We start from the raw sequence: 57,671 nt of genomic DNA on the forward strand, positions 1-57,671 counted from the left end.
CCTTTGGTCCTGACCCCTTTGGTCCTGACCCCTTTGGTCCTGACCCCTTTGGTCCGCTTTCGTCCGAGTGCTTCCGTGTGACGCAGTCGCAACGCCTCTCTTCCCTGCCCACGATGGCGCGTCGCGGCTGACTCTTCCAGTGCTACCCGGCACTCAGCTCCGTGCAGTCAGACGACCAGCGCATCCCCGACCGCGCCCGCGGAAATTCTTCGGCGTTAGATCCAATATCTGTTTTTCCCCGCGCCATTCAGATCGATTGCGCGGCAAGTCCGCATCCACGATGCGTAGACTGTTAATCCGGCAGCAGGCCCTGCGCAACGCAGTGCGGGGGCCTTGCCAAGGTTGGCGCGAGGCGTCGACTGTGATCAGCGTGAGTACCCGGCCGACGGATCGCCGGGTCATGTTTTCGGTTACGCCGCTTTGAAGCGCGTGACGGGCACGGCAGCAGCACCTTGCGGAAGGTCGGCGCCGTTCAGGAAAACCTCGGGCTGGTCATCTTTTATGGGATAACTCAAGGACGCTTACAGCCATGCTGAACATCGAAGGACACCTGACTCATTTCGCCAACCCCGCCGCGAACGCCGATCAATCGTATCCTGAAGCGTTGAAGGACATCCTGAGCCTTGCCAAGGCCGGCGAGGCAATCCGGGAGATTCGCACCTGGCCGGGCTACGCGACGACGCCGCTGTACACCCTCACGTCGATGGCGAAAGCTGCAGGCCTTGGGACGATCTACTACAAGGATGAATCGCAGCGTTTCGGCCTGAAGAGCTTCAAGGCCCTTGGTGGCGCCTACGCGGTCACCAAACAGCTGCAGCAGGCGATCGAAGAGCGCACCGGCCGACGTCCGTCGATTGCCGGTCTGCTGGCAGGTGAGTTCAAGGACGATGTGGCCGGGCTGGTGGTGAGTTGTGCAACCGATGGCAACCACGGCCGCTCGGTGGCCTGGGGGGCACAGATGTTCGGCTGCGGTTGCGTCATCTACATTCACCGGGATGTTTCCGAGGGACGCAAGCAAGCCATGGAAGCGTTCGGCGCCAAGGTGATCCGTATCGCTGGAAACTACGACGAGTCCGTGCGCCAGGCCGATGCCGACGCCAAGGCCAATGGCCGCATCATCGTCTCCGACACCAGCTACGAAGGCTACATGGAGATTCCCAAGGACGTCGCACTGGGCTACACCGTGATGCTCGACGAACTCGTCACACAACTCGACGGCGCGATCCCGACCCATGTATTCGTGCAAGGCGGCGTCGGCGGCCTCGCCTCGGCGGTCGGCGGCTATTTCTGGGATCTGTGGGGCACACGTCGCCCGCGCCTGGTGATCGTGGAGCCCGAGAAAGCCAACTGCCTGCAACAGAGCGCCAAAGCGGGCAAGCCGGTCGCCGTCGACGGTGGTCTGGAAACACTGATGGCCGGCCTCGCCTGCGGTGAAGTCTCTGCCCTGGCGTGGATGATCCTCTCGGTCGGCGGCGATGACTTTATGACCATCAGTGAAGAGGCGGTGCCGGCCACCATGCGTCTGCTCGCCAGCGGGTTCGAGCAGGATCCTGCGATCGAAGCGGGCGAGTCTGCAGTACCGGGCCTCGCCGCAGCCGTGATCGCGGCTCAGGACACCGTGCTGTCGAAGACGCTGGGCCTGGACGCGAACAGCCGGGTGCTGGTGATTGGCACCGAGGGCGCCACCGATCCGGAGCTGTACCGCACGCTGGTCGGCTAAGCCCCGCCGGGTACCCGTGGCACCGCGCCGCGGGTACCCTGATTTCACACGCTGTCAGCGTCAGCCGTGCCGCCCCCCACCGGCAGGCACAAACTCACCTTTACCGACGACATCACGACGTTGGTCTGGAAACTGCGCACGTTCGAGTTCTCGAAAAACGCGGTCCGGGTGAAACGCTCGTAATCGTTCATGTCCGCAGCGGTTACGACCAGAATGAAATCCGAGTTGCCGGTCACGTAGTAGCACTGCTGAACGGCCGGGTTGTTCCGCATCCCTTCCTTGAAAGTATCAATCAGATCGGCGCGCTCGCGTTCGAGGCTGACCTGCACCAGGAAGGTCATGTCCCGCCCGACCGCCTTTGGATTGACCACCGAGACGTCCGCCAGAATGACCTGCTGCTCGCGCATCCGCTTGAGCCGGCGCTGCACCGCCGCAGGCGACAACCCCACCTGCTCGGCTATGTCTTCTGTTGTGGTGCGGTTGGCGACCTGGACGATCTCCAGGATGCGGCGGTCGAAACTATCAAGATTTACTGCCTGAGGAAGGGCCATGGCATTGAATCCCCTGCATGCGGTGAATGCACCGATATAGTGAAAATGACTTATTCATGCACCACGCTGGTTATTTAGTCAATCCACCAACGTGACGCTGCATAAATCTGCGGAAATCCCGCAAAACTGAGGTCGATATCGAAGAAATGCGTCCTGTGCAAAGCGTAGCGTACACCTGAGTGCAGAACTTCTGCATTTAGCCCCCAGGCCGTTTGAACGACTGACTTTCCGTGGATGAGCTTGCGTAATGACACGTATTGATTCCGTATTACACAGCAAACCGCTCCAGCACCTGGCGCCCGGTGGGCGGATTGGCGTGATCTCTCTGGCAACCGATTTCAACATCGAACAGGATCTTCGCCGGATCCTGCCGCGCGACGTCGAGGTCTTCACCAGCCGTGTGCGCAACACGAATCCGCTTACGATCGATAACCTGCGCTCGATGGCACCCGGCATCAGTGCCGCCGCCGACACGATCCTGCCCGGCACGCCGCTCGATGCAGTGATCTATGCGTGTACGTCAGGCACGGTGGCGATCGGCATTGACCGAATCAGCGAACTCGTGCGCCAGAGCCGTCCCGGCGTGCCGGTGAGCAATCCGGTCAGCGCGGCCCTGTCGGCCTTCGACACGCTTGGCGCCCGGCGCATTTCAATTCTCACCCCCTATACTGGAACGGTGAATGCGGAAGTGGCACGCCTGTTCGAAAACCAGGGTTACGAGGTTTTGAACATCGCCGGCTTTGGCTTTGAAGACGACACGGCGATGACGTTCATCGACCCCGACGACATCGTCGACGCAGCGCTCGCCACATGCGATCCCGCCGCCGACCTGCTTTTCGTGTCATGCACCGCACTGCGTGCCGCCGCGGTCATTGAGCGAATCGAACGCGAACTGAACAAGCCCGTCGTAAGCAGCAACCAGGCCCTCGCCTGGCACAGCCTCCAACTGGTTAACTACCCCGCCCCGGTCGCCGGATTTGGCCGCCTGATGCAACACGTCGGCGGCAAGATCCATCGTCCCTGACCCCAACAGCTGAGACTCTGACATGTCCCGATTGAGCCCGGCCCTTCTTGCCGACATGACCGAATGGCGTCGCCATCTGCACCGTTTTCCCGAGTGCGGTTTCGACGTTGAACAGACCTCGGACTTCATCGCAGCCAAGCTCGAGAGTTTCGGTATCGAGGTGGTACGCAACATCGGCCACACCGGCCTGGTCGGCGTGCTTCGCGCGGGTGATGGTGCTGGCGCCATTGGCCTGCGTGCCGACATGGATGCACTGCACATCCATGAAAAGAACACTTTTGCGCACCGCTCGCTGCACGAAGGCCGCATGCACGCCTGTGGTCATGACGGTCACTCCACCATGCTGATGGGTGCAGCCGCCGCGCTGGCGCAGAGCCGCGACTTCAACGGCACGGTGTATTTCATCTTTCAGCCGGACGAAGAACATGGCAAGGGCGCCCAGGCCATGATCGACGCAGGGCTGTTCGAGCGCTTCCCGATGGACGCGGTCTATGGCCTGCACAACCTGCCCGGTTTGCCCGCGGGCAGCTTCACGGTGCGCCCGGGTTCGCTGATGGCCAGCGAAAGCAGTTTCGAGATCGTCATCGGCGGCACCGGCGGTCACGCCGCCATGCCGCACACCGGTGTCGATCCGCTCGTGGTTGGTGCGCAGGTGGTCGTTGGGCTGCAAACCATCGTCTCGCGCAGTCTGAGCGCCATTCACGAGACGGCGGTGATCTCGGCCACCGAGTTCATCACCAACGGCACGGTCAACGTCATTCCGTCGGAAGTCACCATCAAGGGCGACTGCCGCTGCTTCACCGAGGCCACGCTGGCAAAGATCGAGCAGCGCATGGAAGCCGTCGTGGCCGGCATCTGTCAGGCAGCCGGCGCGCGTTACCGCTTCGAGTTCATCAACACCTTCTACCCGACGGTGAACAGCGCTGCGGAAACACAGCACGCGGTCAGTGCGGCACGCACGGCGCTCGGCGACGACATGGTCAACGACAGCTGCGATCCATTCACGATTTCGGAAGACTTCTCCAGCATGTTGCGTGTCAAGCCGGGCTGCTATGCCTTGCTTGGCAACGGAACCGAGTCGGTCGGCGGCTGTGCGCTGCACAACCCGAACTACGACTTCAACGACGGCATTCTGGAAAGCGGCGCGCGTTACTGGATTCAGCTGGTACGCGAGCAGTTGCGCTAAACACCCCATCCCACCACCCACTCACACCACCCAAGCAGGAGATAAGCAGATGAAAAAAGTACTCGCAGCCGTATTGACGCTCGGCATCGCCTTCGGCGCCCACGCTGAAACCTGGAAGTTCGCCTCGGAAGAAGACAAGAACGATGTGCAGGACATCTTCGCGCAGAAATTTGCCGAAGTGGTCAAGAAGGAATCCGGCGGTGACATCAAGGTACGGATCTACTACTACGGTCAGCTCGGTACCGAGAACGACATCGTCGAACTCACCTCCAAGGGCACCGTGCAGTTCGTGTCGGTCGGCACGGGCCACCTCGGCTCCTACGTACCCGAAGTTCAGGCCATCAGCCTGCCCTACCTGCTCGGCACCAACGAACCGGTTGTTCGCGAAGTCCTGACCGGCAGCAAGACCATCTACGGCGATCTGGCCGGCAAGTTCGAGAAGGTCAATCTCAAGCTGCTGACCATGTTCTCCGAGGGCGAGGAAGTCTGGGGCGCGAACAAGCCGATCCGCTCGCCGGAAGACTTCGCCAACCACAAGATCCGCACCTTCACGTCGACCATCCCGGTCGAAACCTACCGGACCTTCGGTGCGACCCCGACTCCGCTGTCCTGGGGCGAGGTATACGGCTCGCTGCAGCTCAAGACCATCGACGGCATGGTCAACCCGATCTACTTCATCTACAACGCCAAGTGGCACGAGGTGCAAACCCACCTGATGTACCCGGGCCAGCAGGTCTATGTCGGCACCGTGTCGTCGAACAGCAAGTGGTTCAAGAACCTGTCCGCCGAGAAGCAGGCGATCGTCATGAAGGCCGTCAAGGAAGCCGAAAAGGCAGCCTATGACTACAACCTGAGCATCAACAAGGAGAACATGGCCAAGATCATGAAGGATCGCCCCAACATGCAGGTGGTGGTTCTCACCGAGGCCGAGCGCGCGCGCTTCAAGGAACTGAGCACCAAGTTGCACGGCACCTATTTCGACATCGTCGAAAACGCCTACAAGGACGGTGAGAAGGCTGCCGCTCGCAAGGGTGCAGAGGCAATCATCGCCGGCCTCGAGCAGGAAGTGAAGGCCGCCACGGCCAAGCTCGCCAAGTAAGCGCCTGCTCGCTCACGCACGACATTTTTCACCTCGGAAGCCACTGCCCTGCGGCAGTGGCTGGCAGGAGGAGACATCATGAAAAACGTACTAAGAAAAGTGAGTCGCATCAGCGAGCGAATCGAGGAGTTCATCGTGTGCTTCTCGATCGTGCTGATCATGCTGAACTCAACCGCCAATGCGATGGGCCGCTACTTCTTCGGCAAGAGCATTTTCTTCTCCGAGGAGCTCAACCAGTTTCTGATCGTCTCCGTCACCTTCATCGGCTTTGCCTATGCAGTCAGAAAGGGACGGAACATCCGCATGACCGCAGTCTATGACTCGCTCGGTCATCGTTCGCGAAAAGTCATCACCACGGCCATTTCGATCACGACGGCCATGCTGTTGTTCTACCTTGCCTACAAAGCCTTCTTCTACGTCCAGGAACTCAAGGACATCAATCGACTGAGTCCGGCGCTTGAGTTCCCGGTGTACATCATCTATTCGATCATTCCGATCGGTCTCGCGATGGCCGGCCTGCAGTACCTGATCAGCTTCGTGATGAACCTGCTGCACCGCGAAATCCATCTCTCCCACGACGTCATCGAAGGCGCGACCACCGGACTCGGAGACTCGATATGAGCGGCCTGATGCAGTTCTTCTCCGACATCATTGCCGGCGACCCCGACGTCTACGTGATCACGTTCACGCTGATTGCGGTGATGGTTGTACTGCTGTTCCTGAGCTTTCCCATGGTCGTGCCGCTCGCCGTCGGAGCGCTTATCGGGATGATCCACTTTTCGGACGTCGACACCGGCGTCGTCATCCAGCAGATGGTCACGGGCATCTCGCCCAACGCGCTGATTGCCGTACCCATGTTCATTCTGGCGGCCGACATCATGACCCGAGGGCATACGTCGCAGAACCTGCTCGGGCTCATTGAAGCGTTCGTCGGCCACATGCGTGGCGGACTGCCGATTACGACCTGTCTGGCGTGTACGCTGTTCGGCTCGGTCTCCGGATCGACCCAGGCCACGGTGGTGTCGGTGGGCCAGATCATGCGCCCGAAACTGCTCAAGGCCGGGTACAAGGACAGCTTCGTGATGGCGCTGATCATCAACGCCAGCGACATCGCCTTCCTCATCCCGCCGAGTATCGGTCTGATTTTGTATGGCACGCTGGCCAATGCCAGCGTCGGCGAGCTGTTCATCGCCGGCATCGGGCCCGGCATCGTGCTCGCGCTCCTGTTTTCGGTGTACTGCTACATCTACAGTGTGCGCCAGGGCGACCTTGTTGCCGTGGTTGAAAAGACCACCATGGCGCAGAAGCTCCAGGCGCTCAAGAAGGCCCTGTGGCCGCTGGGTTTCCCGGTGCTGATCGTTGGCGGCATCTATTCCGGCATCGTCACGCCAACCGAAGCCGCTTCGTTCTCGGTGCTCTATGCCATTGTGGTCGAGTGCGTCATCTACCGCGAACTGGGGCTGCGCGATGTCCTTGATTCGGCCCTGAGCACCGGACTGATCACCGCCGTCGTCTTTGTGCTGGTCGGCATCGGACAGGCCTTTTCCTGGTACATCTCCTTCGAGCAGATTCCACAGGCCCTGCTCGAACCGCTTGACCTGTCCAGTGCCTCGCCCGAGTACCTGCTCTTCATCATCGCCGTGACCTTCTTCGTCGGCTGCATGTTCGTCGACTCGCTGGTCGTGCTGCTGATCCTGACACCGATCTTCATGCCGGCCGTTGCCGCAGTCGGGCTGGACCCCATCCTGGTCGGCGTCATGATCACGCTGCAGATGGCCGTCGGCTCCGCCACACCGCCTTTCGGCTGCGACATCTTCACCGCCATCGCCATCTTCAACCGGCCATACCTGGAAGTGATCAGGGGCACCCTGCCGTTCATCCTGATCCTGACCCTGATGACCGCACTCCTGATCTATTTCCCCGGCATCGCGCTGCTGTTGCGCGACCTGGCATTCAAGTGATCGCCACCCGTTTTCGAGAGACCCGCAATGACAACTGAACTGACCGCCCCGGCACGCGGGTTCGAGCGCGCCGAATTTGAGCAACGTACCGCCAGACTTCAGGAAGCGATGGCTGCGCAAGGCATCGACGCGGTGTTCTTCAGCACCGAACCGGAGTTCCGCTATTTCAGCGGCTTCAAGTCGCAATTCTGGGAGAGTCCGACGCGCCCGTGGTTCCTCGTCGTGCCATCGCAAGGACGCCCGATTGCGGTGGTACCCGAGATCGGTGTCGCAGGCTTCGCCGAAACCTGGGTCGATGATGTCCGCAGCTGGCCCTCGCCGCGGCCGGAAGATGACGGCGTGTCCCTGCTCGCCGATACGCTGGGCAGCGTCGCGCAGCGCCATCGGCGCATCGGCGCCATGCTCGGCCCGGAGACCCACCTGCGCATGCCGGCGGCCAACTTCGCCACCCTGCAGGCAAGTCTTGGGCAGTGCGAGATGGTCGATGTATCGACCATCGTCCGCCAGTTGCGAAGCGTCAAGTCCGCCGCGGAAATCGGCAAGGTCCGCTTTGCCTGCGAAGTCACCGCCGCCGGTTTCGATTACCTGCTCACGCACCTCAAGGCCGGCATGAGCGAGCGCGAAGCGTGCAAGGCCATGCACATCGAGATGCTGCGGCTCGGCGCCGACGCCTGCCCTTACCTGATCTCGGCATCCGGCCCCGGTGGTTACGACAACATCATCATGGGACCAAGCGATCGCCGGCTCGAAGAGGGTGACGTACTGATCATCGACACGGGTGCGAACTTCGACGGCTATTTCAGCGATTTCGACCGCAACTATGCTTTCGGGCAGGTCGATCCGACAACGCACCAGTCCTATGAAGCGGTCTTCGCCTCCACCGAAGCAGGCCTGCGCACCGCGGCGCCGGGTGCAACGACAGGCGATGTGTGGCAGGCCATGTGGTCAGTGCTCGAAGATGCCGGTGCGCTGGGCAACGACGTGGGACGGATGGGTCACGGACTGGGGATGCAGCTCACCGAATGGCCCTCTAACGTGCCCAACGGCGACGTCGTGCTGCAAGCCGGCATGATCCTCACCCTCGAACCGGGCATGACCTTTGCCCCGGGCCGGATGATGGTGCACGAGGAGAACATCGTGATTACCGATTCGGGCTGCGAACTGCTGCACAAGCGGGCCTGGCCCACCCTGCCCGTCATCGGCTGAAAAAGCTTTACTGCGCCACCACGAGGCGCCTTCGGGCGCCTTTTTCTATTGCTCAGAGAACAACAGCATGCAAACGCGGACCACCGGACTGCTTCTCAGCCTCGCAGGCGTCACCCTGATCTCGCCCGATGTACTCGTCATGCGCTGGGTGGACCTCGATCACGCCAGCGTGCTGATGTGGCGCGGGCTGTTCATGACGCTGGGTTTCAGCGCAGTGGTGCTGTATCGCTATCGTCTCGCCGCCCTGCGCGCCATCAAGCGGGCCGGCCGTCTCGGTGTCGCGAGCGGATTCTGTTTTGCCCTGAACACCACTTGCTACACGGAGGCGATTCAGCGCACCAGTGCGACCGCAACGGTGATGATCATCGCCACTGCGCCGGTGTTCGCAGCGCTGATAAGCTGGCTGGTACTCGACGAGCGGATCGACCGCAAGACAGCCATCTCGATGTTCGTCACCCTGATCGGCATCGCCATCATCGCGACGGACGGCGGCGGTCAGAACGATATGCTGGGCAATCTGTTTGCCGTGTGCACCGCCATCTTCCTTGCCATCAACTTCACGCTTGCCCGTCTCAAGAGCAACATCGACCTGACGCCCGGCCTGATGTTCGGTGGAATGATTGCGGCGACCTTCGGCCTGATGCTCGGCGGCGCCCCGCAGGCAGACACGGAATGGACCCAGCTCGCTGCCATCGCGCTGACCGGTGCGATTCTGATGCCTATCGGTTTCACCTTGCTGCAGATCGCGCCCCGCTATACGAGTGCGACCGAGGTGAGCCTATTCCTGCTGTTCGAAGCGGTTCTTGGCCCGGTCTGGGTATGGCTGGTCCTGAACGAGGCCCCAACCCGCACAACCCTGGTCGGCAGCGTGATCATCATTTCTGCACTGCTCTACTACGGTGCACCGGCTAGCTGGGGCACCCGGTTGCGCCTGCGCCTGGGCATGTCGTCGCGCTGACATCGTGGTCGCCTGCGCAACCGTCAGTCGCGCGCTTGCGCAGACCGACGGTACGTTGGCGGGCTGATGCGCCACCACAAGCGCTGACGCCCGCTGGCAGCGTATCAACAGCCCCTGTTTACCGCGCCATCAGAGACGCGACAGCAACTCCGACTTCTTGCTCGCGAACTCGTCCTCGCTGATGAAACCCTTGGCCTTGAGGTCACCCAGCTTTTCGATCGCCGCAAGAACATCCTCGCTGGACGCGCCACGCACCTGACTGGCCGGCTGCGAACTCTGGGGAGCCTGCGGCGCCTGGCTCGGCGACTGCGGCGACTGCGGCGACTGCATTCCCTGCGGAGCCACCGGCGGGGAATACGGCTGGCCGTTGCGGGACACCAAGGGCAGCGAGGCCAGGTTCACGGTGCCATACTGGCTGCCAAAGACAATGTCACTGCCCGAGCCCTGCTGCTGGGAGAATCCGCCAATGCTGTGATCCAGGGTGTCATAGACCCAGACTTCGCCGCCAGTCTTGACCGCGAGGCGACGCGCACCGCCAAAATAGGCGTAGCGCACGTTGTTCTGCGATCCGGTGGCATTGGGCGCACCGAGATCCTGCGGCCACCAGTTGTCCTCGGGATCGGGTACGAACAAGCTTGAACGTCTAGCCGGACTGCCGTTGGCCTGGTGCTGGAAACTTCCGCCCCCCTGGCTCTGCGACTGAAAGCTGCCCGAGCGCAGCAAACCGGGCTGATTGACCAGAATGTTCGAAATTTCCGAACACAGACTGTCGACCCGGCCCTTGAGGTAGTTATTGAACATGTCGCCGAGCATGATCATGCCGCCGCGCATCCACTGCCCCGAGCCCCCGAATTCGCCATGGCTGAACTGAGCCTGGCCGCCGTTTCCGTTGAGTACGGCAAACAGCATGTGCGTGACCGCATCCGTGCTGAATCCGTGACGTGCGGCCAGATCGCTGACGATCATCTGGCCTTGTGAAGTAAGTTGTTGCATTGTTGATTTCCGGCTGAGGGTGGTCGGGCGCAAGGTCGACCTGAAGAGGAGCGGCGGTTCGGTGCTGCAGCATATGCCGCGAAACCTGAACACATCGGTTCTGAAATATCCCGCATCTGGCAGGACGGCCTTTGAGCAAAAGGCGAAGGAGACACCGATGCTAACACTGACAAGCGACAATTGCGCGACCAACTGCCCTGGCGCCGTCGGCGACTGACTGATCAGGCTCCGCCCCGCGCTGCCCGTCTTGCGCCACACCACAGCACAGAACGTGACCCAGGGCGCGATCCTGCAACCGCGCCGCCCTGGAACTATGGGCTTCCAGCCGACAGATCAGAAAGAAAACTCCGCACCAGCGGTGGGGGCGCGAGTCGCCGGCGGATGGCAGTGAAGCGTGACACCAGCACCATGCTCTTTGGGAGTATCTGTACCAGCTCCCCCCTCCCCACCCACTGCGCCGCGTAGTGGATTGGGAGAAAGCCGATGCATCCCGCCGACAGGATCAGGATGGCCTGCGCCTCGATGTTATCTACGGTGAACGCCGCAACGCTGACGTTCAGCAGATCCAGATCGCGCCGCCTCAGATAGCCCCGGGCAACGACCTGTTCGCTGCGCACCCGCGCCAGCATGTCACCGTCCACGCCGCCGATGTCCGCCTTCAGTACAGCGTGGTCAGCTGCACAGAACAGGCCATGCGGCTCGTCGTAGAGCGGTAGCGCCGCCAGACCCGGCACCTGGAAGGGGAAGTGACCGACGGCCAGGTGCAGGCGCCCGTCCAGCACCCGTTGCTCCAGCTCGCTGGGCGTACCGATATACACATGCACCCCCACGTCCTTTCCTCGTGCTAGAAAGCGCTGAATTGCGCCCCTCAGCGGTGATTTCGTGTCGGTGACCGTGTTGTCGATCAGCCCCAGGTTCAAGGTGCCCGAGAAGGTCTTTTTCAACTGATCGGCCTCAAGCCGAAACCCGTCGACCGCGCTCAGCAATCGTTGCGACGCCTCATGAATCGCCCGTCCCTCTTCGGTCAGGCGGAATCCCCCACGACCGCGTTCGCACAACCGGGCGCCCAGCCTTACCTCGAGCTGGGCAAGCTGCATGCTGATGGTCGACTGGCCCACATTCAGTTCGGCCTGAGCAGCCGACAGGCCACCGCACCGCACTACAACATCAAAAACCCGCAACAGACGCAGATCCACATCGTGCAGCTGCTTCATCCCTCACCTCTCTCACATGCGGCCCTGCCCATGCCCACTCACCAGGCTGGTGCAATGCACCAGGATAAATCATCGATGATCACCGATGTGATCTTTCGAAACTTAGCATTTTATCGATACATGATGACCTCTAGATTGGTCCCCAAGGCAAGCGAACACACGCTGCAAGCATGGAAACTCCGAAGGAACGCCAACATGTCCGATAACAGCTACGACCAAGGTCGACTCAACCTGCCCTTCGTGGGCCACTGTACCTTCGCCAAGTCACGCCCCTGCACCGACTGGGATCACATTGATGCCGACGTTGCAGTACTGGGAGCGCCGAACGACATGGGCACGCAATGGCGCCCAGGTGCGCGCTTCGGCCCCCGGAGCATCCGCGAAGCGTCGACGCTGTTCTCGTTCGGGCACGCCGGTGCCTACGACCACGAGGACGACACCATGTATCTCACCGAAGACCAGGTACGGATGGTTGACGTGGGTGACGCCGACATCGTCCATACGGATCAGGCCAAGAGCAACGCCAACATCGAGTATGCAGTACGCAAGCTCCTCGAAAAGGGCGCCATGCCCGTCGTGCTCGGCGGCGACCACTCCATTCACGCACCAGTGATCAAGGCCTTCGAGGGGCGCGGTCCGATCCACATCCTGCACGTCGATGCCCACCTCGATTTCGTCGATGAACGGCACGGTGTGCGCTACGGCCATGGCAACCCGCTGCGTCGCGCATCCGAGCAGAACCATGTAAGCGGCATGACCCAGATTGGCATCCGCAATGTTTCCTCGTCCAACCGCAGTGATTATCAGGCGGCCCGGGACGCGGGCTCGACCATTCTGTCGGTACGCCAGGTGCGCCAGCTCGGTACCGCCGGTGTGCTGGCGCAGATTCCCGAAGGGGTGTCCTACTACCTGACCATCGATATCGACGGTTTCGACCCGTCCATCGCACCGGGCACCGGCACACCGAGCCACGGTGGCTTCCTTTACTACGAGGTGCTGGAAATCATCCAGGCCCTGGCCCGTCGCAGTAGTGGGCAGATCGTCGGCATGGACCTCGTCGAAGTGGCGCCGGCCTACGACCCCACGGGCACCACCTCCATCCTCGCAGCCCAACTCTTGCTCAACAGCATCGGCTTCATTTTTCACGCCCGGAAGCAGGCCGCGGGCTGACACGATGCGAACCCTTCCTCGCGGTGTGCGCGCTTGAGATACATGGTCACCTCAGTACGGTGAGCCTGCTGCTGGAGCGTGGCGCAGACCCCGCCTTCAAGTCCAAGGATGGACAAACCGCACTCGATCTGGCCAGACAGTACCGGCATTCACAGGTGGTCCAGAAGCTCCTGGACCACCCCCCGCGGAAGGACTGAGTTCGCGCCCCCCCTGCCTTTCAACAGACCTTGCCGTGAGTGGCGCAAGCTGCAATGCTTGCGCCTCGCTGGAAGAGAACAAGACAGGCCAGTGACCACAACGTGGTCGTCAACTTACCCAATTGGAGCGTTCAGATGTTCAGTCATGTATTCGTTGGTGCAAACGACCTTCCGGCATCGAAGGCATTTTACGATGTCGTGCTGGGGACGCTTGGCCACGGACCCGGTGTCATTGATCCGAAGGGTCGTTGTTTTTACGTTAACAAGGGCGCCATCTTTGCGCTGGCGACCCCGATCAACGGCGAACCCGCCTGCCACGGCAATGGCAGCACCCTTGGCTTTGCAGCCGAGAACCCGGCGCAGGTCGACGCCTGGCACGCAGCCGGCGTCGCCAATGGGGGAACGAGTTGTGAGGATCCTCCGGGTGTTCGCGAAGGCACGTCCGGCAAGCTGTACCTTGCCTACTTGCGCGATCCGTCCGGCAACAAGATCTGCGCCCTGCACCGGCTTCCCTGATTCTGCGCCGAGGTGCCGTCCGCTGCGCGCTCGGCACCTCGCACGGCACTCGTTCAGGGCGACGATGGCCTTCGGGCCATCGGGTCTTGCCGGCGCCCCTCTTGCCCGTTCTCAGTCGAGTCCGGCCCGCTGCAGACGGGCCTGCAGGTCCGCGATCTCGTCGAGCAGATCAAGCACGATGCCGACGCCCTGTGCATTCACTTCCATGTCGTGGGTCAGCCAGCGGGCCTTGCGGGCACGCCGCAGCGAGGCGCCGGTGAAGCGCCAGTCCTCGGGTGCGTCACCACTCGGCTCAAGGATACCTTCGTTCACCCAGGCGACCACCGACGCCTCAGGCGCATTACAGGCCTGACACAGCTCCGCCAGTGTCAGCTGAACCTCTTCCTCGACGATGCGGATCGAGGTGATCTGGATATGTGTTGTACTCATGGTCGATCATCCTTTCGTGGCCGCACGGGGATCGAAGTCGAACGTCTCGGCAAGCGCCCGGTAGGCTGCCTTCTGTGCCTCGCTGTCGGCTGGCGGCGCCACAATTGAAACGACAAAGTACAGATCGCCAGCGGGACTGCCGGGGATGCCCTTCCCCTTCAGGCGCAGCTGCCGCCCCGCCGTCGTGCGCGCAGGAATCGTGAGCTGCACCGGGCCTTCAGGCGTGGGCAGACTCAGCGAGCAGCCAAGCGCCGCCTCCCACGGTGCCAGCGGCAGGGCCGCGAACACGTCGCGTCCGTCCACGCGGTAGCGCGGATCGGGATTGAAGCCGACCTCCAGAAACAGGTCACCGGCCGGCCCCGCCCCCATGCCCGGCTCGCCCTGGCCGGCCAGGCGCAGATGCTGCCCTGCGCGGATGCCTTTCGGAATGGTGATGTCGAGCTGGCGCTCCTGCAGCACGACACGGCCATGTGCGTCCACTGCAGGCATGCGCAGGCCGATGCTGCGTTTGGCGCCGCGGTAGGCGTCTTCGAGATCGATCAGCACCTTGGCGTGATGATCCTGCCCCCGGGCATGCCCCCGCCCCCCATGCGCGGTGCGCGCGTGGCGGCCAAAAAGGGCTTCGAAAAAGTCGCTCGCATCGCCGTGCGTCTCGGCACCGTCGCCGCGGAACTCGAACCCGGCATCCCAGTCCGGCGGTGGCTGAAAATCGTCGCCGCCTTTCCACTGCTTGCCGACCTGATCGTATGCGGCGCGCTTTTCCGGGTCCTTCAGCACGGCATAGGCTTCCCCGATCTCCTTGAACCGCAGCTCTGCGTCCGCGTCCTTGTTCACGTCGGGATGGTACTTGCGCGCCAGCTTGCGGTAGGTGCGCTTGATCTCGTCCTGGGTGGCGGTGCGCGGAATGCCGAAGACTTCGTAGTAGTCCTTGAATTTCATGTTCCTGGCCCCTCGATGTTCCAGCGCATGGCATCAGCCGCACATGAACCGGATAGATCCCGACCTCCCCCCATCCGGCTCACGATCGATCGACATTTGCCACAGGATGAGCTGAGCAGAATAAGACTGCGTTGGCTCGAAGGCAGGCAGCCCCGATCAAACATAGACCCGCAAAATGGAAATGTCGATTTCCGCACTCATGAATACGCAACTGCGGAGATAAACAACGAGCACCGAGTGGGACAACAACCCGCCAGCCGTGTGCTCAGCGCGTCATCGGGAGCGCCGCCCCCATCACTGCGAACATGCCTCCGCAGACGCGGTTGAACTTGCGCCCGGTGCGCTCGAGGAGCGGGCGAATGCGATGGGCGAGCCGCGCGAGCAGATACTCGACCGCGCATTCCACGACGGCAAAGGTCGCCGCCATGATGACGAACTGCAGCAGCAGATCGGCGTGCGGGTCGATGAACTGCGGCAGGAAGGCACCGTAGAACAGCAGCACCTTGGGGTTGGAGATCGCCGCCAGCAGGCCCTGGCGGAACAGCGTCGTCCGCCGCGTATCGACCATGCTCGCGTCCGGCTGAAGCTGCAGGGGTGGTGCGCGCCACAGCTGAAAGCCGAGCCACACCAGGTAGGCGCCACCGATCCACTTCAGTGCGATGAGTGCGTGCGCGGAGGTCTGCAGCAACGCGCCAATACCCAGCATCGACAGTGCGATCAGGCTGACGAAACCGAGCGCACCGCCGTATACGGTGAACAGGGTCTTGCGATGTCCGTGCAGGGCGCCATGCGTGAGCGCGAGCAGGCTGTTCGGGCCAGGCGTGAGCGACAAGCCAATGACCGCGACCAGATAGATCAACCAGATGTGTAACTGCACCAGACGCTCCCTGCCCCAATCCGGGCGAGAAAAAGTTGAACGCAAACCTGAGAAATCCATGAGCCAGGCACCGCAAACCCTGGCGCTCACCAGTGAGCGAGAATGTACCACCCGATCAGACCGGCGGCACCGGTAAGGATTGTGACGACATTGATACGCTGAATCCATTTTCTCTACACAATTGGTCGCTACAGTGTGCTCATCCGCAGGCACGTGCTTGCAGACTCACAGGAGCAGTCTGATGATTAAGGTAAAACAGTCCTTCTCGCGCGCGGGCTTCGTGGCCGCTGTCGCATGCGTTTCCGGCCTTCTTCTCGCGCAATCGGCCATCGCACAACAGGGCGGTCCGCGCAAACCGCCACAGGAGGCACTGGACGCGTGCAAGTCCCTGAGCGACGGCGCCACTTGCAGCTTCAGCGCGCCTTCCGGCACTGTCAGCGGCACCTGCGCCGCGCCCGAGGGCAAGCCACTCGCCTGCCGCCCCGCGGATGGTCCGAACGAGAAGTCGCGTCCGCAGAAGCAGCAGTAAGCACGCGCGATTCAAGCCGGCTCGTCCGTCGCAAACAGCCGGAGACCAGTGCAGCTTTCGAGCCCGGACTGGTCGTGGGAAGCGCCGGAGAAGGATTTCCACGGGCTCCCGCGGCCGGGCAGGTTTTGTCCCTCAACGCAGTCGTCGTAAGATCGCCTCAACGGGGCCAGCATCGCGTGGCCCGCATGCCGGGACAGTCATCACCGCGTGCCACAAGGACATGCGGCCTGGCCGTCGAAGCGCGCCTGAAGCCCTGTATTGTTGAGGCGACACCGAGTGGATGAGATCACAAGAATCGTGGTGTACGCGGTTTGTGCAGGGGCCTGCATTCCCCTGGGCGGCGTACTGGCGAAGTACGAGCGCCTGCGACCGTCGTGGCTGGAGAACGAGTTCCGGCACTCCGTGATTGCCTTCGGCGGCGGCATTCTGGCGGCAGCGGTCGCCCTGGTGTTGATTCCCGAAGGCACCGAATACCTTGACCACTCGCTATCGAGCACCTTTTTCTTCCTGCTCGGCGGCATTGTGTTCTTTGCGCTGGAGCGCTTCCTGGGGCTGCAACGCCGCGAGAAGCCGCAATTCACCGCGATGCTGCTCGACTACATTCCGGAATCCCTGGCGCTGGGCGGCGCCCTGGCGGCAGGATCGCGGGCGGCGCCGCTGCTGGCCCTGTTCATCGGCCTGCAGAACATCCCGGAGGGCTTCAACGCCTACCGTGAATTGAAAGCTGCAAAGCAGACGGACGCCTCGCGCATCCTCCTTCTGATGCTGATGCTCGTTCCCATCGGGCCGGTGATCGCCATTCTGGGCTGGCTGTACCTGGGGGACAGGCTCGAACTCCTTGGCGCAAGCATGCTGTTCGCCTCGGGCGGCATCCTGTACCTGATCTTTCAGGACATCGCACCGCAGTCTCACATGCGCCGCCACTGGGCGCCACCGCTGGGCGCCGTGCTGGGTTTCAGCGTCGGCATGCTGGGCAACAATCTGGCGGGCATGTACTAGACTGATCCGGTCCGGTGCAGCCGCTCATGCTTCGTACGCGTCGCCGCGCCTCCTTTCCCTCGGAACGCCATCTGATGAACCGGGATAGCTATAACGCCATCGCCCCGTCCTGGGACGCCGCCCGCGTGGGTTTCTACGGACGCGAGCGCGACTACGTGGATACACTGCTGTGTGGTCTGCCTGCTGGCGCGAAGGTGCTCGATCTCGGCTGCGGAACCGGCAGGCCGATTGCGGAATACATTCTTGCCGCAGGCCATGCGCTCACAGGCATCGATCAGTCCGAAGCGCTTCTGGCACTGGCCCGCGAACGCTTTCCGCAGGCCACATGGATCCACGCCCGGATCGAATCCTTCAGCACCGAAGAACGCTTCCACGCGATCGTGTGCTGGGACGCGCTGTTTCATATCGACCGCACCATGCATGAATCACTGCTGAGGCGTTTTGCCGCGATGCTCCTGCCGGGCGGACGCATGATGCTGACCTGCGGCGGCTCCGAACACCCCGCGTTCACCGACACCATGTTCGGCCAGCCCTTCCATTACGACTCGCACCCGCCGGAGATCGTGCTCGAAATGCTCACCGGGCTCGGCTTCGAAGCGCTTGTGTCGGAGTTCATGAACCTGCCCACGTCAGGCCGGGACAAGGGGCGCTACGCAGTCGTCGTGCGCAAGGCCTGAGCGCCCCCTGAATCGCCACGCCCGCTTACGCGCCGGGCTGAGCGCCCGGCCTCGCGGCACTCGCCAGATCCGGCTCGCCGCAATGCGCGAGGATGTGCTGGCGCACGCCGTTCCGCAGCGCGAGCACGCCATGCCAGTCTGAAGCTTCGGGCACGACCGGCGGACAGATGGTGACACAGAGCGGACCGGGGCGCGGACGCCACGAGTCTCCAGGCAGAATCCGGCGGGTGCCGGTGATGGCGATCGGCACCACCGGCAGGTGGTTTTCCGCCGCAACCTGAAACGCACCGAGGCGAAACGGCCGCAGCCCGGGGCGTGCGGTAAAAGTGCCTTCGGCAAAGAAGAACAGCGGCGGGTTGGCGCGTGCCGCGGTCGCCAGCGCCTGCGCATCGGCTACGCCACGACGCGAATCAAATCGTTCGACGAAGTGCGCCCCCATGCGCTCGAACAGCGGACGCATCACCCGGTTGCTCTTGAACTCTGCCTTGGTGACGAAGGCGACGGGGTGCGGCAGCACGGACGCAAGCACCAGCCCGTCGGCATAGCTTGCATGGTTGGCCACCAGCACGCAGGGACCGGTGGGCAGATGTTCCAGCCCGGCGACCTGCAGACGATTGCCACTCAGTACGCGGAAGACACGCGCCAGCTGATGCACCACCGCCCAGCGCTGCTCGAGCCGGGGCAATGTGAAGATCCCCACGGCCGCAATCGGTGAGAGCACGGCGAACAGAACCCACACCCAGGTCCCGTAGAGCCTGGCGCCGACATGACGCGCAAAACCGCGCACCCTGCCCGGCACACTCGCCACAAACAGCCGCGTCGCCTGCAGCCAGGCCGCGCGGCCGGCGGCACCCAGCGTGCCATCGAGCCAGGCATCGCGAATCGCTGCGCGCCGGATCTTGCCACTCGAGGTTTTCAGCACCGCGTGCGGCGGCGCGAGCACCACCACATCGGGCGGCAGGCCCAGCTCGTCCGCAGCGGCGGCGACAATCCTGCGCTCAAGTGCCTGTCGGGCAGCGGCATCCTGCTCACGGGTTTCTGCGACGACGACCAGCTGTTCGCCGCCGTGCCGGGCGTCGGCAGCACCGAAGACCGCCACGCAGCCCTTGCGCACCCCCGGCAGCTCGCCGATCGCATGCTCGAGGTCGTACGGATAGAAATTACGCCCGCCGCGAATGATCATGTCCTTGGCACGGCCGGTGAAGTACACCTCGCCATCGGCGAGATACGCGTAGTCGCCTGTCACCAGCCAGCCATCGTGAAACAGGCCTGCAGTGGCATCGGGATTGCGGAAATAGCCTCGCGTCGCCGACGGGCCGCGGAACTCGAGACTGCCGACGACACGTTCGGGCAGCTCGCTGCCGGCATCGTCGACGATCCGCAGTTCGTGCTCCGGCAGCGCTGAGCCGCAGGACACGAAGTGCATCGCCGATGCATCGTCGGCTGCCGCGCCTTCGGCAACTCCATTGCGTGTCAGGGCTTCGCGCCCGACCGCATCGATGCGCGCCCCGCGCCCCGGAGGCGATACGGTGAGACCGACCGAACACTCGGCGAGCCCATAGACGGGGGCGAGCGCTTCCGGCCGCAATCCGTAGGCGCCAAACGCCTCGCGAAAGCGCTCCAGCGTGGCGGGACTGATCGGTTCGGCGCCGTTGGCCGCGAAGCGCCAGGACGACAGGTCGAGCCCGTCCAGCGGCTGCCCGGCGAGACGCTTGACGCACAGATCGAAGGCGAAGTTCGGGGCCGCGGTGACCGTACCGCGGTGACGATGGATCGCCCACAGCCAGCGCTCGGGGCGGGCAAGGAAATCCAGCGGCGACATCAGCACCAGCGGATAGGCGTGATACACGCTGCCCAGCCAGGCGCCGATCAGCCCCATGTCGTGGTAGAGCGGCAGCCAGCTCACCGCAACATCGGTCGAGCTCAGCCCGACCCCACGCCCCCAGGCGCGGATGTTGGCGAGCAGGTTGGCGTGGGTGAGCATCACGCCCTTCGGATCGCCGGTCGAGCCCGAGGTGTATTGCAGCAGTGCCAGGTCATCCGCACCGGCCGGCACGCGCAGCAGCGGTGCCGCATCGAGCTCGCCGGGCGTGAGCACCTTGTACAGCGTCGGGCACAGCCCGGTCAGCATCTGCGCCAGCGGACGCACACGGTCGAAGGTAATCATCACCCGCGCTTCACAGTTGCGCAGAATGCCGGCCTGGCGGCGCAGGTGATCCTCGAGTTGTGCAGGGCGTGCCGGCGGATAGATCGGCACCGGCACCGCGCCGGCCATCAGCACGCCATAGAAGCTGCACAGAAAATCCAGCCCGGTCGGCAGCATCAGCGCAACCGCGTGCCCGGGCTGTACCCCCGCCTGCGCCAGCGCCCCGGCAACCCGCGCCGCCGCATCGGCGAGCTGTCGGTAGCTCAGGGTCTCGGTTTCGTCCTCGCTGCGGTAGAAGGTGACGTGGATACGTTCGGGGTGGCGCGCAACATGCCAGTTCAGCACCTCGACCAGCGTCGATGCGTCCTCCGGACTGCCTGCAGTCTGTTCGGGCGTCGCCAGCGCCACCTCGCCGGTCCGCGCCGCCGGCACCGGGCGGTGCCCGGCGACTTCGAGCGCAGCCAGCAGCTGACGCGGCGTTTCCACCCTCCCCAGCGTGTCGTCCGGAAGTCGAACATCGAAGCTGCGTTCGACACGCGCGAGGAGCTCGACCCGCGCCAGACTGTCGAGGCCCAGGTCGCGGTCGAACTGGCTGTCGAGGCCGGCACGCAACAGCGCCCCCGGCTGGAGCTCACGGATGACCGTATCGACCAGGCTCAACAAGGCATGGCCATCGTGCTGCGGGTCGGGTTTCAAGAATTTCTCCATGCGTGCGTACCTGCAGACCTCCCCTGATAAAGGCTTGAGCCGCGCCGCCAGCGCGTGCCCCGTCATGCGGACAAGCTGCGGCACCTGCCGCCCCCACCCTGACTACGATGCTCAACACGCATGAAGATTCCCCGTGTGCCACCACAGCGAGGACGCTGCAGAAGCTCGCGCACTGTTCAAGGAGAATCCCGCTGTCCTTGACTCGTCATTCGAAGTTGTTAAGCTTGCGGCCTGTTTTTCAGGTGCCTGAACGCAAATCCATTGCGTTCGGGGTAAACGGGAAACGGGTGCGCTCTTCGAGCAATGCCCGTACTGCCCCCGCAACGGTAAGCAGATTCATCCCTTCGGCCGTGCCTCCCGGCATCGGCAGCCACTGCGCAGATCGCGTTCAACGCGGCGTGGGAAGGCGAAGGGGTTTTGTCGAACCCTGGTGTTCGGCAATCTGCGAGTCCGGAGACCGGCCTGGAATCGAGAGAAATAGGCAGTGGCGGGGTGCCACACAGGTTTCGTTTTCTGTTCTGTCCGCCCCTTCCCCCCGGCTGTTTCACGTGATCAATTGCAAGCCGCGAGCGGGCGCGCCGCGGCAGGACACCATTTCATGCCTGAACTGTTACGCCCTTCCCGCTGGCCGGGACTTGGGGCCATGCTGTGCCTTTTCTCGCTGCTGTTCGCGCAACCTCTGCAGGCCGCCGACCGCAGTGTGCTGAGCATCGTGTCGGACCGCTCCGCACCCACGCTGGTCGCCGGCGCGCACGAACTCCTGAGCGCGCGCAAGGGCCAGGTCATCCACATCCGCAGCGTCAGCCAGCTGGCAGAAATGGACGACAGGCAGCTGCAGGCCCTGATCGCGGAGCATCAGGCCGTGCTGATGATCGCGGTGTTCGGCGAGCCCGTCGAGCGCCTGTTGAACATGCCTTACCCGCACGGGCAGACGCGCATGGTGCTGCACAGCGACCGGCGCCTGCTGCCGCTGCAGCACGACCGCAATGGCAGCATCTTCGCCAAGGACATCCCCGAAGCGATCGTCAGCGAGAAGGCGGCCCTGAGCGGCACCGATGAGCTGTCCCGGCTCAAGGCCGCGCAGCCGCGCCATGCCGACTGGCTGCAGGCACGCGCGTACTGGGTGAATCGTTCGGTGGACAACGCCGCCAGCCTGCTCGACCTGGTTGCCAGTGGCGGTGTGCGACAGAAACCCGTCACCCTTGTGCCGGCCGTGCGCACCGCCCTGCATGACAAGGGTGGCGTGCGCTGGATGGATGCAGCGGAACTGGGCCGGCAGATCGACCTGAACCGCCGCACCCTGTGGATTCTGGATCACGACACTGGCGATCTGGCAGGCGAATGGGCGCTGCATCAGCAGCTGTGTGCGGCGCAGGACTGGCAATGCGTGTCGGTACTGGCGGCCTGGGGGCCACCGAGCGTGAGCGCGGTCGACACCATCGCGGCGCTGACGGCGAAGCAGCGCGGCGCAAGCGCGATCGTCGCGGTGCAGGATTTCGTCATCGGCGGCGGCGAAGGCCGCGAAACGGTGAGCGCGGCACTGGAAAAGCTCGATGTGCCGGTTCTCAAGGCGCTGCGCATGAGCGAATGGTCCGAGGCCGACTGGCAGCTGTCTGATCAGGGCATTCCGCGCGACGCGATCCACTACCGTCTCGCCATGCCCGAACTGCAGGGCGTGAGCCAGCCTCAGGTGGTGGCACTGGCCGAACCCGCCCAGCTCGACCCGCTGACCGGCGCGCAGGTCTCGCGCAGTAAGCCTGTGGTGCCCGAGATCGAGCGCCAGGCGCGGCGCCTCAACAACTGGCTGCGGCTGCAGGAAAAGAAGAACGCCGACAAGCGCATCGCCATCGTCTATTACAACCATCCGCCCGGCCGCCACAACATTGGCGCCGACAACCTCAACGTGCCCGAGAGCCTGCTCGACATGCTGCGCAGCCTGAAGGCCGCCGGCTACAAGACCGGCGACCTGCCCGCCGACGGCAAGGCCCTGCTCGACCTGCTTCAGGCCAGCGGCGTGAACCTGCCCGAAGACCGGGAGGCGCTGCAGGACATGTCGAAGCGGGTGCAGACCCTGGCGGCGGCCGACTACGAGTCGTGGTTCAAGACCCTGCCCGCCAGCGTTCAGGCTGAGATGGTGAATGGCCCCCTCGGCGCACTGCAGCAACTGATGCAGGATCAGACGGCGTCGATTGCGGGGGTCGAGTCGATGAGCGAACGTCTGGCGCGAATCGGCCTGCTCAGGCAGCGCATGGAGAGCACCGTCAGCGACCTGCAGCACGCGCTCGACGGCCTGCGGCACAAGGGCCGCCCGCGTGCGCTCGATCTGCTCGCACAGCTCGAAGTGGCCTATCGCAACGCCCTCGATGCGCTGGCCAGGGGCGAGGCACCGCAATGGCAGGCGAGCCAGCAGCTTGCACAGGCACTGATCGCAATGCAGATCGAGGGCATTCGCGGCTGGGGCGCTGCGCCCGGCAGGGTGATGGTGTGGGAGGGCCGGCAACTCATCCCCGGCGTGCGTTTCGGCAATGTCTTTCTCGGGCCGCAACCTCCGCGCGGCTGGGAGCTGAACGAAGAGTTGCTGCACGCCAACATGTCCTTCCCGCCGCCGCACCAGTACCTCGGCTTCTACCATTACCTGCAATCGGTATTCAAGGCCGACGCGCTGGTGCATGTGGGCCGCCACTCGACCTATGAGTTCCTGCCCAAGCGCAGCGCGGGCCTGAGCGAGAGCGACTACCCGAGCCTGGTCGCGGGCGACCTGCCCGGCATCTATCCCTACATCGTCGACGGCGTGGGCGAAGGCATTCAGGCCAAGCGCCGCGGGCTCGCCGTAATGGTGGACCACCTCACGCCGCCGCTGGCGATCACCGAGCTGTACGACGACCTGCTCGAACTGCGACAGCTGATCGAGAGCGCCGAAGCTGCCACCGACGGCTACACCCGCAGCGAGGCGGTGCAGACGCTGCGCCGCAAGATCGACAGCATGGGCCTGCGCGAGGAGCTGACCGCCAGCATGGACGAGGAACTCAAGGTGCGCGGCATCGGCTTCGACGACATCGACGAGGCGCTGCTGCTGCACGAGGTCGGCCACTACCTGACCAAGCTGCAGGAAGATTTCATGCCCCTCGGCCTGCATGTGTTCGGCCGCGGCTGGTCGCGCGATGCGATCGACACCATGATGAAGTCCATGCTCGACGGTGGCGCGCCCGACAGCGCCGAGGCAAGGCGCTGGCGCGCGCAGCTGCAGGCCTCGCCCAAGGCCGAGATGGCCGCGCTCATCAGGGGGCTGGATGGCGGATTCGTCGCACCCGGCAAGGGCAACGATCCGATCCGCACGCCCGAGGCGCTGCCGACCGGGCGCAACTTCTATGCACTCGACGGCAGCCTGCTGCCCACCAAGCTCGCGTACGAAACCGGTTCGACGCTTGCCGGCCAGGTGCTCTCCGGCGAGACCGGCGTGGCCGCCTACACCAAGGAAGTGGCGGCGAACAAACAGGGCGTGATCCTGTGGGCCTCGGACGCGGTGCGCGACGAAGGCGCGATGATCGCGTTCGGCATGAAGCTGCTCGGCGTGCGTCCGGTGTGGAACAGCCGCGGCATCGTCAAGGGGCTTGAGCGCCTGCCACTGGGCAAGGACCAGCCGAAACGCTACGACGTCGTGTTCACCACGTCGGGCCTGTTCCGCGATCTTTACGGCCAGCACATGTTGCTGCTGGACAAGGCCGGCCTGCTGGCGCTCGACGCCAGCCGCGACCGCATCGTCAGGGACTACCCCGCGCTGGCGCTGGCGCTCAAGGAAGCGCTGAAGCCGCTGGGCGAATGGCAACGCGGCGGCGACGAAGCGCTGGAACTGAACCAGGTTGCCAACAACTGGGTGGACCAGGCGCGCAAGCTGCTCGCGAAAACCCCCGGCATGTCCGCCGCCCAGCTCGGCCGCAGCGCCAGCGTGCGGGTGTTCGGCATCACCCCCGGCGCCTACGGGGCGGGCATCAACCGCATGGTCGAGCGCTCCGGTTCGTGGCAGGACCGCAGCGAACTCGCGCAGGTCTTCATCAAGCGCATGGGCCATGCCTATGGTGCCGGCCTGCAGGGCGAAGCCGCGCAGGATCTGTTCCGCCAGCAGCTGGACGGCATCTCGCAGACCTTTCTCGGCCGCGCGAGCAACCTCTACGGCCTGATGGACAACAACGACGCCTTCGACTATCTCGGCGGCTTCAACCTCGCGGTGGAAAGCCAGCGCGGCAAGGCGCCGGCGAGTGCGGTGATCAACCACGCCAACGGCAAGAACCTGAGCATCGACACCCTGCACACGGCCCTGCTGTCGGAACTGCGCGGCCGCTACCTCAACCCGCAGTGGATCAAGCCCCTGATGAAGGAAGGCTACGCCGGCGCACGCACCATGGGCAGCGAGTTCATCGAATACCTGTGGGGCTGGCAGGCGACGAGCCCCGAGATCATCGACGAACGCGTGTGGCAGGAGGTCAAGGCCGTCTACGTCGATGACCGCCTCGAGCTGGGGCTGGACACGTTTCTCGCCGAGGGCAACAACCGCTACGTGCAGACGAACATCCTCGCGGTGATGCTGGTCGCCATCGACAAGGGTTTCTGGAAGGCCGACGCAGAAACCGTCAGGCAGCTGGCCGAACGCTTTGCCGACAACATCGTCGAGCACGGCAACCCGGGCAGTGGCCACACCCATGCAAATCATCCGATGTACGCCCTGGTGAAAGCGAACATTGCGCCGGCCAAGGCGGAAGCGCTGGAGGCGGCGCTGGCGAAAAGCCGGCTCGAGGCCGCTGCGCAGGCTGAGGCCTCACCGAGCCATATCCAGGAAGTCAGCCTCGACGACCTGAACCGGAGCGCGGCGGACGATCCGTCGCAGACCGCCGCTGACAGCAATGCGCCGACGGCGGACGAGGCCATCGACAGCGAGACTGAAACCCAGACCTCCGACTATCTGCCCTGGCTGCTGGCGCTTGCCCTTGGCCTGCTGCTGCTTGGCGCGCTGCGCGGGCGCGCAACCCGATAACCTGAAGAGAGCGACACATGTTTTCCGGAATCTCCCTGACTCTGATGCACCAGATCACCGCCTTGCTGCTGCAACCGGTGATCTGGGGCCTGCTGTTCTTCGTCGCCCTGTCCGTGTATGAACTGGGGATCAGCATCGGCGAGCGCTGGGGCGGCATTCAGCGCCTCACCGATGCGCGCGACCGCCACGCCCTGATGCGGGTCGGCAAGCGCCGTATCGAGCGCGCCGACTTCATCACCCGGCTCGCCCCCATGCTCGGCCTGATGGGCACCCTCATCCCGCTCGGCCCGGGGCTGGCCGCACTCGGCGAAGGCGAACTGCGGGTGCTCACCACCGCGATGACGGTCGCCTTCGACACCACGGTGATCGGCCTGCTTTCAGGCATGATCGGCTTCGTCCTCGGCCGTCTGCGCCGGCGCTGGTACGACAACGCGCTGACCGCGCTGGAGAGCAGCCATGGATAAGTGGCGGCACAGCGCCTTTCTCGACACCGACGAAGACCCGCTCGGACCGATGGCCAATCTCATCGACATCGTCCTCGTGTTCGCCTGCGGCCTGATCGCCGCGCTCGTGTCCTTCAGCCCCGACCTGCAGAAGCATTTCGCAACCGAGCCGCCGCCACAGCAGCAACAGCGCGAGATAAAGCTGGGGAAGGAGCTCACGACCGTGCCCGAGTCGATCCAGCGCGACGCCGAAGCGGGCAGCGGCTATGAAGCGCTCGGTCAGGTGTACCGCGACCCGAAAACAGGGAAGCTGCTGCTGATCGGCGGTTGAATGCAGGGCCTGGCTGGCGACCGAGCGTGACGCTCAACTATCATTGAACTGCGGCAAGCACGAACTCCACGGCATGAGCAGGGCGAGCGCACCGAAGAGCCTGAACCTGAACTCGGCGTGTCGCTGAAACCGAAACACGATTTCCTGTCCTGCCTCGAAGCACTGATCTCGTCTGATGTCGTCCCGCCCGCCAGACGATACACTGAGCGCTTGCAGTACGCCGGCGCGTCGATCTGCGGCACACAGCATTCAGGAGACTGACCGATGCAACCCAGAATCAGCATGATCACGCTCGGCGTGCGCGATATCGCGGCATCCGTCGAATTCTACGAAAAGGGCCTCGGCTTTCCCCGGCTGGAGTCCCCGCCCTCGGTTGCATTCTTCAAGCTGAACGGCACTTGGCTCGGCCTGTACGGGCGCGAGGCGCTGGCCGAAGACGCGCAGGTGCCGGCCGACGGCAGCGGATTCAGCGGCTTTGCGCTGGCGCACAACGTGAGCTCCGAGAAAGAAGTCGATGTGGTGGTCGCCCGGGCTGTGAAGGCCGGAGCAACCCTGACCAAGAAGCCTCAGAAGGTGTTCTGGGGCGGATACAGTGGCTACTTCAAGGACCCGGACGGCCATCTGTGGGAAGTCGCACACAATCCCTTCATGTGGGTCGGCCCCACGGACAAACCGGCATGACGAAGACCGCTCTCCGCTCTCTGCCACTGATGGCCCGAACCCTTGCCGCTGCAGGCCTGCTGAGTTGCCTCGGCACCCCGCTGTCGGCCATGGCAGCAGATACCCAGCAGTTTCCGGACGTGCTCGCAGCAAAGGTTCGAGCGCTCACCGCGAACCGCTTCGACTTCGACGTCACGATCTCGTCGCCCTACGACTCCCCTCAGCGCTACGCCGACGGCTTCCGGGTCACGGGCGCGGATGGCACCGTCTATGGCGAGCGCAAGCTGTTTCACGACCACGCATCCGAGCAGCCCTTCACCCGCGACCTCTACGGTGTCGTGATTCCATCGACGCTGCGCTCGGTCCGTATTCAGGCAAGAGACCAGCGCTACGGCTATGGTGGCAAGACCTTGGAAGTCGTTGTGCCCGGACGGGACGGAAACTAGCCCCTCCGCCCGCGCCGTCCCGCACCATCGATGACTTTCGCATGAACATTCGACGATTTCGTGCTGACGACCTGCCACACGTCATCGCGCTTTTCAGCGCATCCGTGCATGGCCTCGCTGGCGCCCACTACGACGCGCGCCAGCGCGCAGCCTGGGCGCCTGCCGAACCCGATCAGAGGCTGTGGCAAGCGCGCCTGGAGCGACAGCAGACGCTGGTCGCCGAAGATGAGGGCGTGCTGACCGGCTTCATCTCCTGGGCACCAAACGGACATATCGACCTGCTGTTCACCGCCCCGCAACATGCACGCAAGGGCATTGCCTCCGCACTGTGCACACAGGTGGAGGCTGCGCTGTCGGCCACCGGCATCAACACCGCCTTTACCGAGGCAAGCCTCGTCGCCCGCCCCTTTTTCGAGCATCGGGGTTTCGTCGTGACCGAGGCGCAGGACCTTGATCGCAACGGCGTGCGCTTCCGCCGTTACGCAATGCAGAAGACGCTCACCACCCGCCTGCCACCGGAAAGGCCACCGCTGCCCGAAGCCTGATATGGCCGAATGCCTCGGCCGCCTTCCAGAAAAAAGCATCGCGCTCCGGGAACGTTCCGGGAGCGCCCCCGGTCGCAAGTCCATCTGAATATGACTGCTGGGGGGCGCAGGCAGCCTCACTGCTGCAACTCGACGGACTTGCGCTCATCCGTGGCACGAAGGACACACGGCATCACCACGCAGTCGTCCTCAAGGATGAACTTGAAAACAATGCGCGCCGCGCCCGGGGCTCGCCCCCGCAGCAGGCAAGCCCCACGCGCCAAAACGGACGAACACACGCATGCAGAAATGGATCTTCCTTGCTGTCGCCATTGTCAGCGAAGTCATCGCGACATCGGCGCTGAAGTCCTCGGACGGGTTCTCCCGGCTGTGGCCCTCGCTTCTGGTGGTCACCGGTTATGCCTCGGCATTCTATTTTCTGTCGCTGACGCTGAAGTTCATTCCGGTCGCGGTCGCCTACGCGATCTGGTCGGGCGCAGGCGTTGCCCTGATCGCGCTGATTTCGTGGCTGGTCTTCGGCGAATCGCTTGACACCCCCGCAATCATCGGGCTGCTTCTGATCATTGCAGGCGTGACCGTTCTTAACGTGTTCTCCAGAACGGTCTCGCACTGAAAGGTTTTCTGTCTTCACGCGACCAATCCCCGGGACGTGCCCGCTTCACCGCAACGAGCCCCCCGAACCCCCCGTTTTTTCACCCCTGCCGGAGTTAGACATGAAGTTTTCCCGACTGCTTTTCGCTTTCACCCTCGCATCCACCGTCACTGCAGCAAGCGCTGCCGACGGCCTGATCGCGCTCAAGAGCCCGCACAGCGCCAAGGAGACCATGAACCGGCTTGAGGAGCAGGTGAAGGCCAAGGGACTGAACGTCTTTGCCCGGATCGATCACGCCGCTGGCGCGGCAAAGATCGGCAAGACGCTGCGCCCCACCGAGGTTCTGATCTTCGGTAATCCGCAAGGCGGCACGCCCTTCATGGAATGCGCACAGACCGTCGGCATCGACCTGCCGCTCAAGGCCCTGGTGTGGGAGGACGCTTCGGCCCAGGTCTGGCTCGGCTACAACGATCCGGCCTACCTTGCGAAGCGCAGCGATGTGGCCGACTGCGCAGTCGTCCCGAACCTGCAGAAAGCGCTTGCCGGCCTTGCGGACGCTGCGACAGCCCCCTGATCGCCGCGGGGCAGCACCACGCCTGCCCCGGCTGACGAACATGCCTCGGACGACGCTACACTTGCAGGCATGAAAATCATCTATCGCGCCGGCGACATCGTCGAGGCACACATCGTCGCCGGCATGCTTCGCGCCAATGGCATCGAGGCCCACGTGGGCGGACACTACCTGCAGGGCGGCGTCGGCGACCTGTCGCCCATGGGCTTCGCCACGGTCATGGTTGACGAGCAGGATGTCGACGCGGCACTGACGCTGGTACGCGAATACGACGAAGCCGAACCTGCAGACGACGCCTAGTTGTGGCGCGGGCCATGCCTGCCCCGGCCCGCCTTCCGGTCACCGTAAGAATCCGACGCTCCACGCGACGAAGTCTCATCGTCACAGGAGAATGGATCATGCGACCTTGCTCACAGGGGCTCATCGGCATGGCTGCGGTGCTCGCGCTGATTGGCCAACCAGCCGCCGCGGACCACTCAGGGCAGGACCACGCCACCTCCAGCCGCGCTCCGCAGACCTGCAGCGCTCAGAGCCCGGCCACTGTGGCGCCACTGGTCGAGCTCTACACCTCGGAGGGCTGCAGTTCGTGCCCGCCCGCCGATCGCTGGCTGTCGCGCCTCAGGGACGATCCGGCGGTCGTCGCGCTCGCCTTTCATGTGGACTACTGGGACAAGCTGGGCTGGAAGGACCGCTTCGCCAGCCCGGCCTACTCACTGCGCCAGGCACGGCAGCAAGCAGTAAACGGCGCACGCTTCAGCTATACGCCCCAAGTCGTGCTGAACGGACAGGATTACCCGCGCTGGCACGCCACGCCGAACCCGACTTCGGCAAGAACGCGCACGACGGCTAGCCTTGCGCTGAGCCTGTCGCACAACGGTGACGAGGTCACGGCCACCATCGTTCCGGCCGCTGGCGCGCCCGCACGACTCGCCGCCTACTGGGCGGTCACCGAGGACGGACATTTCACCGCGGTCCGTGCCGGAGAAAACCGTGGTGAAGGCCTCCGACACGATGCGGTAGTACGTGAGTATGTGCAGGTTCCCGAATGGGACGCGCAAAATGGTGCTGCCCGGACGCTCAGGTTCACGCCGACGCAGGCCGAAAGCGCAGATCATCCGCGCCACATCAACCTGGTCGTCATCGACGCCGTCACCGGCAAGCCGCTGCAGGCACTCAGACTGGATTGCTGATCGTCGCGCACCGGGTGGTGCCATCCGGCGCAGGTGGCGACACGGGTTGCCGAGTCTGCCTGCGACCTCAGCCCTGGCCCCGCCCCCCACACGCCCGACTCACGGCCGGCGGGAAGCGCCACGGGTACAGAGCAATGGCAGCGATCACTTCAGATTCGCGTGCTCTTCCAGATAATGCTTGAGCACCAGCTTGAGCTTGGCCGCATGCTTGTAGTCACCCTTGCTGCGTGCCTCAGCGATATCGTCCGCGATCATCTTCTTGATCCGCTTTTCGCCGCTTGAGGTGTGCACCAGATAGCTGCCGAGTTCCACCGCGATCATCTCGGGCACGTGCTCGTGCTCCGCGATCGCGAGGATCTCTTCTTCGGTCAGATCAGACAGCTCGATACAGTCCTGTATGGTCAGCATGTTGTCTCCTCTCAAGTTATATTTGTAGCACGCTTCGCTTTAGTATTAAGCACCGCACGGGGCGTCAGGGCATTGATCTGTCGCAAGTACTTGCCGATGGGCAGGAAAGCCTGACGCAGGATTCGACAAGAGAAACGACGCCCGTGCCCGCTGTCAAACTGAGGACTTGAGGAAGCCCAGGTGAAGACAATCGGACTGATCGGCGGCATGAGCTGGGAATCCACCATGCCCTATTACCGGATCATCAACGAAACGGTTCGCGACCGCCTCGGGGGGCTGCATTCGGCCAGAATCGTGCTCATTTCGGTCGACTTCCACGAGATCGAACGCCTGCAGAGCAACGGACAGTGGGATGAAGCCGGCGATCTGATGGCCGATGCGGCGCGCTCGCTGGAACTCGCCGGCGCGGATTTCATCGTGCTGTGCACGAATACCATGCACAAGGTGGCGCATGCGATTCAGTCGGCCGTTGCGATTCCGATGCTGCATATCGCCGACCCGACCGCTGCGGCGATCAAGCGCGCGGGTTTTTCCAGGGTCGGGCTGCTGGGTACGCGCTTCACCATGGAACAGGATTTCTACCGGCACCGCCTCGAAGAGCAGCACGGCATCGAGGTTCTGGTGCCGAACGACGCCGACCGCGCCGACGTTCACCGCATCATCTACGACGAACTCTGCCTCGGCACCGTATTGCCTGCTTCGCGCACCCGCTACCGCGACATCATCACACGCCTGGTCGACCGCGGCGCAGAGGCGATCATTCTGGGATGCACCGAGATCTCCCTGCTGATCGGCGCCTCCGACGTGAAGATTCCGCTGTTCGACACCACCGCGATCCACGCCTGTCATGCTGCGGAGCTCGCCCTGGGCGACGACTGATGCCCTGCGCAACGCGCGCGATCATCATGCGGGCAGATGCAGCAAGCCGGCGAACGAGTACGCGCCAAAGGCAGCGAGCACCAGCGCTGACACGCGATTGATCCAGCGCAATCCGCCGCCGCCCATGCGCCGCGCAAGCGTCGTTGCCAGTCCCGCCAGCAAGCACCACCACAGCGCCGATCCGATGAATACACCAAGCACCAGGACCATTCCCTGCACCGTATCGCCTTGTGGAAGCCCGAGTCCGGCAAAGATGGCGGCAAACGACAGGATCGTCATTGGGTTCGACAAGGTCAGCAGCATCGTCGTCAGGTAGCCACGCCACAACCCGCCACCCTCCGCCTCGGCAGCCTGCCGCACCGGCACACTGCGCCATGTCTGCCACGCAAGCCAGAACAGGAACAGCCCCCCGAACAGGCGCAGCCAGACCGCATGTCCGAGCAGGATTGCGCAGACGGCTGCGAGCCCGAACGCGCCCAGCAGTCCGTAGCACGCATCGGCCGTAGCGGCGCCAAGCCCGCTGCTGAATGCGGCCCAGAACCCCTTCTCCAGCCCGCGCCGCAGGCACAACAGACCAATCGGCCCCACTGGTGCGGCGATGGAGAATCCGAGCACCAATCCCTTGATCAACATGGCATCATTCCGCGCAATTCGATGCCATATTCTGTGCGCCACCGCCGCCGCCCGCCCATGAGGGATCGACGGTATCGCGCCGCTTTTGCCTCAGAATCGAAGGATCTTCAGGATACGTAGGCCGCCAATGTCCGATCACCCCAGGCTCGACCGCCTCAACCGCCGCCTGCTTGCCGAGCTGCAGCAGAACGCCCGCCTTCCGCTGGCCGAACTCGGGCGACGCGTCGGGCTCTCGTCGCCCGCGGTGGCCGAGCGCATCCGGCGTCTCGAGGAACAGGGCGTCATCCGTGGCTATCGTGCGGAAGTGGACCCACACAGCATCGGCTACCCCGTCACCGCCTTCGTCGAGCTTCATATCCCGCCGGAGTCCTACACCCGTGTCGAGGCCCTGCTCGGCACCTTGCCCGCCATACGCGAAGCGCACCATGTCACCGGCCGTGCGGCCTTCATGCTCAAGGTAGTGGCGCGGTCACTGTCCGAACTCGAAGCACTGATTGCGACTTTTGCACCTTACGGCAGCAGCGAAACGGCAGTGGTGCTATCCACCCGACTCGCTCCCAGAGCATTGCCGATTGATGGGGCAAACTAGTACGGCGTTACTCGATACGCCATTCGCTCGGCGGCAGAAAACGCACCGTCACCGTGCGCAAAGCGGCCAATCCGCCCCGCCTGGCACGCATCCGGTGCGCCCTGTGGCGCGTTCTCCGCGTAAACCCGTCCTTTTTACTTGGCATGAAACTCGCTATGCTGAAACTGACCATCTGGTCAGGTTTTTGCAAACCGGTTACAGGAAGGAGCGTGCCATGACGTCTCACATTATGCTGACCTCGCATCCTCGCACCCGCTCGGGCCTTTACCACGCGGTCAAATGGGGCGCCCCCTCGGCCCGCGACCGCGGCCCCTTCGTCGCCAGCCTGAGTGATCCGGCCCAGCGTAACGTGATCGGCACGCACTCCGGGGCCTACTCGCTGTACCGCGCACTCGCGGTGGCAGCAGGCAACCTGCAGAGCACGCACCGGCCTGACCTCTCCAACACCACGCCGGCCGCCGAGATCGGGCCGCATCCGCAGTGGTGCGACCCGAAGAAGATCGTTTCCTTCGACCCGTGGGGCCACCGCGTTGCCGAAGAGTTCGGTCATCTGCTCGCCGCCGGCATCGACATCCGTCCGACCATCGCGGTCACCAAGGCGCACATCAACATGCCCGAGCTTGCAGCGGCCATCGCGGCCGGGCGGCTCAAGCCCGACGGCGACATCCTCGCCGCCAATGGCGACGTCAAGGTCACCAAGGCCGCCATCGATCCGGTGTGGTACCTGCCCGGCATCGCCGAGCGCTTCGGCATCGGCGAGCGCGAGCTGCGCCGCACGCTGTTCGAGCAGACCGCAGGCATGTTCCCTGAGCTCATCACCCGGCCCGACCTCAAGGTGTTCCTGCCGCCCATCGGCGGCATGACGCTGTACATGTTCGGCGACGTCGAAAAGCTGGGGCAGCCCGAGACAAAAGTGGCCTGCCGGGTGCACGACGAATGCAACGGCTCGGATGTGTTCGGTTCCGACATCTGCACCTGCCGCCCCTATCTCGCGCACGGTATCGAGATCTGCATCGAGATGGCCCAGCAAGGCGGTGTCGGCCTCGTCGTGTACAACCGCAAGGAAGGCCGTGCGCTGGGCGAAGTCACCAAGTTTCTGGTGTACAACGCACGCAAGCGCCAGAAAGGCGGCGACCGGGCCGAGACCTATTTTGCCCGCACCGAATGTGTGGCCGGCGTGCAGGACATGCGCTTCCAGGAGCTGATGCCCGACGTCTTCCACTGGCTCGGCATCAGCCGCATCGACCGCTGGGCGTCGATGAGCGACATGAAGCGCAACGCGCTGGTGTCCGCAGGCATCGACATCGTCGAGCAGGTTGCAATCCCCGATGAACTGATCCCGGCAGATGCACGGGTCGAGATGGACGCCAAGATGGCCGCAGGCTATTTCTCCCCGACCGGCGCACCGCAAGCCGATGAACTAACGCGCGCCAAGGGCCGGGGACTGAACGAATGAGCGTTGCCACGCCTATCCATGACGGCTGGTACACCCCCGTCGCGGCCGACCATCCCGCTACGCCCCTGCTGACGGCAAGCGCCGTTCGCAAACGCTGCGCAGCCGTCATGGCAGCCGTCGAACGTGGCCGGTCGCCCTTCTTCCAGTGGAACGCCGACGCCCTGCCGGTCGCCGCGGCCTACGTGGCGGAAACCATCCGGCGCGATTACCCCGATCTCGATGTGCCCTATCACAGCCGCTGGCGTCATTTCGAGGTGGGTGGCGTCGACCGCTGGCAAGCGCTGTGCAGCACGCTGCCCGACGCCGACGCGCTGGAACTCGCCCGCGTCGCCATCGACCTGGTGATCCCCAGCGTGCTGCTCGACGCCGGCGCCGGTCCGGACTGGCGCTATCACGACGCCGCCAATGGACAGACGCACGCACGCTCGGAAGGTCTGGCGGTTGCGAGCGTCGCACTGTTTGCGAGCGGTGCGCTCTCGGATGACCCCGCCCGGCCCCTGCGCACCGACGCGAAGGCACTCTCGGCCCTGAGCGCGGCGCAGCTTGCCTCGGTATTCCAGGTCGACGCGGACAACCCCCTGGTCGGACTCGACGGACGGGCCGGCCTGCTGCGCCGCATGGGCGAGGTGATCGCCGGAACGCCCGCAGTGTTCGGCACCCCGGCCAGACTCGGCAACCTCGTCGATTACCTGCTGACGCATGCCGACGGCGGCGTGATCGAGGCGGAGTTCATCCTCACCACCCTGCTCAAGGCGCTCGGCCCGGTGTGGCCCGGGCGGATCAGCCTGCAGGGCGTGTCGCTCGGCGACTGCTGGCACCATCCCGCACTCGAGGACGAACTGCTGCCCTTCCACAAGCTCACACAGTGGCTCACCTATTCGCTGCTCGAACCGCTCGCGGCCGCCGGCCTCGAAGTGCGCGGCATCGACACGCTCACCGGCCTGCCTGAGTACCGCAACGGCGGCCTGCTGCTCGACCTCGGCGTGATTCGTCCGCTCGACCCCGCGTTCCACACCACGCCGTGGCGGGTGGATTCGCCGCCCATCGTCGAGTGGCGCGCGCTGACCGTCATCGCGCTCGACCGTCTGGCCGTGGCCGTGCGTGCCGAGCTCGGGCTCGCCGCTGCAGATTTTCCGCTGCCCAAGGTCCTGCAGGGCGGCACCTGGTCGGCCGGCCGGCGGATTGCCTCGCAGTTGCGCCCCGGCGGCCCGCCTCCGCTGATCATCATCAGCGACGGCACCGTTTTCTAAACCGGCAGCAGAGCAGACGGAGCGCCCCATGCACCCCAATGTCACCGAAATCGATCATCCGCTGATGAAACACAAGCTGACGATCCTGCGCAACGCCGAAACCACGACCGACAACTTCCGTCGTGTAGTGCGCGAGATCGCCGCCATGATGGCCTATGAGGTGACGCGAGACCTCGCCACTGAAATGGTCGCCATCACCACGCCGGTGGCGGATTGCGAAGCGCCCGTCATCAGCGGCAAGAAGCTGTGCCTGATCGCGATCATGCGTGCGGGCAACGGCATGATCGATGGCATGGTCGAACTGCTGCCGGGCGCGCGGGTCGGTCATATCGGCCTCTACCGCGACCCGGAAACGCTGGAAGCGGTGGAGTACTACTACAAGGTGCCGTCTGACATCGACGAGCGCCAGGTGATCGTCGTCGACCCGATGCTGGCGACCGGCAACTCAGCCAGCGCCGCCCTGTCGCGGCTCAAGGAGGACGGTGTCAGCAGCATCAAGTTCGTGTGCCTGCTGGCCGCACCCGAAGGTCTGGAAACAATGGCACGCGAACATCCCGACGTGCCCATCCTGACCGCCTCGATCGACAGCCATCTGAACGAGCACGGCTACATCGTGCCCGGCCTCGGCGATGCGGGCGACCGCCTGTTCGGAACCCGATGAGAGCGCAGACGGCGACGACTGCTGATGACACGGGGCGGCTGAAAGGCCGCATCCGTCGGCGCCAGGAAGGCGCGATGCTGAAGGCCGCCGAAAAGGTCTTTGCGCGCGCCGGCTTCCAGGGCGCAACCATGGCCGAAATCGCCGATCTCGCAGGCGTGCCCAAGGCGACGCTGCACTACTACTTCGGCTCCAAGGAAGAACTCTACCGGGCAGTGCTCGACAACATTCTCACCCTGTGGCTCGCCGAAACCGAAAGCATCACCGCCGACGCCGATCCGGCGACCGCTCTGACCACCTACGTGCGTGCCAAAATGCGCCTGAGCGCGCGCCGCCCCGACGCCTCGCGCGTGTTCGCCAACGAGATCGTGCACGGCGCGACCCATATCGGCGAATACCTGCGCACCGAACTGCGCAAGACGGTGGAAGCGCGCGCGGCGGTCATCGACCAGTGGGCGGCCGAAGGGCGGATTCTGCCCGTGGATGCCACCCATCTGTTCTTCACGATCTGGGCTGCCACGCAGACCTATGCCGACTTCGAGAGCCAGGTCTGCGCCGTCATCGGCAAGCCCCGTCTGTCGGCGTCCGACCATGAACGCGCATGTGCGCATGTGCTGACCGTCGTGCTGCGCACCTGCGGTCTGCCCTGCGCAGCCGATCAGCTCCGTCCGGTTCCACCACCTCCCGCAAACACAACCCACTGAAAGGAAGTCAAGATGACCAATCGTATTCGCCGAACCCTGATTACATCGAGCCTCGCGCTGGCTGCCGCCGCAATGCTGCCGCTGTCGGCGATTGCCGCAGACACGATCAAGGTTGCCGCGATCTATACCGTGCCCGTCGAACAGCAATGGGTGTCGCGCATCCACAAGGCGCTCAGTGCGGCACAGAGCCGTGGCGAGATCGAATACGTGTTCTCCGAGAACGTCACCAACGCCGACTACGAGCGAGTGATGCGCCAGTACGCCGAACAGGGCAAGGGCCTGATCGTGGGCGAGGCGTTTGCGGTTGAGTCCGCCGCGCGCAAGGTGGCACGCGACTATCCGAAGACGGCCTTCCTGCTCGGCTCCTCGGGCAAGCCGCAGGCACCGAACTTTTCGGTGTTCGACAACTACATCCAGGAACCGGCCTACCTCACCGGCATGATCGCCGCCGGCATGAGCAAGAGCGGCCAGATCGGCATGGTGGGCGGCTATCCGATCCCCGAGGTCAATCGCCTGATGCATGCCTTCATGGATGGCGCGCGCGAGATCAACCCCAAGGTGAAGTTCACCGTCAGCTTCATCGGCTCGTGGTTCGATCCCCCGAAGGCGAAGGAAGCCGCGTTTGCGATGATCGACAAGGGTGCGGACGTGATGTACGCCGAACGCTTCGGTGTGTCCGACGCCGCCAAGGAGCGCGGCGTGCTGGCCATCGGCAACGTCATCGACACCCAGCCGCAGTACCCGGACACCGTGGTCGCCTCGGCGCTGTGGAACATGGAGCCGACCATCGACACCGCGCTCAAGATGGTCAAGGCCGGCACCTTCAAGGCCGAGGACTATGGCAAGTATTCGACGATGAAATTCGGCGGCAGCGAGATGGCCAAGCTGGGCACCTTCGAATCCAAGGTGCCGGCGGAACTCGTCGCCAAGGTCAAGGCGAAGGAAAAAGCCATTCTTGACGGCAGCTTCACGGTCAAGGTGAATGACACCGAGCCGAAGTCCAACTAAGCAAACCGGGTATTCCGCACCATGAATGAAAGCCTGCCTGCCCTGCGCCTGGCAAACATCACCAAGCGCTTCGGCAAGCTGGTGGCCAACGACGACATCTCGCTCGACCTCGGTACGGGCGAGGTGCTCGCCCTGCTCGGCGAGAATGGTGCCGGCAAGAGTACGCTGGTCAGCATTCTGTTCGGGCATTACGTGGCCGACGAAGGCCACATCGAAATCTTCGGCCAGCCACTGCCGCCGGGCAACCCCAAGGCCTCGCTCGCGGCCGGCGTGGGCATGGTGCATCAGCACTTCGCCCTTGCCGACAACCTCAGCGTGCTCGACAACGTGCTGCTCGGCACCGAGCCAATGTGGCTGCCTTTTTCGCGCAGGCGTGCCGCACGCGCCAGGCTGATCGCCACCGCCGAGCGCTTCGGCCTCGGCGTCGATCCCGATGCGCGCGTGGCGGCACTGTCCGTCGGCGAGCGGCAGCGGGTCGAGATCCTGAAAGCGCTGTATCGCGGCGCCCGCATCCTGATTCTCGACGAACCCACGGCGGTACTGACGCCGCAGGAAAGCGAATCGCTCTTCGCCACCCTCGCCACGCTGGTCTCGGAGGGGCTGTCGGTGATCTTCATCAGCCACAAGCTCGACGAAGTACTGCGCGTTTCCGCGCGCGTGGCGGTGCTGCGTGGCGGCCGTCTGGTGAGCGTGCGCAACACCGAAGACACCACCAAGACCGAACTTGCCGAACTCATGGTCGGGCGCAGCGTGACCCTGCCCACCCGTGAGCCACGCCCGCACGGCGACATGGTGCTGAGCCTGTCCGGCGTGCATGCGGCACAGGGTGGCAAGACCCTGCTCGACGACCTCAGCCTCGTCGTTCGCGCCGGCGAGATCGTCGGCATCGCCGGCGTCTCCGGCAACGGACAGCAGGCGCTGGCCGACCTCCTGTGCGGCACGCTCGCGGCCGATCGCGGCGAGGTTTCCGTCAGCGGACAGGCGATGCGGGCCAATCCGCGCGACTGGGTCGCGCGCCGCGTGGCGCGTATCCCGGAGGACCGTCATGCGGTCGGCGTGGTCGGCGATCTGCCGGTGTGGGAGAACGCGGTGTCCGAGCGCCTCCACCTGCCCGCCTTCTCGCGCGCTGGCATCGTGCGCGGCAAGACCGCCCGCGACTTCACCCGCACGCTGGTGGAGCAGTTCGACGTGCGCCTGTCGGGCATCGAAGTGCCCTCGCGCGTGCTGTCGGGGGGCAACATGCAGAAACTCATTCTCGGCCGCGCCCTGTCGGTGGCCGGAGACGGCGTCACCCCGACACTGATCGTCGCCAACCAGCCCACCTGGGGTCTGGATATCGGCGCGGTCGCCTATGTTCATCGCTGCCTGCTCGACGCCGCGGCGGCGGGGGCTGCGGTGCTGGTCATTTCCGAGGATCTTGATGAACTGTTCGCCATTGCCGACCGCATCGCGGTGATGTTCAAGGGCCGCCTCGGCCCCGCATTGCCCACCGAAGGCTGCAGCCGCGCGGCAATCGGTCTGGCCATGGCCGGAAGCGCCGCATCGAATACCGAAGGAGCCCCGCAGCATGCGGCTTGAATCACGCAGTGAATACTCACGGCGGGCCATGCTGCTCGCCCCGATTGTTGCGGTGCTCGTCACGCTGGGCGTCTGTGCACTGCTCGTGGCCTGGGCCGGCGCCCCGGTCGGGCAGACCTATGCCCTGCTCTTCGACGGCGCTTTCGGCTCGCGCTTTGCGTTCGCCGAAACCCTGACCCGCGCCACCCCGCTGATTCTCACCGGACTCGCCGCCGCCGTTGCGTTTCGTGCGCGCCTGTTCAACATCGGCGCCGAAGGCCAGCTCTACCTCGGCGCACTCGCAGCGGTCGCCGTGGGCGGCATGCACGGTGGCAGCACCTTCGACCTGCCTTTGCCGCTGCTGTCCGCGCTGATGATCGCTGCCGGCGCGGCGGCCGGTGCGCTGTGGCTGCTGGGGCCGGCGTGGATGAAGCTGAAGCTGGGCGTGGATGAAGTCGTGACCACGCTGCTGCTCAACTTCGTCGCCTTGCTGCTGGTGTCCATGATGCTGGACGGGCCGATGAAGGACCCGCTTGCCATGGGCTGGCCGCAATCGGTGGCGCTCGACCCCGAACTCGAATTCAGCCGCCTGATCGAGCGCTCGCGGGTTCACACCGGACTGCTGATGGCCTTTGGCCTGGCAATCCTGATGTGGCTGATCGAACGCTTCACCACCTTCGGCTTTGCCCTGCGTGCGGTCGGCGCCAACAACCGCGCCGCCGCCTTTGCCGGCCTGCCGGTTGGACGCACCGTGCTGTTGTGCGCCCTGCTGTCGGGCGCGCTGGCCGGTCTGGCGGGTGTCGGCGAAGTGGCCGGGCGCGCGAGCTATGTCACCACCGACATGTCGCCCGGCTACGGCTACGCCGGCATCGTCATCGCCATGCTCGCCGGTCTGCACCCGCTGGGCGTGCTGCTTGCGGCTCTTTTCGTCGCCGCCGTTCAGGTCGGTGCCGACAGCATGAGCCGGGTGGTGGGCGTACCCAACTTCATCGCCGACGTCATCGTCGCCACGGCCCTGCTCACCATGCTGGTGGCCACCCTGCTCACCCGTTACCGCATCCGCTGGGGGCGCGCATGATGGATTTTCTGACGACCCTTTTCGACATGCTCGGCTCGGCCTCCTTCTGGGTCGCGACCCTGCGGGTGGCGACGCCGCTGATCCTCGGCACCCTCGGCGTCCTGATCTGCGAGCGTGCCGGCGTCCTCAACCTCGGCATCGAAGGCATCATGGTGGCCGGCGCCTTCACCGGCTGGCTCGTGGTGTTCAACGGCGCCGACCTGTGGACCGGCGTGCTGGTCGCCGGCCTGGTCGGCGGTGTGTTCGGGCTCCTGCACGCGGTACTCACCGTGTGGCTGACCGTGTCGCAGCACGTCGCCGGCCTCGGCGTCACCCTGCTCGCCACCAGCCTGTCGGCCTTCGCCTACCGCGTCAGCTTTCCGCAGGTCAGCACGCCGCCCACCATCGAGGCCTTCGCGCCGCTCGAAGGGCTCGCCGGCCTGCCGCTGATCGGGCCGGTGCTGGCGGGACAGACCGCGCTGACCCTGCTTGCCATCGTGCTGGTGCCGGCAATCGCCTACCTGCTCTACCGCACGCCAATGGGCCTGGCCTTGCGCATGGTCGGCGAGAACCCTGCCGCGGCCGAGGGCCAGGGCGTGGACGTGATCGCGGTGCGCACGGGCGCGGTCATCGCGGGCTCGATGCTGATGGGGCTCGCCGGTGCCTTCCTGACGCTGTCGGCGTTCAACGCCTTCTTCTTCAACATGATCAACGGTCGCGGCTGGATCTGCGTGGCGCTGGTGGTGTTCGCCTCGTGGCGGCCCGGCAAGGCCTTGCTCGGCGCGGTGCTGTTCGCCGCCTTCGATGCCGCGCAGTTGCGCCTGCAGCAGGCCGGCGGTGCGCTGCCCTACCAGATCTACCTGATGCTGCCCTACCTGCTGTCCATCCTCGCCCTGATCGTGATGGCCCGCCGCGCCGCCTATCCGCAGGCACTGATGAAGCCTTATCGCAAAGGTGAGCGCTGATCCGGCGCCAACCGATACCACTGCCAACCAGATACCGGGACTCCCATGCTCGACGTCATCATTCTCAACGCCTCGCTCCCCGATGGCCGCAGCCCGATCGATATCGGCATCCTCGACGGTCGCATCGTTGCGGTCGAACGCGCGCTGGTCGCCGACGCCCATGAAGTCATCGACGCCGCCGGGCAGCTCGTCAGCCCGCCTTTTGTCGATCCTCACTTCCACATGGACTCAACGCTCAGCTACGGCCAGCCGCGCGTCAATCAGTCCGGCACCCTGCTCGAAGGCATCGCGCTGTGGGGCGAACTCAAGCCCCTGCTGACCCAGGATGCGATCATCGAACGCGCCATGGCCTACTGCGACTGGGCGGTCGCCAAGGGCCTGCTCGCCATCCGCTCACACGTCGACGTCTGCGACCCGCGCCTGCTGGCGGTAGAGGCCCTGCTCGAAGTGAAGCGCCGCGTCGAGCCCTATCTCGACCTGCAACTGGTGGCCTTTCCGCAGGACGGTGTGCTGCGCGCACCCGGCGCGCTGGAAAACCTCACGCGCGCCCTCGACATGGGCGTGGAGGTGGTGGGTGGGATTCCGCACTTTGAGCGCACCATGGCCGACGGTGCCGAATCGGTGCGCATCCTGTGCGAACTCGCTGCAGAGCGCGGCCTGCGGGTCGACATGCACTGCGACGAGAGCGACGACCCCTTGTCGCGCCACATCGAAACCCTTGCCCAGCACACGCATCGCCTTGGCTTGCACGGCCGGGTCGCAGGCTCGCACCTGACCTCGATGCACTCGATGGACAACTACTATGTTTCCAAGCTGATCCCGCTGATCCGCGAAGCGGGCGTGGCCGCCATCGCCAACCCGCTGATCAACATCACGCTGCAGGGCCGCCACGACACCTATCCCAAGCGCCGCGGCATGACCCGCGTGCCCGAACTCCTTGCCGGCGGCGTGCCGGTCGCCTTTGGCCACGATTGCGTGATGGACCCCTGGTACGCACTGGGCAGCGGCGACATGCTCGAGGTCGCAAGCATGGGCCTGCATGTGGCGCAGATGACCGGGCAGGCTGCGATGCGCCAGTGCTATTCAGCGGTCACCGATACCGCAGCGTCGATTCTCGGGCTGGAGGGCTATGGCATTGCGCCCGGCTGTCGCGCCGACCTCGTCATGCTGCAGGCGGCAGACCCGGTGGACGCCCTGCGCCTGCGTGCCACCCGGCTGATGGTGATGCGCGCCGGCCGCGTGATCGCCCGCACCCCGCCCACCACCGCCAGCCTCTCTCTGGCGGAGCGGCCGCAGACGGTGGACTGGCGGCTGCGCGGCAATCAGCCGGGCTGAACAGCCGCAAATGCGGCAGCGACCTGCCTGACGTTGCCGGCGTTCAGACCGGCAACGCACATGCGCCCGCTCGCGATCAGGTACACGCCAAACTCTTCGCGCAGCCTGTCCACCTGCGCCGCACTGAAGCCGGTGTAGCTGAACATTCCGCGCTGCTGCAGCAGGTAGTCGAAATTGCGCGCGGGCAGCGCCGTTTTAAGTTCAGCCACCAGCGTCTTGCGCATCTCGATGATGCGCAGACGCATGGCCTCAAGTTCGTCCAGCCACTGCTGCCTGAGCCCGGCATCGTTGAGCACCATGGCGACGACCTGCGCGCCAAAGTTCGGCGGGCTCGAATAGTTGCGGCGCACGGTCGCCTTCAGCTGGCCAAGCACACGGGTCGCTTCCTCGCTGCTCTCGCACACAACGGACAAGCCCCCCACGCGCTCGCCATACAGCGAAAAGATCTTGGAAAAGGAGTTGCACACAAGGCAGCTGACGCCAGCCGCGGCCATCGCACGGATTGCGTAGGCATCTTCCGCGACACCCTCGCCGAACCCCTGATAGGCGATGTCCATGAACGGGATCAGGTCGCGCGCCCTCACCACCTCGACCACCCGATCCCACTGCGCCGTGCTCAGATCCGAACCGGTCGGGTTATGACAGCAGGGGTGGAGCAGCACGATGCTTTTCGGCGGCAGCTGTGCGAACGTCGCAAGCATGCCCTCGATATCCACACCGAGCGTGGCAGCATCGAAATACGGATAGGTATGCACCTTGAAGCCAGCACCCGCGAGAATCGCAACATGGTTATCCCAGGTCGGATCGCTGACCCAAACTTCCGAATCCGGGAAGTAGCGCTTAAGGAAGTCGGCAGCAACCTTGAGCGCGCCGGAGCCGCCCACGGTCTGAATGGTGGCAACGCGCTGCTGTGCCAGCAAGGGGTTGTCCGCGCCGAACAGCAGCTGCTGAACACCGCTGCGGTAGGACTGCAGCCCCTCCATCGGCAAATAGACCGAAGCCACATGCGGCTGCGCGTTCAGTCGGCTTTCGGCCGCATCCACCGCGCCCAGCTGCGGAATGACGCCGTGCCCGTCGTAATACAGCCCGATGCTCAGATTGACCTTCTGCGCTCGCGTGTCGGCCTTGAACGTCTCCATCAGGGACAGAATCGGGTCGCCGGCATAGGCATCGACATGTTGGAACACGGTGTATCACTCCTGGTGTGGTTGCTTCGGCAGCGGCGCGAGCGAAACGGCGCGATTGTCCACCGCCCGCAAGAAGGGACGCATTATAAAAGACAATGCCATCAGCACCCGGGGCACGCAGCACCAAATTTCGCATGCGCCGGGTGCCTCGCAGCGCACTCGCAGAGCTGGATGCGCTGCCATGAACCCGGCCACCGCAGGCAGCCTTAGAATAGCGCTTCAACGTGCGTACTGCAGGAGCCAGTCATGGAAATGAAACGTATCAGCTCCGGGAAACTGCGGGCCGTCGGCTACGACGCCGGAACGCGCACCCTGAGGGTCGAACTCGATGACGGCAGCCTGATCGATTACGCCGGCATCGGTGCCGAGCTGTGGCGGCGGCTGTCGAGCTCCGGTTCGGCGTGGAGCTTCTATCGTGACAACATCGAAGAGGAGTTCGCCGGGCGCAGAGCCTTCGCTGACAGGGAGAAAAAGGGCAACCCGCTGGACGACCTGTTCAAGTAACTGCAAGCGGCATCCCGGTCCTCGCCCGCAAGCGCGCGTCGCCCGATCCGGTCGGGTGCAACATGGCGGTGACGCGCCTTATCGCATATGGTGAACGTGCACCGTCCTGCCAACGCACACGGGAAGCGCACCGACTGCCATGCCGCCTGATGCCGACATTGCCGAGATTTCGACGATTTTCCTGAGCGCAACCGCGAAGGACTGCAAGGCATATCGGGAATCCGTTCGCGACTTCGTGCAGTCGAACCTTCCTGCCGCGAAAATCTACCTGCAGGAAGACTGGGCCGAGGGCGGCCACTTCGTCGTCGATGTGTGCAAGGCGCGGGTCATCGAAAGCGACGGTTACTTCGGCCTGTTCGGCTTTCGCTACGGATGGATTCCCCCCGGCTTCCAGTATTCGATCACCGAACTCGAATTCCGCTGGGCAGAAGCCAAGTGGGGCAAGGGCGAGGCCCCGGTCTTCATCCTTCTGCCCGAAGCCGGCAGCCCGGCGGAGGCGCACCTGCGCGAAGCCGCCAAGGCGCAGACCGAGCTCGAACCGCCCGACCTCGCCGCACTGGACGACGCCAATCAGACACGCTTCCTGCAGACCGTAAAGGCGTGGGCCGCAGACGGACGCATCATGGTCTTTTACCGCGATCGGCTCGAACTGATGGGCAAGGCGCTCTCCAGCATTCAGAACTGGAACCTCACCTTGCTGCGCCAGGCGCTCGCAGGCCGCCGGCAGGCCAGCGGCGACATCCCCCTCGCAGAACTCGGCCGCATTGGGCGCGACACCCAGCGCACCGCCCTGGTCGACGCGCTCGAAGACTTCCGCGCGAACAGGGGCGAGCGTGCAGCCGCATTTCTCGTACATGGCCCGGAAAACCACGGCCAGCGCGAATTCGCCGAGTTCCTGAACGCCTGGGACGACGAGTGGGAGGATGCCCAGCCCATCTGCGGCCAGCCCGCCGACACCGACAGCACCGACGCACTGATCCGCTGGACCTGCGGTCAGCTTGGCACCCCGATGATCGATCGCGCCGCCATTCCCGAACTGGCGCAGACGCTCGCCGCGCGCCTGCGCCGGGGGCCGGTCATCGTCATCCTGCGCAGCATCGGGCACCGCCAGGAACGCCTCACGCGATTCATCAAAGGATTCTGGCGTCCGCTGCGCAAGGCCCTTGCCGCACAGGACTGCGGCGGAGGTCGCCTGTACTGGTTCCTGATCGACCATTGCCCCCTGCCGCAGCCCGCGCCTGAAGGCGTGACCACGCCGGAGGCCGACGCTGGCACCGCCGACTACGATGACCTGCTCGCGCTGCCGGCGCTCGGCGACATCAGCACGGGGCAGGTGCGGAAATGGCTGAAGGAACTCAGAAAGAGTGCGGGCATCACCCTCGACGAGCCACGCCGCGATGAAATCGCCGCCCTTGCCACCACCCCCGACGGCAATCCATCCGACGTCTATAACCGGCTGACCCTGAACGGTTTCTGGGCCAGCGCAAGCTGAGGACAACATCATGGCGCGACCGTCCCGCTACAAGCAGTTCGCTGGCAACAAGTCGGCTTCCTATCTTGCCACCGCAGCAACGGCCGAGATCGTGAATCTGGCGGTCCGCCTCGGCCGCCCGATTCTGGTCGAAGGCGAGGCCGGTTGCGGCAAGACGCGACTGGCCAGCGCCATCGCGGAAGAGCTCGGGCTGCTCGACCAGCTCACCGTGATGACGGTCAAGAGCACCAGCCAGGCGCGCGACCTGCTCTACCGTTTCGACGCGCTGCGGCGCCTGCAGGATGCCCAGGTCCCGGAGAACACCGCCGCACGCAAGGTCTATCCCTATATCGACCTCGAGCCCCTCGGCCACGCAATCCGGGAAGGCAAGCCGGGGGTGGTGCTGATCGACGAGGTCGACAAGGCCGACATCGACTTTCCGAACGACCTGCTCGACGTCCTCGACCGCTTCGAGTTCGACATCGAGGATCTCCCCCGCAACGAGGACCAGGAGTGCCTCTCCGCGCGTGGCTTCGGGCGTCACGTCAGCGGACCACCCAAGGGCGTTCGCCCGATCGTGCTGATCACCAGCAACCGCGAGAAGCAGCTCCCCGAGCCCTTCCTGCGGCGCTGCCTCTATGTGCAGCTCGACTTTCCGACCGACAAGGCGATGCTGGCCGACATCGTTGCCAAGAACCTCAGGGCAAGGCTCGACACCGTGAGCGACGAACTCACGGCTGGCGCGGTCGAGCGCTTCATGGAGATTCGCAAGCGTGGTCTCGAACTCGGCATGCAGAAGCTGCCGGCCACCAGCGAGCTGGTGGACTGGGTCCGGGTGCTGCACTGGCAGGGTCGCAAGGCCGAAGAGATTTCGGCCGACAGACTGGGGACCAGCGACCAGGCCATCCTGTTCAAGATCCGGAACGACATCGAACGCTACCGCGCCCGTACCGTGGACGAAGCGGGCGACTGAGCCCTGCCATGCGCGACACGCCCCCCCTGCCCCCGCTGCTTCACGGACTGTTTCGCGAACTGGTCGCGCGCGGCGTGCCCGTCGGCGTGCGCGACTACCTGGACGGCGTGCGGGCGCTGCGCGCGGGTTTCGGCCACGGCGACCGTCAATCCCTGCGCAAACTCGCCCTCGCCCTGTGGGCAAGGGACGAGGAAGAGCGACGCCTGATTGACCGCTGGTTTCTTGCGCTGCCCCCTGCACCACCCGCGATCACGGGCGCGCTCGATGCATTCCTGATCGAACATGAACCGTCGCCAGCCGAACGGGCGCCAGCGCCCACCCCGCCCGGCTCCATGCCCGCAGCAGCCACTGGTCCGGCTCCCGCCACCGCCGCGCCGGATACGGCCGGCCCGGTGCAGGACGAAGCTGCCCCGCGTGTGCGTCTGGCCTTTGCCGGGCCGACCGACAGCGGTGGCCTGCCGGTTCCGCGCATGGACGGCGAGCCCCTGCTAGGCGAAGACTACGTGCTGCATCCGCACGCCATCATCAACGCCCGCGATCTGGCCGTGCTGTGGCGACGCTTCCGGCGTACCGTGCGCACCGGCCCGCGCACCGAGCTCGACCTCGATGCGACCCTGCGCGAGCGCTGCCGCAAGGGTCTGATCCAGCAACCCGTGCTGCGCGCGCGCCGGCGCAACAACGTGCGCCTGCTGGTGCTCGCAGACGCCAGCGCCAGCATGGACCCGTGGCTCCCCTTCCTGGCGACGCTGAACGACTCACTGCGCCTGGGGCGATTCGCCCGCACCGAGATCCGCTACTTTTCCAACCTGCCGCGCCGGCAGTTGTTCCGTACGCGCGAGCTCACCGCACCCGAGCCGCGCGACGCGGTACTTGCACGCCACGCGGGGGCCGCGTTGCTGATCGTGAGCGATGCCGGCAGCGCACGCGGCTACCTCAACCGCCGCCGCGCCATGCAGACGCAGGACTTTCTCGACACCGCAGCGCGGCATTTTTCCGCCTCGGTGTGGCTCAACCCCATGCCGCGCGCACGCTGGGCGAGTACGACCGCGGCCCTGATCGCCGGCGCGCCCACACCCATGCTGCCACTCGACGCCGACCACCTGCTGCGCGCGATCGACATCCTGCGCGGCAACAAGCAGGCCTGACCATGCCCTATCCCGCCCATATCGGTCAGCGCCCCCTCGAAGTCCGCGAAGCCTATGCGGCGCTCGAACAGTACGCCAGCGATTACGGCGAAGAGGCGCTGCTGTTGTTGATGCACGCATCGATCCCCGAGACGCTGCGCGCCGACCTGCTCGACCTGATCCGGGTGAATTTCCTGCCCGCACAGGGCACCGACCGCAGCCTCGAGGCGGACGTCCTGTTTGCCCCGATCACGACCTCGCTGGGCGCGGGCTATTACCGCATCGACCCGCAAGTGCGCTGGCACTGCATGGCGCTGTTGCGTTCGCGTTACCGGGGGGATGTGCGCCCGCGTCCGCTGCGTGTCGCCGAACTGCTGTGGCGTTACGTCGACGCGGTCGAAAAACACTCGGGCGGCGCAATCGACCCCCAGCTGGCCGAGTTTCTCGCCATACAGCGCTGGGTCGCACTCGCCTTCATCAGCCCTGACGGCGCCGCGCATGCATTTGCCGACGCACTCAGACAGACCGCCAGCGATCCCGTCGCGGCACGCGTGCAACTCGGCGGGCTGGCCGCGGCAATCGAAATGCCGCTGGCCCGCGAACAGACGCTGCTTGCCTACGCGCGCGGCATGGACGCGCTCGCACGAGGCGACGACACCGCGGGAGCGCGCATCCTCGGCGCCCTTGGCAATGACGAAATCCGCGTCGGCAAGGTCGTGCTGCGTCCGCCCGGCAAACTGCTCGCCGAGGCGGGCGTCACGCCTGCCGGACGCATGCCGGAGGACAGCGCCGGCGCCGCCCGCAGCGAGACCAGGGCAGACCGCCCCACCTGTGTGGTGCTGATCGGCAGCGGTGCCCGCACCGAGCTTGAAACACGCGAGCGCTTCGACGCCGACCGCCACTTCGCGCTGATCCGTGCTGCCCTCGAGAAAGCTGGCATGGACGCCCTCCGCGCGGACGACAGCCTCGCCACCGATGGCGAAGCGCTCTACACCCTGTTGCTTGACGCCAACCTGGTGCTGGCAGACCTGTCCACCTCCGACCCGGGTGTCTGCTTCCTGCTCGGGGTGAGCCTTGCCCTGCGTCCGTCGGGCACGATGCTGATCGCCGAGGACGGCAGCCCCGACACCGCGCTCGACGCAGCACCCGGCATGCGCACGCCCTACGCACCCATCGCGCCGGGCGATACGGATGCCGAGGCAAAGTTCGCCGCCATGCTGCGCGCCCTGATCGGGGGCGAAACGGGGCCACTGGCGCGAAGCCCGTTCTATCTCGACAGCCGTCTGCACCCACCCCGGATGCGCACAACCGACGACCCCTTAGATGCCGACATGGCAGCACCGGACAGCGGCATCTGCCTGATCCTGCGCAATCGCACACCCGACGTGGAAGGCGGGAACGGCCGCGGCGCAGTGCTGGACGCGGCCACCGCGATTGCCGAAGCATGCGCCTCGGAAGCCGGCCTGCAGGTCTACCGGCCCGACGCCATGAGCAGCTCGGACGCAACGGATGCGCTGCCCGGCCGGCTGGTGGACGCAACGCTGGCGATCATCGACATCAGCAACCCGCAGCCCGACGTAATGCTCCAGCTCGGGATGCGCCTCGGCCTGCACCCCGCGGCCACCATCGTCATGGCGGCGTCACACACCGCGCTTCCGCTCGTGCTGTCAAAGCTCCCGGTCGTGCGCTACCCGGGCGAATTCGATGCACGCGCGGGGGATGATCTGCACAAGAACCTGCTCACCGCCATCAAGCACCAGCTCTCCGGACGGGCGCGCATCAGCCCGATCTACGCCGCGCTGCCGAATCTGCGCCCGCCAAGGCTCCGTGAGGTCGCGAAACCCGAGCGCAGCGGCCCGCCGCCCCGCATCTTCATCTCCTACGTCAATGCCTACGGCCGCTTCGCCCGCCCGCTCGAACACGCCCTGCTCGAACTCGGCGCCACCGTGGACTGGGACATGAACCTGAAGTCGGGCGACGCCTGGCAGGAAACCCTGACCCGAATGCTGGACGAGGCCGATGCCGTCGTCTCGGTGGCCGGTCGCGCCACGCAGGAACGCCCGTTCCCGATGGAAGAGATTGCCCGCGCGCTGCGGCTGGGCAAGCTCCTGATTCCGGTGTTCGTGGAGGCGGTAGATGGCCCGCCCGAACTCATCGAGCGCAAGGCCGCCAACACCGACGCGACCGGCCGGGTCGTGTATCTCGACGGCTTGCCCGATGAGCAGTTCGAGCAACTGATCGCCACCACCGCACGCAACATCGTCGAGGCCGTAGCCAGCGACCGCAGCAGACGCGACGCACAGCGCACCGCCGAAGACGCCCCCGACTCCGGCGCCGGTTCGCCGTCGAATGGCCGCCTCACCGTGCGCCAGCCCGGCCCGGGCACCCTGCAGTACATCGACACCACAGTCCGCGCCCGGACGGAATGGCAGGTCCGCTACGAGCCTGCATTGCTCGACTCGCTGCTGGCGCAACTGCCATCGGCCACCGGTTCGTTCGACGAACTCGCCCTGGCCCTGGCCCAACTGCTTCTGCCGCAAGATCGTGATCCTCCTCAAGCGGGGGACAGCGTGCACCTGACGCTGGATCGCGCTGCCGCCGCCCTGCCGTGGGAGGCGATCCTGGGCCCGCACGACGGCAAGCGGCAACTGCCCGTCGCCGTCACGCGCTCGCTCGACGGCCTGCGGCCACCCAGGCGCCCCGGGAGCACGAGCGCCCATGCGCTGTTGATCGGCGACCCGGTCAGCACCCAGACCCTGCCCAACATGCCCGAAGGCCTGCCCCCCTTGCCAGGCGTCCGCAGCGAACTCGACGCAATCTCCGAGACACTGAGGGCCGCCGGCTATACGGTGATGGTGAGTGAGCATGAAAATGCCGACGAGATCATGAAACGGCTCTATGCGCGTGAGTTCCGGATTCTGGTAATTCTGGGGCGTTCGGTACATGAGTACGCGCTCGACGACGAGCGCATGAAGCGCCCCACCAAACGCCCGATGAAACGCGCCCCGAAGAGTCAGGCCGCGGAACATCGCACAAGTGGCTTCATCCTCAGTGATGGCATCTTCCTGACCGCGGCTGAGATCGGAAGAATGAACGAACCACCACAGCTCGTTTTCCTCAATGACCGTCACATGGACGGTCAGACCGGACAGGCCGAGGGTATGGATCTGCATGGCAAGGCAAGCACGTCGATGACAGCAGAACTCCTCGCAATGGGCGTTGGCTGCGTGCTGAGCCCGGGCTGGACCGTCGACGACACCGCTTCAGCATACTGGTCACAACGTTTCTTCGCGGACATCGGCAGGGGCGCAACGCTGGAATCGGCGAGTCTCTCTGCCCGCATCGCAAGCTGCGAGCACTTTCCGCTGCAATCGGCCTGGGCGGCGTTTCAGGTCTGGGGTGAGCCGGATTTCCGCCTGGCACCGCCCAGACCCTCCGGACAACGCAATTCGGCCAGCTGACGCGTTCTCCGGACTGGAATTCGCCGGTGCGGGATGCTTGAATGAAAACAGCAAGAACAAATACAACATGCATCCCGGGACAACCCCACCTGTCGCACGCCGTTCCCACACCTACTGGAGGCTGCCATGTCCAAGAACGCGCTTTGCATCGGCATCAACGACTACCCAGGTACGCAAAACGACCTGTCCGGCTGCGTCAACGACGCCCACGACTGGTCTAGCGCACTGACTGCACGCGGGTTCAGCACGAGGAGGCTGCTCGATGCCGACGCCAGCAAGTCTGGCATGGTTGCGGCCATCGGCGACATCATCGGCAACGCCTCCCGCAACGACAGCGTCGTGATCACCTACTCGGGTCATGGCACCTGGGTTCCCGATGAAAGCGGTGAAGAACCCGATGGTCGTGACGAAGGGCTGTGCCCGTGGGACATTGAGCAAGGCGAGGTGTTGCTCGACGACGAGCTTCACGTACTCCTCGGCAAGCGTGCGCCGGGTGTGCGGATTGTGATCATCGCCGACAGTTGCCATTCGGGCTCGGTGACGCGCGGTGACAATTCGGACCTCGATCCCGGCATGCCGCGTGCCCGCTTTCTCCCGCCGCAAGTCTGGATGAGCAGCGACAAGCTGCCGAGCCGGATGCCACCCAAGATTCTGGGTGGCATCGCACGCAGTGGCGGCGACCTGTTGATGGCAGGCTGTCTCGATACGCAGTACAGCTGGGACACGCGCTTCAACGGCCGCCCCAACGGCGCCTTCACCTACTACGCGCTGAAGGCGCTCGCCAACCTGCCCCCAGGCAGCAGCTACGCAAGCTGGTTCAGAAAGATCACCCCCACCTGGCTGCCCACCAACCAGTTGCCACAGAATCCGCAGATCTTCGGCTCCACGACCGCGCGCGGCTGGAAAGTCTTCGAGTGAAAGGGTTCGCGATCAAGCGACGCCTCCCGACGCAACAGACTTCGCCGGCATGCGCTGTCCGGCCCCAAGGATGAACGATGGCTGACCCGATCACGACCGCACGGATTCGCTTCCCCGTTGCCGCTTCCCGTTCCGACGCCCCTGGCAGTGCGAACCTGCCACTGCCCGCTGCGCTCACCCGCCCCGCCAGCCGGGGCGACCGTGCGCCCACGCCACTGGTGGACAACATCGAAGTGCTGGGCAGCTGGGATCTGGCGCCGGTGCGGCGCAGCGCGGATGCATCGCAGCAGGCCGAGGTCAGCGAGGACACCACCCTGCTGGCGCTCGAGGCCGCGGATGGCACCACCATCTTCATGCGCACCGACGCGCTGGCCGAACGCATCGCACAGGTCCAGCCCGATGCGCTACTGCCCGACGGCAGCATCGACTTCGCCCGCTTTCGCGACCGCGATGCGACCACGCGCGGCCTCGGCGACTGGATCTGGCGCCGCGTCATTGCGCTGCGGCTGAAGCCCGACGGCATCATCGACCTTGCGCAGGAAAAGGCGCGCGAATGGCTGGGCGACAAGGCCGGCAACGCAGCCATGGAAGTGGCCACGCTGGCAGGCACCAAGGCCCTGATGTGGGCAATCGAAAGCCAGCTTGCCGGCGAACCCGGTCTCTACCACTGGCGCACCGGCGCGGCCCTGCAGCCCACCGACCGCTGCACCGCAGACGACGCGAGACTTGCCCCACTTGCCGCAGGCGGCGCCCCCGCGCTCGTCTTCATCCACGGCACTGCGTCTCACACCCTCGGGGGCTTTGGCGATCTGGTGTGCAGCCGCGAATGGAAGGCCCTGACCCGCAGCTTTGGCGACCAGGTCTACGGCTACGAGCACCGCACATTCTCCGAAAGCCCGATCGACAACGCGATCGCCCTGCTTGAAGTGCTCCCGCACGGTGCGCGACTCAACCTGGTCACGCATTCGCGCGGCGGCCTCGTGGGCGATCTGCTGTGCCTTGCCCCACCCCCGCCCGACGGCGCCGACGCAAACCTGGAGCGCCTGATCCGGAGCTATCAGCGCATGCCGCGCACCGAGGAGCTCGAAGCCGAAGAAGCAAACCCTGCGCTGCGCGACGCCCGACTCGCCTTCGTCGCCGACGAACAGGCCAGGCTGCGCAGGCTGGTGAGCCTGCTGCAGCAAAAACGGCCGGTGATCGAGCGCTACGTGCGCGTTGCCTCACCCGCGCGCGGCACCGCGCTGCTCTCCGACAATCTGGATGTCTTCCTCTCCGGTCTGCTGGCACTGGTGCGCAAGCTCGGCAGCGTGGCCATCGGCGCTGCAGCCGGTGCGCTCGCCACCCCGGCTGCTGGCGAAGCTGCCCGTCGCGCATCGGACAAGGCGCTCAAATGTCTTGCCCGCGTGGTCACCGAGGTAGCCCAGAACCGTGTCCAGCCCCAGCTCGTGCCCGGCATCGAAGCGATGTTGCCGGAAGCCCCGATGGGCATGCTGCTCGGCAGCGCCGCCAGCGCGCCCGGTGTGCGCATGGCGGTCATCGCCGGCGACATCGAGGGCGGCAACCTGCTCAAGCGCATCGGCGTGATGTTTACCGACTGGATGTTCTTCGATCAGGCACGCAACGACCTGGTGGTGGATACCGCGTCGATGTACGGCGGCGTGGCCCTTGCCGCCAAGGCACGCGCGATCTTCGTGCGTGGCGCGGAGGTGAGCCATTTCAGCTATTTCCGCGACGCCACGCTGAACGAAGGCCAACCGCTGCCGCAGGCCTTGCGCGAATGGCTGCAGGCCGGCACGCAGGACGCGCTGCCGCACTGGAAACCCCTGCTCGAAATCGCCCCCGCGCCGGCCCCGCTGCGCGGCGAGCGCGAAAAGGTGGCGCCGAACTCGCGCCCGGTGGTGGTCTATCTGCCTGGCATCATGGGCAGCGAACTCACCGCCAATGGCGACAGCGTGTGGCTCAATTTCCTTTCGATGGGTTTCGGCGGGCTCGCGCGCATTGCGATCGACAGCGGCGAGAAGGTCGAGCCCGACGATGTGGTGCGCCTGGCCTACGGCAAGCTCAAGAATCACCTGCACGACCGGCACTATGTCGAGACCTTCACCTACGACTGGCGCCAGCCACTGAGCACACTCGGCCCCCGCTTTGCCGCCAACCTGAGCGATATCCTGGCGCGTCATCCAGACCAGCCGGTGCGCATTCTCGCGCACAGCATGGGCGGCCTGGTGGTGCGCGCCGCTTTCGCGCACGACCCCGGCCTGTGGGAGCGCATCGTCGCCCGCGACGGCGGCCGCCTGGTGATGATGGGCACGCCGAACCACGGCGCCCACCTGATGGTGCAGACCCTGTTCGGCCTGTCGGACACCATCCGCATGCTGGCGCGGCTCGACACCCGCCACGCCATGCCCGAAGTGCTGAAGATCATCGGCGCCTTCCAGGGCGCGATCAACCTGCTCCCCGCGCCGGACTTCGTGGACACGGGCGGTTACGCCGGCGAGCCGTTCTACCGTGCCGACGAGTGGGAACGCCTCGCCACCTTCAACAACGACTTCTGGTTCGGCAAGCGCCTGTGCGGCCGCCCCAGCGCCGCCGCGCTCGACGCCACCCGCAACATCTGGAAAGGTCTCGCCGACGGGGCGTGGATGCGGCACAAACCGGAGCGCCTGCACTACGTCTATGGCAAGGCGGACGCCACCCCCTGCGGGCTGATGGAACAGCGCCGGCCCGATGGCTCCACGCTCAACCTGCTGATCGCCGAGACGCCGTTCGGCGACGGCTCGGTGACCTGGCGCTCGGGTAAGCTGAGCGCGATTCCCGCGGACAACTGCTGGCTGATGCCGGTCGACCATACCGGCCTCGCGAACACGCCAAAGTACTTCAGCGATATCGACGCCCTGCTTGAGGGCCGGCAACCCGCCCTGAAGCGCCTGCCACAGACCCGCGGAGAAGAAGCCACGTCCGCTGCGGTGCGCACACGCCGGGCCGGACCGCCGCCGGGATGGCCGGGCGAAGACGAGGCGATACTCAACATCCTCGGCAGTCACCCGGAAGTCGGCGAAGCCCCTGTGCCGAAGGCCACGCTCAAGGTCCGCGTCGCTGCACGCGATCTGCGTTTCGTCCATGTCCCGGTGCTGTGCGGTCACTACCGCGACGACCCCATCGCCGGCGCCGAATGGGCGATCGACAGCTGCCTGGTCAACGGTGCGCTGACGCACCGCAAACAGCTCGGCATCCACTCTGGCGAGCTCGGTGGCGCCACCATCGTGCTGATGCCGCGCACCATCGAGGAACGCAAACGCCAGACCGGCCGTGGTGCGGTCGTGGTCGGTCTCGGCCCGATGGGCAAGCTCGGCGCCGCCGGTGTCACCGAAGCAGTCCGCGCCGGTGTGCTGCGCTACCTGCTGCACGCAGGCGACCGTTACGGGGAGGAATGCGCGCTGCAGCCGGAACAGGTCTCGGCCACCGCCCCGCTCGCCCTGCCGCTTGCCAGTGTGCTGATCGGCTCGAACTCCGCGGCGCAGCTGGAGATTGCAGAGTCGGTGAAAGCCGTGGTGCTGGGCGTGCTGTTCGCCAACCGCGACTTCAACCGCAGTCGTGCCGCACGCGGCGAGCGCGAAGTGCGCGTCACCCGCCTGGAGCTGATCGAGCTCTATCTCGACACCGCGATTTCGGCCGCTCACGCGGTCAGAAAGCTGGAACACACGCTGGAGCGCGAGCTGCAACAGGTCGACACCCAGCTTGAGGCCGCAAGCGAGCTGCACTTCGGCATGGGCATGCGCCAGCGCCTGTATATCGGCAGCAGCGGCTCGTACTGGCCGAGACTGCAGGTGACCGATGCCGACCGCGACGACACCGAGTGCCCCGAAGACTGTTTTGTGCCACGCATCTCCAACCCGATCCCGCCCCATATCCTCACCCGCATTCTCAAGGTGTATGGCTGCGGCGGAGACCAGCCCGACACGCCACCGCTCACCGGCTTCGACCTGCCGCCCGACACCCGCCCGGCGCGCAAGCTGCGCTTCACCTACATGGGCGAGAAGGCACGCGCGGAATCGGTGTCGCCAGTGCGCCAGCCGGGCGCGGTCGAAACCCTGATCGATGAAACCCTCGGCAGCTACGCCAGCACGCAGTACACGCCGGGCGGCGGCTTTGGCAACACCCTGTTCCAGCTGCTCGTGCCGCTCGAGTTCAAGTCTGCCGCACGCAAGACCGACCGCCTGATGCTGGTGGTCGACCGCATGACCGCAAACCTGCCGTGGGAGCTGCTCGAAACCGATGGCGCACCGATGGTGCTCAAGACCCGCATGGTGCGCCAGTTCGTCACCAGCGAGTTCCGCCGTGAAGTCATCCGCCCGGACGGCCTGAATGCCTGCGTGATCTCGAATCCCAGCACCGAGGGCTATCACGCACAGTTCGGCGGCCCCGACTGGAAGCCCCGCATCGGCGCCGACGGCAAACCCGAGCCCGACCGCCTGCCCAGCCTGCCGGGCGCGGCCGAAGAAGGCGACGCCATCATTGCCGCGCTCGAACGCGCGAACTACACGGTGACCCACGCGCCACCCGACTGTCGCGCCAGCGATGTGTTCACCCGCCTGTTCTCCGGCAGCTGGCGCATCGTGGTGATCAAC

General features: G+C 65.0%; 52 protein-coding genes and 1 riboswitch (1 of these 53 running past the window's edge). Of the genes, 42 read left to right on the top strand and 10 right to left on the bottom strand.

Annotated elements, in window-relative coordinates; all coding sequences use genetic code 11:
- The first annotated feature begins 529 nt into the window (after nt 1–529).
- Nucleotides 530–1,720, top strand: coding sequence for a diaminopropionate ammonia-lyase (locus AC22G6_RS09110; protein ID WP_487366519.1), 1,191 nt, complete (start codon nt 530–532; stop codon nt 1,718–1,720).
- Between the two features lie 44 nt (nt 1,721–1,764).
- On the opposite strand, the gene AC22G6_RS09115 is transcribed toward AC22G6_RS09110, so the two are convergent.
- Nucleotides 1,765–2,271, bottom strand: coding sequence for an Lrp/AsnC family transcriptional regulator (locus AC22G6_RS09115; protein ID WP_487366520.1), 507 nt, complete (start codon nt 2,269–2,271; stop codon nt 1,765–1,767).
- A 247-nt stretch (nt 2,272–2,518) separates the two neighbouring features.
- Between AC22G6_RS09115 and AC22G6_RS09120 the strand changes: the two genes are divergently transcribed.
- From AC22G6_RS09120 to AC22G6_RS09150, 7 genes are all read left to right on the top strand, one after another.
- Nucleotides 2,519–3,295: a maleate cis-trans isomerase family protein gene (locus AC22G6_RS09120; protein WP_487366521.1), complete on the top strand. Its 777-nt coding sequence runs from the start codon at nt 2,519–2,521 to the stop codon at nt 3,293–3,295.
- A gap of 22 nt (nt 3,296–3,317) precedes the next feature.
- Entirely contained in the window at nt 3,318–4,481 is a 1,164-nt protein-coding gene (locus AC22G6_RS09125) for a M20 aminoacylase family protein (protein ID WP_487366522.1), read from the top strand.
- A gap of 49 nt (nt 4,482–4,530) precedes the next feature.
- Nucleotides 4,531–5,580, top strand: coding sequence for a TRAP transporter substrate-binding protein DctP (gene dctP, locus AC22G6_RS09130; RefSeq protein ID WP_487366523.1), 1,050 nt, complete (start codon nt 4,531–4,533; stop codon nt 5,578–5,580).
- 78 nt (nt 5,581–5,658) lie between these two features.
- Nucleotides 5,659–6,201 carry a TRAP transporter small permease gene (locus AC22G6_RS09135; RefSeq protein WP_108948428.1) on the top strand — a complete coding sequence of 181 codons (543 nt, stop codon included), beginning with the start codon at nt 5,659–5,661 and terminating at the stop codon, nt 6,199–6,201.
- A complete protein-coding gene (locus AC22G6_RS09140; RefSeq protein ID WP_487366524.1) occupies nt 6,198–7,541 on the top strand; it encodes a TRAP transporter large permease in 1,344 nt (447 codons plus the stop codon). Before AC22G6_RS09135 ends, AC22G6_RS09140 begins: the two co-directional genes overlap by 4 nt.
- Before the next feature lie 27 nt (nt 7,542–7,568).
- Nucleotides 7,569–8,747 carry a M24 family metallopeptidase gene (locus tag AC22G6_RS09145; protein ID WP_487366525.1) on the top strand — a complete coding sequence of 393 codons (1,179 nt, stop codon included), beginning with the start codon at nt 7,569–7,571 and terminating at the stop codon, nt 8,745–8,747.
- Nucleotides 8,748–8,814: 67 nt separating this feature from the next.
- Nucleotides 8,815–9,705 (top strand): DMT family transporter, encoded by an 891-nt coding sequence (locus tag AC22G6_RS09150; protein WP_487366526.1) that lies wholly within the window; start codon nt 8,815–8,817, stop codon nt 9,703–9,705.
- Nucleotides 9,706–9,834: 129 nt separating this feature from the next.
- Here the strand turns inward: AC22G6_RS09150 and AC22G6_RS09155 are convergent, their stop codons facing one another.
- Nucleotides 9,835–10,698 carry an SHOCT domain-containing protein gene (locus AC22G6_RS09155; protein ID WP_487366527.1) on the bottom strand — a complete coding sequence of 288 codons (864 nt, stop codon included), beginning with the start codon at nt 10,696–10,698 and terminating at the stop codon, nt 9,835–9,837.
- A gap of 311 nt (nt 10,699–11,009) precedes the next feature.
- Nucleotides 11,010–11,894, bottom strand: a complete 885-nt coding sequence (locus AC22G6_RS09160; RefSeq protein WP_487366528.1) for a LysR family transcriptional regulator — start codon at nt 11,892–11,894, stop codon at nt 11,010–11,012.
- Nucleotides 11,895–12,107: 213 nt separating this feature from the next.
- Here AC22G6_RS09160 and speB point away from each other — a divergent pair, with 213 nt between their 5' ends.
- The 3 genes from speB to AC22G6_RS09175 all read left to right on the top strand — a co-directional run bounded on the left by speB (nt 12,108) and on the right by AC22G6_RS09175 (nt 13,795).
- Complete coding sequence (gene speB / locus AC22G6_RS09165) at nt 12,108–13,082, top strand: agmatinase (protein WP_487366529.1); 975 nt, start codon at nt 12,108–12,110, stop codon at nt 13,080–13,082.
- Between the two features lie 23 nt (nt 13,083–13,105).
- Nucleotides 13,106–13,279 (top strand): ankyrin repeat domain-containing protein, encoded by a 174-nt coding sequence (locus AC22G6_RS09170; RefSeq protein WP_487366530.1) that lies wholly within the window; start codon nt 13,106–13,108, stop codon nt 13,277–13,279.
- A gap of 135 nt (nt 13,280–13,414) precedes the next feature.
- Nucleotides 13,415–13,795: a VOC family protein gene (locus AC22G6_RS09175; RefSeq protein ID WP_487366531.1), complete on the top strand. Its 381-nt coding sequence runs from the start codon at nt 13,415–13,417 to the stop codon at nt 13,793–13,795.
- 111 nt (nt 13,796–13,906) lie between these two features.
- On the opposite strand, the gene AC22G6_RS09180 is transcribed toward AC22G6_RS09175, so the two are convergent.
- The 3 genes from AC22G6_RS09180 to AC22G6_RS09190 all read right to left on the bottom strand — a co-directional run bounded on the left by AC22G6_RS09180 (nt 13,907) and on the right by AC22G6_RS09190 (nt 16,040).
- Nucleotides 13,907–14,224, bottom strand: a complete 318-nt coding sequence (locus AC22G6_RS09180) for a chaperone modulator CbpM (protein WP_108948437.1) — start codon at nt 14,222–14,224, stop codon at nt 13,907–13,909.
- A 6-nt stretch (nt 14,225–14,230) separates the two neighbouring features.
- Nucleotides 14,231–15,163: a DnaJ C-terminal domain-containing protein gene (locus AC22G6_RS09185; protein ID WP_487366532.1), complete on the bottom strand. Its 933-nt coding sequence runs from the start codon at nt 15,161–15,163 to the stop codon at nt 14,231–14,233.
- Nucleotides 15,164–15,428: 265 nt separating this feature from the next.
- Nucleotides 15,429–16,040 carry a LysE family translocator gene (locus AC22G6_RS09190; RefSeq protein WP_487366533.1) on the bottom strand — a complete coding sequence of 204 codons (612 nt, stop codon included), beginning with the start codon at nt 16,038–16,040 and terminating at the stop codon, nt 15,429–15,431.
- Nucleotides 16,041–16,281: 241 nt separating this feature from the next.
- Here AC22G6_RS09190 and AC22G6_RS09195 point away from each other — a divergent pair, with 241 nt between their 5' ends.
- From AC22G6_RS09195 to AC22G6_RS09205, 3 genes are all read left to right on the top strand, one after another.
- Nucleotides 16,282–16,569, top strand: a complete 288-nt coding sequence (locus tag AC22G6_RS09195; protein ID WP_487366534.1) for a hypothetical protein — start codon at nt 16,282–16,284, stop codon at nt 16,567–16,569.
- Between the two features lie 276 nt (nt 16,570–16,845).
- Nucleotides 16,846–17,568, top strand: coding sequence for a ZIP family metal transporter (locus tag AC22G6_RS09200; protein ID WP_487366535.1), 723 nt, complete (start codon nt 16,846–16,848; stop codon nt 17,566–17,568).
- Between the two features lie 26 nt (nt 17,569–17,594).
- Nucleotides 17,595–18,245: a class I SAM-dependent methyltransferase gene (locus tag AC22G6_RS09205; RefSeq protein WP_487366536.1), complete on the top strand. Its 651-nt coding sequence runs from the start codon at nt 17,595–17,597 to the stop codon at nt 18,243–18,245.
- Nucleotides 18,246–18,270: 25 nt separating this feature from the next.
- Here AC22G6_RS09205 and AC22G6_RS09210 read toward each other — a convergent pair whose 3' ends face one another.
- Nucleotides 18,271–21,087, bottom strand: a complete 2,817-nt coding sequence (locus AC22G6_RS09210) for an AMP-binding protein (RefSeq protein ID WP_487366537.1) — start codon at nt 21,085–21,087, stop codon at nt 18,271–18,273.
- 235 nt (nt 21,088–21,322) lie between these two features.
- Nucleotides 21,323–21,579: riboswitch (cobalamin riboswitch) on the top strand.
- 118 nt (nt 21,580–21,697) lie between these two features.
- Between AC22G6_RS09210 and AC22G6_RS09215 the strand changes: the two genes are divergently transcribed.
- From AC22G6_RS09215 to AC22G6_RS09260, 10 genes are all read left to right on the top strand, one after another.
- On the top strand, nt 21,698–26,128 hold the full coding sequence (locus tag AC22G6_RS09215) for a cobaltochelatase subunit CobN (RefSeq protein ID WP_487366538.1): 4,431 nt from the start codon (nt 21,698–21,700) through the stop codon (nt 26,126–26,128).
- Nucleotides 26,129–26,145: 17 nt separating this feature from the next.
- Nucleotides 26,146–26,592, top strand: a complete 447-nt coding sequence (locus AC22G6_RS09220) for a MotA/TolQ/ExbB proton channel family protein (RefSeq protein WP_487366539.1) — start codon at nt 26,146–26,148, stop codon at nt 26,590–26,592.
- Entirely contained in the window at nt 26,585–26,902 is a 318-nt protein-coding gene (locus tag AC22G6_RS09225; RefSeq protein ID WP_487366540.1) for a DUF2149 domain-containing protein, read from the top strand. Before AC22G6_RS09220 ends, AC22G6_RS09225 begins: the two co-directional genes overlap by 8 nt.
- A gap of 264 nt (nt 26,903–27,166) precedes the next feature.
- Nucleotides 27,167–27,583, top strand: coding sequence for a VOC family protein (locus tag AC22G6_RS09230; protein WP_487366541.1), 417 nt, complete (start codon nt 27,167–27,169; stop codon nt 27,581–27,583).
- The gene (locus tag AC22G6_RS09235; RefSeq protein ID WP_487366542.1) at nt 27,580–28,008 is read left to right on the top strand and encodes a hypothetical protein; all 429 of its coding nucleotides are present in this window, start codon (nt 27,580–27,582) and stop codon (nt 28,006–28,008) included. Before AC22G6_RS09230 ends, AC22G6_RS09235 begins: the two co-directional genes overlap by 4 nt.
- Nucleotides 28,009–28,049: 41 nt before the next feature.
- Nucleotides 28,050–28,553, top strand: a complete 504-nt coding sequence (locus AC22G6_RS09240; RefSeq protein ID WP_487366543.1) for a GNAT family N-acetyltransferase — start codon at nt 28,050–28,052, stop codon at nt 28,551–28,553.
- Between the two features lie 280 nt (nt 28,554–28,833).
- Complete coding sequence (locus AC22G6_RS09245; RefSeq protein ID WP_487366544.1) at nt 28,834–29,166, top strand: SMR family transporter; 333 nt, start codon at nt 28,834–28,836, stop codon at nt 29,164–29,166.
- Between the two features lie 100 nt (nt 29,167–29,266).
- Nucleotides 29,267–29,719, top strand: a complete 453-nt coding sequence (locus AC22G6_RS09250; RefSeq protein WP_487366545.1) for a DUF302 domain-containing protein — start codon at nt 29,267–29,269, stop codon at nt 29,717–29,719.
- Nucleotides 29,720–29,788: 69 nt separating this feature from the next.
- Complete coding sequence (locus tag AC22G6_RS09255) at nt 29,789–30,016, top strand: putative signal transducing protein (RefSeq protein WP_108975274.1); 228 nt, start codon at nt 29,789–29,791, stop codon at nt 30,014–30,016.
- A 98-nt stretch (nt 30,017–30,114) separates the two neighbouring features.
- Complete coding sequence (locus AC22G6_RS09260; RefSeq protein WP_487366546.1) at nt 30,115–30,906, top strand: DUF1223 domain-containing protein; 792 nt, start codon at nt 30,115–30,117, stop codon at nt 30,904–30,906.
- Nucleotides 30,907–31,050: 144 nt separating this feature from the next.
- Here the strand turns inward: AC22G6_RS09260 and AC22G6_RS09265 are convergent, their stop codons facing one another.
- Nucleotides 31,051–31,314, bottom strand: a complete 264-nt coding sequence (locus tag AC22G6_RS09265; RefSeq protein WP_108948455.1) for a hypothetical protein — start codon at nt 31,312–31,314, stop codon at nt 31,051–31,053.
- A gap of 180 nt (nt 31,315–31,494) precedes the next feature.
- Between AC22G6_RS09265 and AC22G6_RS09270 the strand changes: the two genes are divergently transcribed.
- Complete coding sequence (locus AC22G6_RS09270; protein WP_487366547.1) at nt 31,495–32,193, top strand: aspartate/glutamate racemase family protein; 699 nt, start codon at nt 31,495–31,497, stop codon at nt 32,191–32,193.
- A 24-nt stretch (nt 32,194–32,217) separates the two neighbouring features.
- Here AC22G6_RS09270 and AC22G6_RS09275 read toward each other — a convergent pair whose 3' ends face one another.
- On the bottom strand, nt 32,218–32,826 hold the full coding sequence (locus AC22G6_RS09275; protein WP_487366548.1) for a LysE/ArgO family amino acid transporter: 609 nt from the start codon (nt 32,824–32,826) through the stop codon (nt 32,218–32,220).
- Nucleotides 32,827–32,953: 127 nt separating this feature from the next.
- Between AC22G6_RS09275 and AC22G6_RS09280 the strand changes: the two genes are divergently transcribed.
- The 10 genes from AC22G6_RS09280 to AC22G6_RS09325 all read left to right on the top strand — a co-directional run bounded on the left by AC22G6_RS09280 (nt 32,954) and on the right by AC22G6_RS09325 (nt 43,405).
- The gene (locus AC22G6_RS09280; RefSeq protein WP_487366549.1) at nt 32,954–33,415 is read left to right on the top strand and encodes an Lrp/AsnC family transcriptional regulator; all 462 of its coding nucleotides are present in this window, start codon (nt 32,954–32,956) and stop codon (nt 33,413–33,415) included.
- A gap of 214 nt (nt 33,416–33,629) precedes the next feature.
- Nucleotides 33,630–34,871, top strand: a complete 1,242-nt coding sequence (locus AC22G6_RS09285; RefSeq protein ID WP_487366550.1) for a GTP cyclohydrolase II — start codon at nt 33,630–33,632, stop codon at nt 34,869–34,871.
- Complete coding sequence (locus tag AC22G6_RS09290; protein ID WP_487366551.1) at nt 34,868–36,121, top strand: URC4/urg3 family protein; 1,254 nt, start codon at nt 34,868–34,870, stop codon at nt 36,119–36,121. Before AC22G6_RS09285 ends, AC22G6_RS09290 begins: the two co-directional genes overlap by 4 nt.
- Before the next feature lie 28 nt (nt 36,122–36,149).
- Nucleotides 36,150–36,782: a uracil phosphoribosyltransferase gene (gene upp / locus AC22G6_RS09295; RefSeq protein ID WP_487366552.1), complete on the top strand. Its 633-nt coding sequence runs from the start codon at nt 36,150–36,152 to the stop codon at nt 36,780–36,782.
- Between the two features lie 74 nt (nt 36,783–36,856).
- Nucleotides 36,857–37,483, top strand: coding sequence for a TetR family transcriptional regulator C-terminal domain-containing protein (locus AC22G6_RS09300; RefSeq protein ID WP_487366553.1), 627 nt, complete (start codon nt 36,857–36,859; stop codon nt 37,481–37,483).
- 12 nt (nt 37,484–37,495) lie between these two features.
- Entirely contained in the window at nt 37,496–38,491 is a 996-nt protein-coding gene (locus AC22G6_RS09305; RefSeq protein ID WP_487366554.1) for a BMP family protein, read from the top strand.
- Nucleotides 38,492–38,512: 21 nt separating this feature from the next.
- Entirely contained in the window at nt 38,513–40,069 is a 1,557-nt protein-coding gene (locus tag AC22G6_RS09310) for an ABC transporter ATP-binding protein (RefSeq protein ID WP_487366555.1), read from the top strand.
- Nucleotides 40,059–41,126: an ABC transporter permease gene (locus tag AC22G6_RS09315; RefSeq protein ID WP_108975293.1), complete on the top strand. Its 1,068-nt coding sequence runs from the start codon at nt 40,059–40,061 to the stop codon at nt 41,124–41,126. Before AC22G6_RS09310 ends, AC22G6_RS09315 begins: the two co-directional genes overlap by 11 nt.
- Complete coding sequence (locus AC22G6_RS09320) at nt 41,123–42,070, top strand: ABC transporter permease (protein ID WP_487366556.1); 948 nt, start codon at nt 41,123–41,125, stop codon at nt 42,068–42,070. The genes AC22G6_RS09315 and AC22G6_RS09320 overlap by 4 nt, the downstream gene beginning before the upstream one ends.
- A 45-nt stretch (nt 42,071–42,115) precedes the next feature.
- Nucleotides 42,116–43,405, top strand: coding sequence for an amidohydrolase family protein (locus AC22G6_RS09325; RefSeq protein ID WP_487366557.1), 1,290 nt, complete (start codon nt 42,116–42,118; stop codon nt 43,403–43,405).
- On the opposite strand, the gene AC22G6_RS09330 is transcribed toward AC22G6_RS09325, so the two are convergent.
- Nucleotides 43,393–44,592 carry an amino acid aminotransferase gene (locus AC22G6_RS09330; RefSeq protein ID WP_487366558.1) on the bottom strand — a complete coding sequence of 400 codons (1,200 nt, stop codon included), beginning with the start codon at nt 44,590–44,592 and terminating at the stop codon, nt 43,393–43,395. The genes AC22G6_RS09325 and AC22G6_RS09330 overlap by 13 nt on opposite strands.
- 246 nt (nt 44,593–44,838) lie before the next feature.
- Here AC22G6_RS09330 and AC22G6_RS09335 point away from each other — a divergent pair, with 246 nt between their 5' ends.
- The 7 genes from AC22G6_RS09335 to AC22G6_RS09365 all read left to right on the top strand — a co-directional run.
- Entirely contained in the window at nt 44,839–45,096 is a 258-nt protein-coding gene (locus AC22G6_RS09335; RefSeq protein WP_108975299.1) for a KTSC domain-containing protein, read from the top strand.
- A 139-nt stretch (nt 45,097–45,235) separates the two neighbouring features.
- Nucleotides 45,236–46,588, top strand: coding sequence for a DUF4062 domain-containing protein (locus AC22G6_RS09340; protein WP_487366559.1), 1,353 nt, complete (start codon nt 45,236–45,238; stop codon nt 46,586–46,588).
- A 10-nt stretch (nt 46,589–46,598) separates the two neighbouring features.
- On the top strand, nt 46,599–47,540 hold the full coding sequence (locus tag AC22G6_RS09345) for an AAA family ATPase (protein ID WP_487366560.1): 942 nt from the start codon (nt 46,599–46,601) through the stop codon (nt 47,538–47,540).
- Between the two features lie 8 nt (nt 47,541–47,548).
- Entirely contained in the window at nt 47,549–48,685 is a 1,137-nt protein-coding gene (locus AC22G6_RS09350; protein ID WP_487366561.1) for a VWA domain-containing protein, read from the top strand.
- 2 nt (nt 48,686–48,687) lie between these two features.
- Nucleotides 48,688–52,125, top strand: coding sequence for a CHAT domain-containing protein (locus AC22G6_RS09355; protein ID WP_487366562.1), 3,438 nt, complete (start codon nt 48,688–48,690; stop codon nt 52,123–52,125).
- 126 nt (nt 52,126–52,251) lie between these two features.
- Nucleotides 52,252–53,043, top strand: coding sequence for a caspase family protein (locus tag AC22G6_RS09360; RefSeq protein ID WP_487366563.1), 792 nt, complete (start codon nt 52,252–52,254; stop codon nt 53,041–53,043).
- 77 nt (nt 53,044–53,120) lie between these two features.
- On the top strand, nt 53,121–57,671 hold the 5' portion of the coding sequence (locus tag AC22G6_RS09365; RefSeq protein WP_487366564.1) for a DUF7379 domain-containing protein. It continues 1,491 nt past the right edge of the window; only the first 4,551 of its 6,042 coding nucleotides appear in the window; it begins with the start codon at nt 53,121–53,123; its stop codon lies beyond the right edge, outside the window.

The organism is Parazoarcus sp. PS-13 R2A (assembly GCF_057621855.1).

Bases quoted from the DNA above. Each gene is read 5' to 3' on its own strand.
- AC22G6_RS09255 (WP_108975274.1), top strand. From the start codon at position 29,789: ATGAAAATCATCTATCGCGCCGGCGACATCGTCGAGGCACACATCGTC.
- AC22G6_RS09350 (WP_487366561.1), top strand. From the start codon at position 47,549: ATGCGCGACACGCCCCCCCTGCCCCCGCTGCTTCACGGACTGTTTCGC.
- AC22G6_RS09290 (WP_487366551.1), top strand. From the start codon at position 34,868: ATGAGCGTTGCCACGCCTATCCATGACGGCTGGTACACCCCCGTCGCG.
- AC22G6_RS09110 (WP_487366519.1), top strand. From the start codon at position 530: ATGCTGAACATCGAAGGACACCTGACTCATTTCGCCAACCCCGCCGCG.
- AC22G6_RS09185 (WP_487366532.1), bottom strand. From the start codon at position 15,163: ATGAAATTCAAGGACTACTACGAAGTCTTCGGCATTCCGCGCACCGCC.
- AC22G6_RS09265 (WP_108948455.1), bottom strand. From the start codon at position 31,314: ATGCTGACCATACAGGACTGTATCGAGCTGTCTGATCTGACCGAAGAA.
- AC22G6_RS09115 (WP_487366520.1), bottom strand. From the start codon at position 2,271: ATGGCCCTTCCTCAGGCAGTAAATCTTGATAGTTTCGACCGCCGCATC.
- AC22G6_RS09145 (WP_487366525.1), top strand. From the start codon at position 7,569: ATGACAACTGAACTGACCGCCCCGGCACGCGGGTTCGAGCGCGCCGAA.
- AC22G6_RS09205 (WP_487366536.1), top strand. From the start codon at position 17,595: ATGCTTCGTACGCGTCGCCGCGCCTCCTTTCCCTCGGAACGCCATCTG.
- speB (WP_487366529.1), top strand. From the start codon at position 12,108: ATGTCCGATAACAGCTACGACCAAGGTCGACTCAACCTGCCCTTCGTG.
- AC22G6_RS09315 (WP_108975293.1), top strand. From the start codon at position 40,059: ATGCGGCTTGAATCACGCAGTGAATACTCACGGCGGGCCATGCTGCTC.
- AC22G6_RS09195 (WP_487366534.1), top strand. From the start codon at position 16,282: ATGATTAAGGTAAAACAGTCCTTCTCGCGCGCGGGCTTCGTGGCCGCT.
- AC22G6_RS09335 (WP_108975299.1), top strand. From the start codon at position 44,839: ATGGAAATGAAACGTATCAGCTCCGGGAAACTGCGGGCCGTCGGCTAC.
- AC22G6_RS09285 (WP_487366550.1), top strand. From the start codon at position 33,630: ATGACGTCTCACATTATGCTGACCTCGCATCCTCGCACCCGCTCGGGC.
- AC22G6_RS09325 (WP_487366557.1), top strand. From the start codon at position 42,116: ATGCTCGACGTCATCATTCTCAACGCCTCGCTCCCCGATGGCCGCAGC.
- AC22G6_RS09235 (WP_487366542.1), top strand. From the start codon at position 27,580: ATGACGAAGACCGCTCTCCGCTCTCTGCCACTGATGGCCCGAACCCTT.
- AC22G6_RS09230 (WP_487366541.1), top strand. From the start codon at position 27,167: ATGCAACCCAGAATCAGCATGATCACGCTCGGCGTGCGCGATATCGCG.
- AC22G6_RS09215 (WP_487366538.1), top strand. From the start codon at position 21,698: ATGCCTGAACTGTTACGCCCTTCCCGCTGGCCGGGACTTGGGGCCATG.
- AC22G6_RS09320 (WP_487366556.1), top strand. From the start codon at position 41,123: ATGATGGATTTTCTGACGACCCTTTTCGACATGCTCGGCTCGGCCTCC.
- AC22G6_RS09155 (WP_487366527.1), bottom strand. From the start codon at position 10,698: ATGCAACAACTTACTTCACAAGGCCAGATGATCGTCAGCGATCTGGCC.
- AC22G6_RS09360 (WP_487366563.1), top strand. From the start codon at position 52,252: ATGTCCAAGAACGCGCTTTGCATCGGCATCAACGACTACCCAGGTACG.
- AC22G6_RS09260 (WP_487366546.1), top strand. From the start codon at position 30,115: ATGCGACCTTGCTCACAGGGGCTCATCGGCATGGCTGCGGTGCTCGCG.
- AC22G6_RS09175 (WP_487366531.1), top strand. From the start codon at position 13,415: ATGTTCAGTCATGTATTCGTTGGTGCAAACGACCTTCCGGCATCGAAG.
- AC22G6_RS09180 (WP_108948437.1), bottom strand. From the start codon at position 14,224: ATGAGTACAACACATATCCAGATCACCTCGATCCGCATCGTCGAGGAA.
- AC22G6_RS09225 (WP_487366540.1), top strand. From the start codon at position 26,585: ATGGATAAGTGGCGGCACAGCGCCTTTCTCGACACCGACGAAGACCCG.
- AC22G6_RS09300 (WP_487366553.1), top strand. From the start codon at position 36,857: ATGCTGAAGGCCGCCGAAAAGGTCTTTGCGCGCGCCGGCTTCCAGGGC.
- AC22G6_RS09140 (WP_487366524.1), top strand. From the start codon at position 6,198: ATGAGCGGCCTGATGCAGTTCTTCTCCGACATCATTGCCGGCGACCCC.
- AC22G6_RS09275 (WP_487366548.1), bottom strand. From the start codon at position 32,826: ATGTTGATCAAGGGATTGGTGCTCGGATTCTCCATCGCCGCACCAGTG.
- AC22G6_RS09135 (WP_108948428.1), top strand. From the start codon at position 5,659: ATGAAAAACGTACTAAGAAAAGTGAGTCGCATCAGCGAGCGAATCGAG.
- AC22G6_RS09345 (WP_487366560.1), top strand. From the start codon at position 46,599: ATGGCGCGACCGTCCCGCTACAAGCAGTTCGCTGGCAACAAGTCGGCT.
- AC22G6_RS09250 (WP_487366545.1), top strand. From the start codon at position 29,267: ATGAAGTTTTCCCGACTGCTTTTCGCTTTCACCCTCGCATCCACCGTC.
- upp (WP_487366552.1), top strand. From the start codon at position 36,150: ATGCACCCCAATGTCACCGAAATCGATCATCCGCTGATGAAACACAAG.
- AC22G6_RS09305 (WP_487366554.1), top strand. From the start codon at position 37,496: ATGACCAATCGTATTCGCCGAACCCTGATTACATCGAGCCTCGCGCTG.
- AC22G6_RS09310 (WP_487366555.1), top strand. From the start codon at position 38,513: ATGAATGAAAGCCTGCCTGCCCTGCGCCTGGCAAACATCACCAAGCGC.
- dctP (WP_487366523.1), top strand. From the start codon at position 4,531: ATGAAAAAAGTACTCGCAGCCGTATTGACGCTCGGCATCGCCTTCGGC.
- AC22G6_RS09220 (WP_487366539.1), top strand. From the start codon at position 26,146: ATGTTTTCCGGAATCTCCCTGACTCTGATGCACCAGATCACCGCCTTG.
- AC22G6_RS09280 (WP_487366549.1), top strand. From the start codon at position 32,954: ATGTCCGATCACCCCAGGCTCGACCGCCTCAACCGCCGCCTGCTTGCC.
- AC22G6_RS09125 (WP_487366522.1), top strand. From the start codon at position 3,318: ATGTCCCGATTGAGCCCGGCCCTTCTTGCCGACATGACCGAATGGCGT.
- AC22G6_RS09245 (WP_487366544.1), top strand. From the start codon at position 28,834: ATGCAGAAATGGATCTTCCTTGCTGTCGCCATTGTCAGCGAAGTCATC.
- AC22G6_RS09240 (WP_487366543.1), top strand. From the start codon at position 28,050: ATGAACATTCGACGATTTCGTGCTGACGACCTGCCACACGTCATCGCG.
- AC22G6_RS09150 (WP_487366526.1), top strand. From the start codon at position 8,815: ATGCAAACGCGGACCACCGGACTGCTTCTCAGCCTCGCAGGCGTCACC.
- AC22G6_RS09355 (WP_487366562.1), top strand. From the start codon at position 48,688: ATGCCCTATCCCGCCCATATCGGTCAGCGCCCCCTCGAAGTCCGCGAA.
- AC22G6_RS09340 (WP_487366559.1), top strand. From the start codon at position 45,236: ATGCCGCCTGATGCCGACATTGCCGAGATTTCGACGATTTTCCTGAGC.
- AC22G6_RS09120 (WP_487366521.1), top strand. From the start codon at position 2,519: ATGACACGTATTGATTCCGTATTACACAGCAAACCGCTCCAGCACCTG.